The sequence below is a fragment of the Serratia sp. AS12 genome (assembly GCF_000214195.1).
GTDB classification, from domain to species: domain Bacteria; phylum Pseudomonadota; class Gammaproteobacteria; order Enterobacterales; family Enterobacteriaceae; genus Serratia; species Serratia plymuthica.
In genome coordinates this window covers 57,672-115,342 of record NC_015566.1, presented here as the reverse complement: position 1 = coordinate 115,342, position 57,671 = coordinate 57,672, and the positions used below count along the sequence as shown (strand labels likewise).

Below are 57,671 nucleotides of genomic sequence, written 5' to 3'. Positions count from 1 at the left end.
CGAGGCCGGATCGGGAATGCCCACCTGCGTCAGCAGATCGACGGCCCGCTGGCGGCGGGTACTGCGGCTACCGCCCTGATGTACCTTCAACGCTTCCATAATCTGGAAACCGACGGTGTAACATGGGTTCAGGCTGGTCATCGGGTCCTGGAAGATCATCGCCACTTCCGAGCCCACCAGTTGGCGACGCTCTTTTTCGGAAATCTTGCGCAGATCCTGGCCGTTAAACTCCAGTTTTTCGGCCATCACCTTGCCGGGGAAATCGATCAATCCCATGATCGCCAGCGAACTGACGGACTTGCCGGAGCCGGATTCGCCGACGATGCCGACCACCTGGCCCTGCTCAATGCTGTAACTGATACGGTCGACCGCGCGGAACGGTGTCCCTTCGTCACCGAAGTGCACCGAAAGCTTGTCTACATTTAATAACGCCATCTCTCTCGTCCTCTGTTACTGCTTGAGTTTGGGGTCGAGAGCATCACGCAAACCGTCCCCCATCAGGTTGAATGCAAGCACCGTCAGCAGAATCGCCACGCCGGGGAAGGTCACGACCCACCAGGCGCTTTGGGCGAACTGCAGCACGTCGGAGAGCATGGTGCCCCACTCCGGCGTTGGCGGTTGCGCCCCCATGCCCAGGAAGCCGAGAGCGGCCATATCCAGAATGGCGTTCGAGAAGCCAAGAGAGGCCTGGACGATCAAGGGCGCCAGGCAGTTTGGCAGAATGTTGATAAACATTTGGCGCATCGCACCGGCGCCCGCCACGCGTGAGGCAGTGACGTAATCGCGGTTCACTTCCACCAACACCGCCGCGCGGGTCAGACGCACATAGTGCGGCAGGGCGACAAAGGTCAGCGCCAGCGAGGCGTTAACGATCGACGGGCCGAAGATCGCCACCAGCACCAACGCCAGCAGCAGACTTGGCAGCGCCAGCATGATGTCGACGATACGCATGATGACAGCATCCACCACGCCGCCGAAGTAGCCGGCCAGCAGGCCCAGCACCACACCCATGATCAGTGACAGCACCACCACCAGACAACCGACCAGCAGTGACAGCCGCGCACCGTACATCAGGCGCGACAGCACATCGCGGCCAACATCGTCGGTGCCGAGGACGTATTGCCAACTGCCCCCTTCCTGCCAGGCCGGTGGCCTGAGCAGCGCGTCGCGGAACTGATCCGCCGGGGCATGCGGTGCCAGAACGCCGGCGCCAATAGCAATCACAAACATCAAAACGATATAAACCAGGCCGACAACGGCCCCTTTGTTGCGCTTGAAATAGTGCCAGAACTCCTGGAACGGGCTCATGGGCTTCGGCGCGCCTTTAACTACAGGCTCAGTGACTTGAGACATTAGAGCGCCCCTTATTTCTTGTGGCGAATACGCGGGTTGACCACGCCGTAGAGCACGTCTACCAGCAGGTTAACCAGAATAATCATACAGGCGACCAGCAACACGCCGCCCTGAACGACCGGGTAGTCGCGACGTTGCAGCGCGTCCATCAGCCAACGCCCCAGGCCCGGCCAGGAGAAGATGGTTTCGGTCAGAATGGCACCGGCCAGCATGGTGCCGACCTGCAGGCCGATGACCGTCACCACCGGCAACAGCGCGTTGCGCAGCGCATGCACCACGATCACCCTCATACGGCTCACGCCCTTGGCGCGTGCGGTACGGATATAATCTTCGCCGAGCACTTCCAGCATCGAGGAGCGCGTCATGCGCACGATAACCGCCAACGGAATGGTGCCGAGCACGATGGCCGGCAAGATCATATGCATTACCGCATCGGTAAAGTCGCCCGGTTCGCCCCAGATCAGAGTGTCGATCAGCATAAAGCCGGTCAGCGGCAAGCTGTCATCGAGGAACACCGTATCGCTGACGCGCCCTGATACCGGCGTCAGGTTTAGCTGCACCGACACCAGCATGATCAGCATCATGCCCCACCAGAAAATCGGCATCGAATAGCCGGTCAGCGAAATGCCCACCGCGGTATGATCGAATATCGACCCCCGCCGGACCGCCGCCAGCACCCCTACCGGAATGCCCACCAACACGGCAAAGATCATCGCGCAGAAACCGAGCTCCAACGTGGCTTTAAAGCGTGGAACAAACTCTTCCCACACCGAGATGCGGCTTTTGAGGGAGGTACCCAAATCGCCATGCAGCACGTTGGATACGTAATGGAAGTATTGTTGATAGAGCGGTTTATCCAGTCCCATTTCCGCCATCAACTGCGCATGGCGTTCTGCGGAGATCCCGCGTTCCCCGGCCATGATGGTCACCGGGTCACCCGGGATCATATGGACGAATGCAAAAGTCAGCAAAGTTATGCCGATAAACGTTGGGATAACTAACCCCAAACGTCGGAGTATGAACTGCAACATATCCCGAACTCTCTGTATCAATGCCCGGCAGCTCATCGTCCGCCAGGCTTATTAAAGCTCACACACTTTGAACAACCCTGATGCCATACGCCGGGGACGACTCAGCAGAAGCGCAACCTGTTGCGCCCCTGCCAAGTCCTTTTGTGCACCCCGGCCGAAGGGCCAGAATTAATCTAGAGAGACATTCTCAAAGTGATGCTTGCCAAGCGGATCCACGACGTAGCCTTTCACTTCTTTACGCACGGGCTCATAAACGGTGGAGTGGGCAACAATCAGCGCCGGAGCCTGATCGTGCATCACGACCTGAGCCTGTTTGTACAGTTCTACGCGTTTGTCGTGGTTCGGTTCGGCGCGCGCCGGCTGAATCAGATCTTCAAACGGCTTGTAGCACCAGCGGGAGTAGTTGGAGCCGTCTTTCGCTGCGGCGCAGCTGTACAGCGTGGCGAAGAAGTTATCCGGATCCCCGTTGTCGCCGGTCCAGCCCATCATCACCGTCTGATGTTCGCCCGCCTTGGCGCGCTTGAGGTATTCACCCCACTCATAGGTCACGATTTTGGCTTTCACGCCGATTTTCGCCCAGTCGTTCTGGATCATTTCAGCCATGCGACGCGCGTTCGGGTTATACGGACGCTGTACCGGCATCGCCCACAGATCGATGGCGAAACCGTCAGCCATGCCGGCTTCTTTCAGCAGTTCTTTGGCCTTGACCGGATCGTAAGTGTAATCCTTCACCGCGTCGTTATAGCCCCACATGGTCGGTGGGATCAGGTTCTTGGCCGCCTGGCCTGCCCCCTGATACACCGCGTCGATGATCGCCTGCTTGTTGACCGCCAGGGTCAGCGCCTGACGCACTTTCAGGTTATCCAGCGGTTTTTTCTCGACGTTGAACGCCAGGTAGCCGACGTTCAACCCCGGTTTTTCCATCAGGTTGATGGTTTTGTCCTGCTTCATGCGAGCGATGTCAGCCGGATTCGGGTACGGCATTACCTGGCACTCGTTTTTCTGCAGTTTGGCGTAACGCACGGAAGCGTCAGGCGTAATGGAGAAGACTAAACGATCGATCTTCGGCTTGGTGCCCCAGTAGCCTTCGAACGCCTTGTACAGGATTTTCGAGTCTTTCTGGTATTGCAGCAGCTGGAACGGGCCGGTACCGACCGGATTCAGGTCCACTTTTTCCGGCGTGCCGGCTTTCATCATGTTATCGGCGTATTCGGCTGACAGGATGGACGCGAAGTCCATGCCCAGATCGGCCAGGAACGGCGCTTCCGGGCGGTTCAACACGAAGCGCACGGTGTTATCGTCCACTTTCTCGATTTTTGCGATCAGCTTCGGCATGTCCATGCCTTCAAAGTACTCATAGCTACCGCCGGAGACTTTGTGATAGGCGTTATTCGCGTCCAGCTGGCGTTCGAACGAGAACACCACGTCGTCGGCGTTAAAATCGCGGGTCGGTTTGAAATCTTTGCTGCTCTGCCACTTCACACCTTTACGCAGGTGGAAAGTGTAGGTTTTGCCGTCTTCGCTGACGTCCCATTTTTCGGCCAGGCCCGGCTCCAGTTCGGTGGTGCCGATTTTGAATTCGACCAAACGGTTATAGATGGGCACCGAGCTGGCGTCATAGGTGGTACCCGAGGTGAACAACTGCGGGTTGAACCCTTCCGGGGACCCTTCAGAACAGTAAACCAACGTTTTGGCTTGCACGCTGGCCGCTACGGTCAACGCAATCAGCCCAATCCCGAATTTCAGAATCCCTGTTTTTCCCAAGGAACTTGTCATCGCTGTGCTCCGTTATGTGATGTGATGTGTGTATTACTGCCAGACCCTATATTTTTTATTGCACGGCCTGTGCAGTCAGTGCCCGAAGGCTGAAGGGATAATCGCGCGTGAGAGCCGGGGGGAACGTATCCCGGCGGGGCGTCTGAGCGCGTGGAATTCACTCAAACAACTCTAGCTCCTACCCCTGAGACTACCAAATTGCCAACTGTTTGGGGTGTCGTCAATATAACCAGTGGGGATTTACACAGACTGTGAGAAACAGCAAACAAACATAAAAAAAACCTTTTTTTAACACTTACAGCATTAAAAATTATGCTATACGATCATTTTTAGCTCGTTAGGCTGCTCTGTGGAAAATTATTGGTATTTAACTCCGAGAAAAAACTAAAAAAGTTTGTTGCCGAATGATGAATATCTGAACGGTTATTTTTGTTATCTGCGTTAAAAACAGGACGAAATGCTGATTACTTACTCGAAAGGGTGAGGTGAAGTTGTCCTTTTTGAGCGCTATGGCACCACAAACTGTGCGGCGTAAAAAAACTTTCGTCTGTCAAAAAGCCGGGGGCGAAAGGATATCCCCCGGCGACGTGCTACAACCGAATTATTGCGTGCCGGCGCTATTGCCCAGGCTGGTATTCATATTGTTCAGAATATCCCCGTTGTCGGCGTCAATTTCCCAAGAGAACAATCCCCCCAACTGCTTATCCAGCACATACTTGCCTTTCGCCTGCACCGAGCGCGGATCGTCGAAGGTGATCAGGTCGCCGGTAGACGGCTTGAACACATAAGGCGCTTCTGCGGTGGCATCATAGTTGTACTGCCATTCGCCGCTCATAAACTCGTTGGCGATTTGACGGTAATCCACGATGCCATTTTCCCAGGTGCCTTTCACCGGCCCGGTGGCGGTGCCGGTAAACGGATTGTTGTTCTGGTAACCGCTCACGCCGGTCCAGCCACGGCCGTACTTGGCCGCACCCACCACAATTTTGCCCGGCTTCACGCCCTGCGCCAGCAACGCATTGACGCCGTTAACCGTGGTATAAGCCGTGTCCGGTTTCCAGGCCGGCGCTTTCAGCGCGGTCTGGTGGCCCAGATTTTTCAGATCAAAAGCGCCGTAGAAGTCGTAGCTCATCAGGAAGATGTGATCCATCGAGTTCTGCGCGGTGTTGTAATCCACTTTGTCGATCTTGTCCTTACCGGCGCTGATGGCGGAGGTCAGCTCATACTTGCGACCGGTTTCCGCCGAAAGCTGATCCAGCATGGCACGCAGATCTTTCATCAACTGCACATAGGTCGCCCCGTCCTGCGCACTGCCCAGTTTCGGGTTAGCGCCCTGCCCGCCCGGGAATTCCCAGTCGATATCCACACCGTCAAAGAACTTCCAGGTCTGCAGGAACTCTTTCACCGAACCGACGAAGCGATCTCGCTTCACCTTATCACCCATAAAGAAGAACGGGTCGGACAGTGTCCAGCCGCCGATAGACGGCAGGATTTTCAGATCGGGGCGCGCCTGTTTGAGCGCCATCAACTGACCGAAGTTGCCTTTGTAGGGGTCATCCCAGGCGGTGACGCCCTTTTGCCCTTTCTGCAGCGCGGCAAACGGATCGTGGATCGACACTTTAAAGTCTTCGCGGCCCTGGCAGGAACGTTGCAGCGCCTGGAAACTGCCTTCGATCTCTTTCAGACTGTCGTTAATGCCGTCACCGCCGCAGACCGGGATAAACCCGTACAGCAAATGCGTCAGGTTCTGGGCCGGGATTTTATCGACGGTGAAATTACGGTTATAAACGCCCCATTCAACGAAATAAGAACCGACGACTTTTCCGGAGTCTTGTTTATAAGGTTTATTTTTTTCCAGCAACGGTTCTTTTAACGGCGCCAAATGGCTGCCGTCGGTATCCGCTACCACAATTTCTGTCGCATCGCTGGCAGTGCAGCCATCGGCATTGCATAATGCCACCTGCATTTGATAACGACCGCCCTTATTAACCTTAAAGTTTGCCGTACCCGAAGCGCCGGTCGATGCACCGCTCCAGACTTCCTTGCCGTTTAATAACACTTTTGCCGTGGTACCGGTATCGCCATTCCATAAATTCCATGAAACGGAAACATCCGCGGCGGTTTTTACTTTCACCAGATTATTATAAGCCGTCGCCGCCTGATCAACCTCGACAATGGCGAATTTGGTATTGCCCCAGGCCAGCGTGGGCTTGCCCGGCACGGCAGCCTGCGCCGCAGAACACAGCGTGCTGCCGATCAGCAACGCCAACAGCGGTTTATTAAATTTGCGCATAACTGATTCCTTTATTCCGAGAGGATAAACGTAAAAGAGTTAATGACGGCCGCCTATTGCCGGAGCAAAATAATTCCGCAATAATCTTGGCCGATTAAAGTAAAAAACATTAAATATCTTGCCACACAGCGGGAATTAATTACTTCCGCTGTATGTATTCAGACTATAGATAAAACTGCCGACAACACAATAGCGCTATCAACCGGGTTTTATTGGGCAACGGTGAATTTATTTAAATATGAATAACAGAAGTAGCCAGGAATAAAGAGAGTGAATTAATTAATGAGAAAGGATGAATATTTTTTATGGAATTGATGTCATAGTTGACATCAAAATAAATTTGTTAGTGAAGTAAACCAGCTAAGGAGGCCGCAATGAGCATTCTGATGGTAAATGTACTGCCTGCCGAACAGGCGATCAACAGGCTTAAAACCGATTTTTCCAAAGCGTTATCTGGCGCGGATATGGGAAGCGTGCTGACATTTCCAGATATCGAAACAATGACCTATGTTTTGCTGAACACTAACCGCATGGCGCTTATCAGAGAAATGACCGGTGCTGAGGCGATGTCAATCCGCGAACTTTCCAGGCGGGTAAGCCGGGATTTCAACGCTGTGCATACGGATGTTCAAGCGCTACTGAATGCCTGTGTTTTAGAGAAGAAAGGTACGAAGATTGTGTTCCCTTACGACGAAATACATTTCGAATTCGTGTTCGGTAAGGCCGCCTGAACGGCACAAACTGCAGCCGAAAAAAACCTGCTTTAAAAAGCAGGTTTCTTAAATGTGGTCGGCGAGAGAGGATTACGCGCATCTTCGATGCTTGCCCTGCGGGCCGTTGCTAAAGCAACGTGGTCTCGCTACGTTCGGCTCAAACCTCCTTCGGAGGTTACAGACTGCCAACAAAGCCCGTTATTAGGGAGAGTGTACCGAAGGGGTCGTAGCGGCTTGCCGCCGGAGCGCCCCTCGGTGCGCTAGGCCCGGGTATCTCGGGCTCAAAGGCAACGTTGTCATCAACCTCAAACCTCCTTCGGAGGTTCTCATCCTCTTGAACAACGGACGAAAAAAAACCTGCTTAAAAAGCAGGTTTCTTAAATGTGGTCGGCGAGAGAGGATTCGAACCTCCGACCCACTGGTCCCAAACCAGTTGCGCTACCAAGCTGCGCTACTCGCCGATGGGGGCGCATGTTACTGCCGGCCATCATAGGCGTCAATGACTTTTTCAATCGCGCCCGTCAAGTGGCGATAAAAACGGCATAAAGCGCTGCGCCAGAGCCTGTGCAGCGCTTTTGCGTTATGCCTTGGCGGTATTCAGCGCCGGCGACTGGGCGCGCAGGAACGGCAACAGGAACAGCGCGGACAGGCAGGCGGCGATGGAAATCACCACGAAGAAACCGTTCCAGTGCCAGATTTCCATCACCCGGGCGATCGGATAGCCGGACAGCGCCGCGCCAAGGTAAGCGAACAGGCCGACAAAACCGGTCGCCGCGCCAGCGGCATCCTTGTGCGAACATTCCGCCGCCGCCATGCCGATCAGCATCTGCGGGCCAAAGATGAAGAAGCCAATGGCAAAGAAGCAGGCAGCCTGCAACAGGAAGGTAACGCCCGGCATGATCCACAGCGCCGCCACCGACAGGAAGATACCGATGGCGAAGATCAGGTTCATCGGCCCACGATTGCCGCGGAACAGCTTGTCAGAGCCCCACCCCGCCACCAGAGAGCCAATAAATCCGCCCACTTCGAACAGCGAGATCGCCGAGTTGGCGGTCATCAGCGTGTAGCCTTTTTCCTGCGTCAGGTACAAGTTACCCCAGTCGTTGATCGCGGTACGCACGATGTACACCAGCACGTAAGAGACCGCCAGCAGCCAGATGTACTTGTTGGTCAGCACATAGCGCTTGATGATTTCCCGGTTGGTCAGCCCCTGGCCTTCCGATTCCTGCACCAGCTCCATGGCGTCGTTGCGCCATTTGCCGACGCTGGGCAGGCCCATGGTGGACGGCTTGTCACGCAGGCGCCAGCACATCAGCAGGCCCAGCACCACACCGATGATGCCCGGAATGATCATGCCGTAGCGCCAGCTGAAGTGCAGTGAGATAAAGCCGACCAGCAGCGGGATCAGCGCGCCGCCAAAGTTGTGCGAGGTGTTCCAAATAGCCCACCAGCCACCGCGCTCGGAGCGCGAGTACCAACTGGTAAGAATTTTGGAGCACGGCGGCCAGCCCCAGCCCTGGAAGAAGGCATTGAGGATCCACAACGTGCCCAGCATCATCAGCGAAGAGCTGAGACCGAAGAAGATGTTGAGTATCCCGGTCATGATCAGGCCCAACCCCATGAAATAGCGTGGGTTCGAGCGATCGCTGATCATACCGGAGATAAACTTCGAACAGCCGTAGGTAATGTAAAACAGCGTGCCCAGGATGCCGACATCGGACATCGTCAGGCCAAGATCGCTCAGCATTGCCGGCATGATGAAGTTGAAGCTTTTGCGCGTGAAGTAAAACGCGGCATAGCCGATGTACATCGTCCACATCAGTTGGATACGCCAGTATTTATAGCTGGCATCGATCTGTTTTTGATCGGTGACCTGCGGCACATCCTGACGGCTTTTAAGGAAAGACCACATGTGAAACCTCAGAAGAAGGGGGAAAGTGCCGCTATCATGCTGCGCGCGTGCGCGAATGGCTTACGCCGGATTCCCGACGCGGCTAGGAGTATTTCCTAGTTTTGCCCCTCTGTCAGTGAAACTGTGGGTAAGATCACATTCAAACAGGTGCCCTGCTCTGACGTCAGCCGCAGCCGGCCACCCAGCGCGCTGATACGCTCCTGCATACCACGCAGACCGTAGCCCGGCTCGTGGCTGGCCAGATCGATACCCACGCCGTTATCGCGAATGGTCAGCAGGATTTGCGGCGGCCGCCCTTTACGACGACTAAGACGCGCATCCAGCTCAATCCGGCTGGCGGCCGCGTGGCGGCAGACGTTGGTCACTCCCTCCTGGCACACCCGATACAGCGTGATCTTCAGCGTCTCGTCCAGCAACTCATCCGGCACCTGCCACTGCATCACGCTCACCAGCGAGGCATCCTGCGGCAATGATTCACGCAGCATCGCCGCCACCGCCGCCGACAGCGGCAGGTTATTCAACGCCGCCGGCCACAGCTGGGTCAGCACGTCATGCACGCCGTCATAGACCCGCAGCGCCAGCGTATCTATGACTTCGGCGCAGCCAATCACCTGCGGCTGCGGCGCCAGACGTTTAACGATGCTGGCCTGAGTGCGGATGACGGTGATGGTCTGGCCGACCTCGTCATGCAGCTCCCGCGCCACCTCACGCCGGGTCTGTTCCTCTGCGGTGACCAGCGCACGCGCCAGTTGACGGTTTTCCGTCAGCCGCAATCGCAGTTGCTGGTTCAGTTCGCGCTGGCGTTGGATGCCCGCACCGAGCAACAGGCCGGTCAGGCTCTGGGCCAGCAGCGACAGCAGCAGATCGCGGTGTGATTCAGGCTGTGGCGGCTCGTTGGCCACCAACACCACGCCGTTGAGCAGCGTCGCCAACAGCGCACCCTGCCAGCCATAACGGTAGGACATAAAGACAATCGGAATAGCCAGGCAGAACGGCGCGAAGCGGCGCAGCTCGGCGGCGTTCACCTGCTGCTGCAACCAGATACTGAGCGCAAACAGCAGCAGATAGCTGGCCAGATGACGCAGACGCAGCGTCACCGGTTTATGGATCAGGCCCGGTTCAAGCGGCACCCAGATTTGCCGCGCCAGATAGTGCCACAGCAACAGGCAGGTCGGCGCAATGGTGAAACCGCCCGCCAGGCCAAGCAGCAGCGCACGCGCGCCCTCGCCGTTCACCAGCTGCCACACCATAGCCTGCAACAGGGCCGCCGCCGCTACTACCGCGCCCTGCAGCAGCGGCCATTGCCATTCACTGTCGCTTTGCTGATGGCGCAACAACCAGGGGGAAGCCAGCAGGCTGAGCAGCACCGTCAGCGCCAGCACGACGACCGAAGCCCACAGCGCCGGGCCATAGCCGAACTGATCCGCCAGCAACACCATCAGCAGCAGATCGGCCAGCAAAATCCCTGGCCAGAAACGGTAGGGGCTTTGCAGCAAAATGCCCATCCGCAGACCGAACGGGAACAGCAACAGCGCCTGCCACGGCGGGTCGATCAGCGCCGTACCTATGCCCCACAGGCAAAAGGCGCTGGTAGCGTAGATAAAGAACAGCGCCAACTGGGTGATCAGGCGTTGCATCACAGGTTCAGCATCCGCTTGGCCAGTTCGACGTTGTTATTGATGCCCAGCTTGGCGAACAAATTGGCGCGATGCACGTGCACCGTTTTCGGCGACAGCCCCAGTGCAACGGCGATCTCCCGCACTTCCTGCCCTTGCGCCAGCAGCAGCGCGATTTCGCGTTCGCGGCGGGTGAGCGGATCGACCTTCACCCGCGCCAGCTGTTGGGCGATTTCCGGCATCAGGTACACGCCACCGCTGGCGACGGTGCGCACTGCGGTGATCAAATCTTCCGGCTTGCAGCGCTTGGACAAAAAACCGCAGGCGCCGCGCTCCAATGCCAGCTCCACCAGCGCCGGATTGTCATGCATCGACAACATCACTACCCGGATCCCGGAGGGAATGTCCGCCAGCAAATCCAGCCCGCTGCCGTCCGGCATCGAAATGTCGCAGATGCAGATTTCCGCCTCCAGGCCCGGCAAGCCGGCGCGCGCCTGAGCCGCGCTGCTGAACTCCCCGACCACCTGAATATCCGCCTCCAGCGACAGCAGTTGTACAAAGCCCGATCGCACAATGTCATGATCGTCAATAAACGCCACGCGCAGGGTCATGGAAATCTCCGGTCCGAGGGGGAAAGTGCGCAAGTATACCGCAAGCCTGAGCCGGATGAATTGATGAAGGAAATGTATTGAAGAGAATGTATCCCCAAAATAATTGGCGTTGCATCAAGGCGGCAAGACTGTTCATCCCCAGGAGCTTAGTAAACTAAGTGACTGAGGTGCACAGGCACAGCCAACACAGATGCAGCTTCAAGTATGACGGGGATATTAACGCCGGGCGCAGCCGCGCCCGGCATGGGGAATTACAGCGGGGTCGCCGCCGCTTTTTCCTGCGGGATGTTGCACCAGTTGTTTTTATCCACGATGCCGCCATCCGGCGAGGTGTAACCGAGGCAACCGAGAATGGTATCAAACAGCTCGACGTGACGGTGGGTCTTGCCGATACGCTGCTGCGCCTGCAGTTGCTCAAACGCGCTGCGATGCTGCGGGTCTTCCAGGAACTTGTCGGAGGCCCATACCATCATCGGCACGCGGAATTGCTCCGGCGGCGCCATTTCGCGCGGCGTGCCGTGCAGGTGTGAATTCTCGCCTATCGACTCGCCGTGATCGGACGAATAGAACACAATCGCCTTCTTCTCGCGCACCTGGTCGATCACATTGGCGATAAAGCTGTCGGTATACAGCACCGAGTTATCGAAGGCGTTAACCAGCTGATCTTTGGAGCAGAAGTCGTCAACGCCGATACATTCCGGCTGATAGCGCGCGTAGCTGCGCGGATAACGCTGCGAATAGAGATAATGCGAGCCTTTGGTGTGCAAGATCACCATATGCTTGCCTTTCGGGTAACGCGACAGCGATTCTTTCATTTCGTCCACCAGCAGCATGTCGTCGACCGATTTGCCGTCGTTGCGTTTCTCGGAGGCAATCATCTCGCGGAACGAATAGTTGTCCACTTCGGTATTGTTGTAGAACCAGACCTCGCTCTGCATGGCGAACAGCTCTGAGGTGAAGCCCAGGTTTTTCAGCACTGCAAACACGTTTTGTTCTTTCAGCGTGCGCTGCGGGTTGTCCGACGTGCCGCCTTCGCGCACGAACATGCAACGCAGCGACAGCTTGGTGGCGGTATCGCAGGATTCACCGCGGAACGCCACCAGGTTTTTCTCCTGCGACAGCCTTGGCGTGGTATCACGGTCATAGCCGAGAATGCCCATGTGATCCCAACGCGTGGTCTCACCAATGATGAACACCACGTAGGTGTCATCGATATCCGCCGGCGGTACATAGGTAAAATTCTTGGCCGGATCGAACAAGTTGGCCTGATCCAGGCTTTCGTCGTAGCGGGTATAGGCAAACAGCCCCAGCGCCGAGATCCAGTTGGATGGCAGGTAGGAATGCGCCACCACGCCGCCGTAGCTGGGCAGATCGACGTTAGTGATTTTTTCCTGTGCGCTTTGCTCTTTGTCCAGCATGCGCAGCGGCAACCAGACCAACGCCACCACCGCCACCAGCACCATCAGTGGTTTCACCCGGTGTCCGGGGGTTTTCAGCTGTTCGATCAGCGTGTAGCGCAGGTTGTTTTTCCAGATGCACAGCAGCGGCAATGCGCTGAGCACCACCATCCACAGGACGAAATGCATCCCGACCACTTCTTTCGACAGGTCGATATCCGTGGTCATCACCGAGACGACGATGCCATAGCCAATCACCACGTTGAAGAACGTCATGTAATAGCTGGCGGCAACGGAAATCAGCACCAATAGCGAAGCGATAATGCGGTAAAACAGCCGGCCGCCCAGCGATACCAGCCGCATAATGAAGAAGGTGAACAGAACGATAGCGATAACTTCAGTGACCGCAGAGATAACCTTAATGCCCTGAATGCCGTGCGAAAACGAATCAAAACGACGATAAAAAACGGAAAGGTTCAAAAAGATGCCGATATAAATCGCTAACAATAACGATAAATTCTGCTGTGATAGCGATTTAACTTTGTTCATGTAACGCGGTGGCTCCGGAGCTTTAACAGTTCTGAATCAGTCAGACATTGGATGCGGCTGCAGGTTCAGCCGATCGGCAATAAGCGCTATTTTGGGGGTAATAATCAAGTGAATTCTCAAAAAACAGGCATTTTTTGCCGTTTTTTGTGATGACGATAAATGCGGGGCAGAAGGGAAATGGAGAGTTTCCTCTCCATTTTTTCCGTGGTGTCGGCAAAAACGTTATTTAACGTTAAGAGTTACATCAATATTGCCGCGGGTGGCGTTGGAGTATGGGCACACCACATGGGCTTTTTTCACCAGGTCTTCGGCTACGCTGCGTTCAATGCCCGGCAGGGTGATATCCAGTTGCACTTCGATGCCGAACCCGTTGGGGATTTCACCGATACCGACAGTACCGTCGATTTTGGCCTCAGCCGGGATCTTCACTTTTTCTTTCGCCGCGACAAACTTCAGCGCGCCAAGGAAGCAGGCCGAGTAACCGGCGGCAAACAGCTGTTCCGGGTTGGTGACTTCACCGCCCGCGCCGCCCATTTCTTTCGGCACGCCCAGTTTCACATCCAGCACGCCATCGGATGAGGTCGCACGGCCATCGCGGCCACCGGTGGCTGTTGCATGAGCGCGGTAAACAACTTTTTCAATGGACATAAATCGTTCCTTATTTCCGGGTTGGAGGTATGACATCGGATTCAGTTGGCTGAACTCCGTCACTGCTATATCTTTCACGATTAAATCGTACACTACTTATATTGCGCGCTTAACTCAGTGTAGTGCACGATCGGCGATCGTGCTTCTGGCACTGGCCATCAAATCTGGTCGATCAGCTTGCCGCGCAGCTTCTCCAGCTGCTGCTTGATATTCACTATTTCGTCGAGGCTGCAATCGGTGGCGCACATCACCGCTTCCGGCACCGCCTGCGCTTTTTCACGCAGCGCGCGGCCGTTATCGGTTAAGGCGATGATCACCTGTCGCTCATCGGTCGTGGCGCGGTAACGCACCAGCAAACCGGCGGTCTCGAGCCGCTTCAGCAGCGGCGTCAGAGTGGCGGAATCGAGAAACAGCCGTTCACCGATGTCCGTTACCCTGATTTCATCTCGCTCCCACAGCACCAACATCACCAGATATTGCGGATAGGTGAGTTCGAGTTGGCTCAGCAGTTTACGGTACACCTTGTTCAACGCCAGGTTGGCGGAGTACAGGGCAAAGCACATCTGCTGGTCGAGCAGCAGCAGGTTTTTCGCAGTGGGTTGTTCGGTGTCTTTGGTTTTCATGTGGTCAATATAGATAGCGCACGATGTAATCGCAAACTATTTTTTACGCGATGTGCTACATTTTTTAATGCAGGGGATGCCACAGCAGGGTGCTGTGCTGAGGGAAAGGATATGACAACCACACTGGTAGAACGTGCGCGCCGCTACGCCACCAAAGCGCATGCGGCGATCGATCAACGCCGCAAATACACCAATGACCCCTACATTGTTCACCCGCAGGCGGTGATGGAGATCGTCAGCAGCGTACCGCACAGCGAAGCGATGCTGGCCGCCGCCTGGCTGCATGACACGGTGGAAGACACGCCGACCACCCTCGGGGATATCGCAAGCCATTTTGGGCCGCAGGTCGCTGAACTGGTGGGCATGCTGACCAACGTCAGCGGCGCCGGTGGTGGCAACCGCTTTGAACGCAAAAACCGCGATCGGCGGCACAGCGCCGGCGCCTCGCCGCAGGCTAAAACCATCAAACTGGCGGACCTGATCGACAACACCCGTTCGCTGCTGGAATACGACAGCCACTTTGCCCGAACCTATCTGATTGAAAAACAGCGGCTGCTGGAAGTGCTGACCGAAGGCGACCCGACACTGTGGCGACAGGCCAGCCATATCGTCGAACAAGGGCTGACCAGGCTCCAGTTGCCGCCGCATAACGTCCCGGCAAGCTGGTTCGAACATGCGCGCCAGCGTTACCGGGAAAGCGATGCAGCGTAGCCGTCAGAACGTGACCACCGTTTTCAACGCCGTCACCCAGGCGTCTTGCGTTTCGCTGACGCCCGCCGGGTGATGCCAATATTGCAGACCCGGCTGCAACTGTAACCAAGGGGTGACGTTGAAGCGATAGAACAGCTCCGCCGTCACCGAATGCCCCGGCACCGGGCGATAGTTGGGATCCTGATAATCGGTAACGTTGTTGATTTGATTCATATAACGTTGATTATCCCGGTAATGATCGCTCAGCTTGACCATAGACACCCCCAGCCCCAGCCAGTCGTCCGGCCGCGCGTCGAACAAGCCGTGGTAGCGAATGCCGGTCGAGGTGGAATAGTGCATATAGTTGGTGCGCTGATCCGCCAGCCCCAGGCTGTAGAACAGGCTCAACCCCCGGCTGGCGTCATCACGGTGGCGCGTCACCTGCTGGTTAAAACCGCTGTACAGGAACCAGGTGCGGTTGTGGCTACGATACCCGTTCGGATCGGTCGCGCCCGCGCCACCGGAAACCCCTTCATACAGATCCTGCTGCCTGGCGTTGGTGAACAGGACACCAATGTTGTACACCCCCGGCAACTGATTGACCGCATTGGTTTTCAGCTCCAGTTCCATCGGCAGTAAAAAGCCCTTGCTGCCCTTGGTGGTGGTGCTCCAGGCATGGCCGCGGCTCGTGGCGTTCGGGTTCTGCTCCATCACGCCGGTTTTGAACGTCAGCCCGTCGGTCAGTTTGTACTGCAGGGTGGTACCCCAGTAGTGCACGTTCCAGTTATACCAGGTCAGCGAGTTGGCGGACTTGCCGCCGCACAGCGCCAGCGTCTGGAAATCGCAGGGAATGATCTGATCGAAATCCTGCACCTTGTTCATCATGCCGACGCGCCACTGCAGCCGGCGATCGAGAAAACTGCGGCTGAAGGTCAGCCAGCCCAGCCGGGTGATCGACTGGCCGCCATAACTTTCCTGCGACAGATCAGTCGGATTGGCGCGCGGATCCTGCAAACGATCGCGCGTCAGGTTATTGTCGTGGTTGCGGTTAACGATATTGCCCTCAATGGCCGCGTCCGGGATGCCGGTCAGCGCCTGCAAATCCTGACTGAAGGTCAACGAGAACTGATCGATATACGAAGCCTGCTTATCCTGGTTATACCCGCCGCCGGCGTTATACGACAGCTGGCTGAGATAGCCGAGGTTATAGTGAAAACCCTGATCTTCGAGGATCGGTCTGATCCCCAGCATATCGCCCAGCAACCCTGGCGAAGGCGGTTCGAAACCGAGCGCCACGCCATCCCATTTGGCGGTTGGCGCTTCGACGTCTTTGCCGGTTTGCAGCGTTTCCGCCTGCACGCTACTGCAAAACAGCAGCAGTGCCGCGAGTGTCCCGGTGTGAGGTAATGGATATTTCATTATTATATTTCTCCGCATATAAAACGCTGACTGCGGGCAACAGCATTCCCTGGGCGAGAATTCCCCATAATTGGCAGCAGTGAATAAAGGTGATTGCCCGACGATTGCCGCCGGGCGGGTATTCAGATTTAGCCTTGGTCTTTCAGGCTGTTACCGTTGCTCTGGATCACATCGCGATACCAGTAGAAACTCTTTTTGCGGCGACGCTCCAGGCTGCCGTTGCCTTCATCGTCGCGATCGACATAAATAAAGCCGTAGCGCTTGGACATCTCGGCTTTAGAGGCGCTGACCAGATCGATTGGCCCCCAACTGGTGTAACCCATCACCTCCACACCGTCGTCAATCGCTTCCGCCACCTGCACCAGATGATCGTTGAGGTAGTTGATGCGATAGTCGTCGTTGATGCTGCCGTCGGCTTCAATGCGGTCCTTGGCACCCAGCCCGTTCTCCACGATAAACAGCGGTTTCTGATAACGGTCATACAGCACGTTGAGCAGGTAGCGCAGCCCGACCGGGTCGATTTGCCAGCCCCATTCCGAACTGGCCAGATGCGGGTTCGGCACCATGTTGAGAATGTTGGCGCGGGCGGTCTCGTTTTGCGTCTCATCGGTGGTGACGCAGCCGCTCATGTAGTAGCTGAACGAGATAAAATCGATAGTCTCGCGCAGCGACTGTTGATCCTCGGCGGTAATCTCGACCTGAATGCCGTTTTCACGGAAATAGCGCTTCATATAGGCCGGATAACCGCCGCGTGCCTGCACGTCGCCAAAGAACAGCCAATCGCGGTTCTGCCGCTGGGTTTCCAGCAGGTCCTCCGGCCGGCAGCTCAGCGGATACAAAATACCGCCCAACAGCATGTTGCCGATTTTGCCTTCCGGCACAATTTCATGGCAGGCCTTCACCGCCTTGGCGCTGGCCACCAGCTGATGGTGAATCGCCTGGTAAATCTCGCTCTTGCTGCTGCCCTCCGGCAGGCCGACGCCGGTAAAGGGCGCGTGCAGCGACATATTGATCTCATTGAAGGTCAGCCAGTGCTTCACCTTGTGCTTATAACGTTCAAACACAGTACGCGCATAGCGCTCAAAGAAGCCGATGGTCTTGCGATTGCCCCAACCGCCATACTTTTTCGCCAGCCCGTACGGCATCTCATAGTGCGACAAAGTAATCAGCGGCTGAATGCCGTACCTGGCCATCTCATCGAACAGCCGATCGTAAAACGCCAACCCGGCCTCGTTGGGGGTTTCCTCATCGCCCTGCGGGAAAATACGCGTCCAGGCAATAGAGGTGCGCAGGCACTTGAAGCCCATTTCCGCGAACAATGCGATGTCTTGCGGATAACGATGGTAGAAGTCGATCGCCACGTCCTTGATGCCGCTGTCGCCGTCAACCCGTGGCGTCACCGCACCGAAAATACCCTGCGGTTGCAGATCGGAAGTCGACAACCCTTTACCGTCGGTCTGGTAAGCCCCTTCCACCTGATTTGCCGCAACCGCGCCGCCCCACAGAAAATGGTCTGGAAATTTGCTGCTCATCGCTTTCTCCTTGGTTAACGTAATAAAGTCAGCAGCGGCGCCTGTTCCTGCACCCTGCCCTGGCCGCTGGCCAACACGTCGACGTAGTCATCGCTGTTACTGACGATGATCGGCGTGGTGGTATCAAAGCCGGCGGCGTGGATCGCCGCCTGGTCAAATTCAATCAGCAGATCGCCCGGCTTGACCCGATCCCCTTCTTGCACGTGGGCAGTGAAATGCAGCCCGTCGAGCTTGACGGTATCGATGCCGACGTGGATGAGAATTTCCGCTCCGTCGTCCGACTCAATGCCAATCGCGTGTTTGGTTTTAAACAATGACGCCACGCACCCCGCCACCGGCGCCACTACCCGCCCTTGCAACGGGACGATCGCCACGCCCTTGCCCAGCAACCCGCTGGCGAAAGTGGCGTCGTTGACCTGTGCCAACGGCATCACCTCACCGGCGATTGGGCTGGCGATAACCTCCTTGTGATTCAGCGGTGTGACGGGTTTCGGCTCCTGTGGTGCAGCCACCTCCGCCGGCACCACACCGAACAGATAACTGGCCACCGCAGCGAAACAGAACGACAACAGGGTGCCGCCAATCGCCCCCCACACCGTGGCATCGAAGCCGCCGGCGGGAATAATCTGCGCAAAGGTGAAAACGCTCACCAGGCCGAAAGAGTAAGTGGCGGTATGGAAATAGCCGATTACCGCGCCGCCGAGCGCACCGCCGATACAGCCAAAGATAAAGGGCCGTTTGTTCGGCAAGGTCACGCCGTAGACCGCCGGCTCGGTAATGCCAAACACCCCGGCGCCGATGGCGGACCCAGCCAGCGCCCGCAATTTGGCGTCGCGGGTACGCAGCATCACGCCCAGCGTGGCGCCCACTTGACCCATCACCGCCGGTAACAGCAGCGGCACCATGGTGTCGCGGCCGAGCACGCTCAGGTTATTGATCATCAACGGCACCAGACCCCAATGCAGGCCGAAGATCACGCACACCTGCCACATCGCCCCCATAAAGGCACCGGCAACGATCGGGTTAAAGGCATAGATACTTTGATAACCGTTGGCCAGCAGGTGGCTGAGCCAGGTTGCCGCCGGGCCGATCAGCAAAAAGGTCAGCGGCACGGTGATCGCCAGGCACAACAGCGGCGTAATGAAGTTGCGCAGCGCGCTGTGGATCACCCGGTTAAACAACGGCTCCAACCGGCATGAAACCCAGGCGGCGAAAATAATCGGGATCACCGACGAGCTGTAATTGATGAAGGTCATCGGGATGCCGAGGAAATACTCACGCACCGCACCGGGCTGCTGCGCGGCCTCGAACGCCGCCATCATCAGCGGGTGGGTCAGCGCACCGCCGATCGCCATAGTGATGAACGGATTGCCGCCGAACTTTTTCCCGGCGGTATAGCCCAGCATGATCGGCAGAAAGTAGAACAGCGAGTCACTGGCGGCAAACAACATTTTATAGGTGCCGCCGTCCCCTGACAGCCAGTTGCAGGCCAGGCTCAGCGCCAGAAAACCTTTCAGGATCCCCGAAGCGGCCATCACCCCCAGCAGCGGGGTAAAAATGCCTGACACCACATCGATAAAGCGGCTGAACAGGTTTTCCTTCTTGCCATCGCCCGCGTCATCCGCCGCCGCGCCATCGCCCAGACCGGCGGCCTGATTGACCGCGTTATAGACTTCCGCCACGTGGTTACCCACCACCACCTGGAACTGCCCGCCGCTCTCCACCACCATGATGACGCCGGGATTTTCTTTCAGCACCGCGGCATCGGCACGCTGGCGGTCACGCAGCTTAAAGCGCAAGCGAGTGGCGCAATGCACCAGGCTTTTCACGTTGTCGCGGCCACCGACGCCGGCCAAAATCTCACTGGCTAATGTGTCATATTTCATAGTGTTATCCTTACAATCTGTGTTCTGCCGTTCCAGCGCAGCGATGGCCTATCGCCGTGACGGAATTCAGCGCAAAAAAAAACCTAAACCTCATGGACCTGCACCCGAAAAAAGGGGAACAGAAGCATGAGGTTTAGGTTTTGCCTGCCGGAGCAGTGACAACCCTAAATCGGCTGAGCTATGACGTTAACACTCCGTTTTTCACCACGGCAAGGCTTTCCGGCGGCAAAGAGTGGAACTGTGATCCGGCATGCAAAACGGCTTCAGTGGGCAAAATAGTGCATGCCACCGTCTACCGGGATCACTGCGCCAGTGATATAGCGCGCCAGCGGGGAACAAAGAAACGCCGCCAGATAAGCCATGTCCTCCGGCTCGCCAAAGTAGCCGATCGGGATATTCTGCTTGATGAACGCCTGGCGCGCGGCCTCGGTCGGGTGCAGTTTTTCGCGCACCTGCTCGCTGTTAATCCGCCCAGGTTGCAGCGTATTGACGGTAATGCCCTGCGCCGCCAGCTCGCTTGCCAGCCCCTTGGCCCACAGGTGCAGCGCGCCCTTGGCGGCGGTAGCGGCATTCAGGCTGCGCGGTTCCATCGAGCCGCTGATGTTGATGATTCGCCCCCAGCCTTGCGCCTGCATGCCGGGCAACAGCGCGTGGGTCACCCGGCGGGCCGGCGTAAAGTTCAGGGCGAACGCCTCTTCCCAACCGGCATCACCTTCGCTCAACGCGGTCGGACGAGCGCCGCCGACCGCATTAATCAGGATATCAATCGTCCCGACCAGGCGTGCCGCCTGCGCCAGCATGCTGTCGAGCGCCGCCGCGTCGGTGATGTCCGCCGCGATCGCATACGGCCGCGGGGCACCGCTTCGTTCAACCTCGTCGGCCAGAGCCAGCAAGCGTTCCTCACGGCGGGCGGTCGCCACCACGGTGACCCCCTGCGCCGCCAGAACCCGAACCATACCGGCGCCGATGCCTTCGCTGGCGCCGGTGACTAACGCAACACGATCCTGTAACTGCAAATACATAAGATATCCTAATTGAACAAGTCAGTTTGGCTGAAGAGATAACGGCATTGAATCACAGCCCGCTCTGTGTGAATATTCCATAAAATTGCGGCAATACTGTGCAGGAATTCACTGATGTTCGATTGGCAGGATTTAAAACACTTTGTGGTGCTGGCACGCACCGGTTCATTGTCGGCGGCAGCAAGGGAATTGGGTTGTGACCACGCGACGGTCGGCCGGCGGGTGGCGGCGCTGGAGAAGGCGCTCGGGCTGCGACTGATCCTCCGGTTGCCGCGCAGCACGCCGCTGACGCCGGACGGCCAAAGGGTGGCCACGCTGGCGGCAGAGATCGAAAATCAAAGCCACGCCATTGCCCGCCATGCCCGCAGCGCCGGTGAAACGCCGCAGGCCCAGGTGCGCATCAGCGCGCCGCCGTCGATCGCCGCACGGGTCATCGCCCCGCATATCGCCGAGTTTCACCAGGCTTTTCCGCATATTACGCTGGTGCTCTCCGGTGAAGCCTCCATCGCCGAACTGGATCGCGGCGATGCCGAAGTGGCAGTGCGCATGGTGCGACCACAGCAGCCGGATTTGCTGGTGCAACGCATCGGCATGATGCGCTACAGGTTGTACGCTACCCCGCAGCACGCCGCCCTGCCGGAAGCGGCGTGGGCCTTTATCGCCTACGACCATCATTACAGCAACCAGCCGCACCAACAGTGGCTGCTGCAGCTGTTGCAAGGCCGCCCGGTGGTGTTTCAGGCCAGCGATCTGTTCTCTTTGCAAGAAGCCGCACGATCGGGGCTGGGTGCGGTAGTTTTGCCGACGTTTGTCGCCGATAACGACCCGGCACTGGTCGCGCTACCGACGCCGATAGCGCCGCCAACGCGCGAGTTATGGCTGGTCACTTACCCCGATCTGGCGCGTTCCACCGCCATCCGCACGGTCATGACTTTCCTGAGCGATCTCATCGGAAAAAAATGCCCGCTGGCAACATAAAACATCAGACTTGCTAATTGAATGCTGGACAAAAGTCACGCGGGGGATTATTACTGATCGCCGCGTAATTTACTTTAGGGACGGCTGAGATCATGACATTGCGGACTGAGTTTGGACGAATTTTGATTACCGGCGCGGGTGGCCGGGTCGCCACGGCATTCCGTCAATCGGTGGGCGATCGCTATCAACTGCGGCTGGCGGAAAGAGACATCAACTTGTTGACCGGCCTGCAACCCGGCGATGAAGTGATCAGCTTCGACATTGCCGATCTCGACGCCTGCCGCGCGGCCTGCGCCAATATCGATACCGTGCTGCACCTGGCCGCCGATCCCTCCCCCGACGCCGATTTTTGCCACTCGTTGAAAGATAACAATATCCTCGGCACCTACAATATTTTCCGCGCCGCGAAAGACGCCGGCTGCAAACGCGTGGTGTTCGCCAGCAGCGCGCAGGCGGTAGAAGGCTATCCGCTGGATTACCAGATCCGCCCGGAAGACGCCCCCAAACCGAAAAACCTGTACGGCGTCAGCAAGGCGTTCGGCGAAGGCATCGCCGCCTATTTTGCCCATCAGGAAGGGCTTTCCGCGCTGTCGGTACGCATCGCCAACTTCACCACGCTGGAAGCCGGCGAGCAGCTAAGCGCCCGTGACATGAGCGCTTTTCTCAGCCACCGCGACGCCGCCGATCTGCTGGAACGCTGCATCCGCATTGAAGGCGTGCACCATGCGGTGGTGCACGGTGTCTCCAACAACCGCTATAAGCGGCTGTCGCTGGAAGAAACCAGCCGCCTGCTCGGCTACTACCCGCAGGACGATGCGTTCAGCATCCTCGGCTTCGCCTAAAGCTTGTTGTCGATGCGCTGCAGCAGGTAGGGGAAGAACGGGTTGGAAGCGATGCGCATCAGCGAATCAAGATCGACCACCAACACCGACCGTTCGCCGCGCGCAGCGATAGTGCCCAGGCTAATGCCGAACTCATCGCGCTGCGTCGGGAAACGCCCATACAACGAATCGCTCACCGGGAACGGCAGCGCCACATGCGACAGCGAATAAATATCCGCCGGGTAAGTCATCCCCAGCGGTTGCACGGTTTCCGTAGTTTTCCCGGCCGGCGTTATGCGGGCAATCGCCTCGTTGCTTTCCGGTGAGGCGTTGGCTATTACCGTCGTCTGGTAACGGCGTGGGGGTACAGGCAACAACTGGCTAACCGCAGCCGCCGCGTTTGGCCGCAGCAGCGGCCCGAAGTTGATTGTACGATTGACGTCAAACAGCACCAATTCGCTGCCGTTCGCCGGCAGTTCATTGTATAACGCGCGGATCACCGCCCGGGTGCTGACGGTGGAATCCATCACCGACTGGAAGGTCAGCACCGGCGGCAATGTGCTCAGCTTGCCGTCACGTGCTGCACGGGCGATTTGCTGTTGCAGGTTATTGCTGAGCAGATAAGACTGACGTGCGCCATTCACCGGAAACGAGTTGTATTTAAATGGATTAAACTCCGGCAACACCCCAAGCCACGCCGCTTTGGCAAACGCCGGGAACACCGCCGGCCAACCGGCGATGCCGGCGAAACGGGCAAAGCTGGTGACGCCGATCATCGGCGAAATCAGAATCAGCCGCTGCGGTGCCGCCAGTTTCGGGTCTTCCAGCGCATCCAGCGCATATTTCATCGCCAGCGCACCGCCGTTAGAAAAGCCCACGATATGCAGCGGCTTGTCGCCCCCGACTTTACTGCGTGCCTCGCGTACCGCCAACCGCATCGCCGCCAGCCAATCGCGCCATTCGATATCGGTCAGCGCACCCGGTACCGTACCGTGCGCCGGCAGGCGAATGCCGACTGCCACAAAACCGCGCTGCCGGTAGTTTTCGGCGATATGCCGCAGGCTGTAAGGGGAATCGGTCAGGCCATGCAGCAACACCACCGCGCCACGTGGTTCGCCCTGCGGCAACAGCTCATAGGAGCGGTTCCAGTCCTGGGCAAAGTGCGGCGGATACACAGGGCTGCCGTCGAAATAGCGGTTGAGCGGAATGCGTTCGCTGGCGGAAAGCTTGTCGGTGACGTTGGCCTTCACCTCATCGAACACCCGGTTTTCGGCGACCAGGTACGCTTGCCAGTCAGCCTTATCCAGCTCGGCGGCAGACAATTCGTGCGGCACAAAAGTGTGCCACGGCTCCAGCGCAGGGCCGCTTTGGGTGTCGTAAACCCGCACTGCAAGCAACGTGAATACGACGGTGACGACCACAATCGTCAGCCGTTTGATCCCTTTGATTATCGCCCTGGACGGCATACTCACCCCTGAATTCACGGTTATCCAGCAGCGATTATAGGTGCTAAAGGCGCTCAGAGGGAGCGCACGCTTGTCGTCCTTTTAAAGGATTAATGGCGGGTTGTTATTTTATGGGCACTGTACGGATAGCTAAAATAACCGGTATTTCATTAGAACTGAGATAGGCTATATTTCCAGTCAACGTAAAGCGGCTTTGAAAACGGAATTTTGGAAAACACTTACGCGAAAAAGGAACACAGTGGATGAAAAATCTTGATGACCTGGAAGCGTTTGTCCGCGTGGTTGACAGCGGTGATTTTTCAAGCGCGGCGCGTTCATTAAACGTTACCGCCGGGGCAGTAAGTAAACAAATAAGGCGGCTTGAGAGTTCGCTGGGCGCAACGTTATTTGAACGTAGCACCCGTCGCATTCGCGTTACCGATGAAGGGCTGCAGATTTACGAATGTGTTAAAAGAGGGCTAAGCAACCTCCATGAAGCCTATAGCATCGCTGAACAAGGCAGACAAAGCCTCTCCGGTAACATTGCCATCAGCAGCCCCACCACCTTCAATAATTATTTTCTGATCGAAGCCATTGAGTGTTTTAAGCAGCAACATCCAGAGGTTAGCTTCTACCTGGATAGCGCCAACCGGGTAGTGGATATCTATTCAGAGGGCATTGATCTGGCAATCCGCTCCGGCCAACTTTCAGACTCGCAACTGGTGGCGCGCAAGGTGCTTGAGCAGCACCGGGTATTGGTTTGCTCCCCCTCATACCTGGCAAAAATATCCCCGCCAACCCATGTTCAGGATCTGTCAGCCTTGAACAGCCTGGTATTCGCTTATCCGGGCTACAATTCAGCCTTCTGGACATTGGAAAATACCGAAAATGGCGAAGTGCGGCGCGTGCCGGTCAAAAAAGCCATGAGCGCCGATGATGGCATGACGTTACTCCATTGGGCATTGCAAGGCCATGGCATTGCATTACGTGAATCCTGGAGCGTACAAAAACACCTCACCAACGGTGAATTAATTAATCTATTACCACAGTGGCACGAACCCATTAGCCCGATTCAAATCGTTCGTACCGGCCGCAACTCGGTACCGATAAGAATATCGATGTTTGCCAACTTTCTTATCGAGTTTTGCCAGAATAAGCTAAATAAAGGGGAATAGTTATTCGCTGTCATTGTGACAGAACTTCACAAGTGATATTCCACCCCCTGTATGGTGCTATTTCCCAAGACCCGGCATGATTATCTCCACACTATTTCCCCTTTCAGGAGTAAAGATGCCGCTTGCCTTGCTGGCGTTGGCGATTAGCGCTTTTGCTATTGGCACAACGGAATTCGTCACTACCGGGTTGCTGCAAGATATTGCCCGCGACCTTCACATTACTATTCCGCAGGCCGGTTACCTGACTTCCGGGTATGCGTTAGGTGTGGTGATCAGCGCCCCCATCTTGACCCTGTTGCTGGCTCGCTTTAACCGCAAACATACCCTGGTGTTTTTGATCTTGTTATTTATTGTCGGCAGCCTTGCCTCCGCCAAGGCCGCCACCTTTGAACAACTGATGTTGGGCCGCGTGCTGTCCGCATTCTGTCACGGCGCCTTTTTTGGCATCGGTGCAGTCGTCGCCACCACCGTGGTCGCACCCAACAAAAAGGCCAGTGCTATTGCGCTGATGTTCACCGGCCTGACGCTGGCGAATGTGGTGGGTGTCCCCCTCGGGACTTACTTCGGCCAACACTTCGGCTGGCGCGCAGCCTTTTGGGCAATTGCCGTGCTTGGTGCGATTGGCTTTGTCGGGTTGGCCGCGCTGGTGCCAAAACAGCTGGCCGAACGCAGCCCTATTCTGGACGAGATTGCGGTCTTCAAGCGCCCGCAGGTCTGGCTGGCATTGATCGTCACCGCCGTCGGTTTTAGCGGATTATTGGCCTCTTTTGCCTATATATCCCCGATGATGACCGAAGTGGCCGGTTTTGCGCCGGAAAATCTGGCCTGGATCCTGTCAATCTATGGCGTTGGCCTGGTGATCGGCAACATTGTGGCGGCTAAATTCGCCGACCGCGCTTTGGCGCCGACCATTTTGACTTTGCTGTTCCTGCTGACCCTGATCCTGGTGTTGTTCACCTACACCCTTCACATCAAACCCTTAGCCATTATCAGCGTGTTTTTGCTTGGTGCCATAGGTTTTGGCACCATCCCGCCGCTGCAAATGTACGTGATGGAAACCGCCAGCGGTGCTCCCACCCTGGCCTCTGCCGCCAATATTTCGGCGTTCAATCTTGGGGCATCCGGCGGTGTCTGGTTGGGTGGTGTAGCTATCGATGCGGGTTACGGTTTCGTCTCGCCTAACTGGGTAGGTGCTATTACCACCGGCGTCGGTCTGCTGATCGCAGTCTATGCGCTACGAAAAAAACGGGGGCGGGAAGAGAGCGAAATACCAACGTGACGGATGGGGTGCCTTGGCACCCCGCCTTTTGACCGGCGCCTGATCATCGGTCTTACCCTGGCGCCTGACAGTATGGCTAAATTACGGTTTTTCGGCGATTTTGCGCAGATATTCGTTATTTTTAAATGCAATGATGATCATTTCAAAACAGACGCGGGTAAACACGCCGCCGAGAATAATCCCGAGCAGGCCACGGAAGAACTCCCCGTAGAACATCGCCCCAATCCCGCTAACAAGAATGCCCAGCAGGCAAAGCCAGTAAACGGCGGTGATGATTTTCGGTGTCAGCATCGCGTCAAAAAAGAAAATATTTTTCATTGTAAATCCTTCCTTAGGTCAGTATTTAATTATCCCAGAGGCGACGCATCAGTATGGTGGTCGGCCCTATTTGTTACACCGGTTATGATAACGAGTTATGCGACGCAAAGCGCAAGAAAATCAACGAACCATTGCATGAAGGTGAAGGCTAAAAATGCGCAACAAGCTAGGCCACAACATACTGGGCTGTTTGGCGGCATTGCTGCTGTGCAGCCAGAGCGCACAAGCGCAGGAAACGCTGATCTTCGTCCGGCACGGGGAGAAACCCGCCAACAACAGCGGCCAACTGACTTGTAAGGGGTTGAACCGCGCACTGGCATTACCGCAGGTGCTGCTGGGCCGCTACGGCAAGCCGGACTTTATCTTTGCCGCCGGGCCGAAAGAGAACAAAAGCGGCAGTTCGCTGCGCGCTTTATCGACCATTATGCCCACCGCCGTGCGTGCAGAGTTACCCATCAACATTCAGTTCCATGCCGACGACATCGCCGGGCTTGAACAAGCGCTGCTCAGCGAGAAATACCAGAACTCGCGCGTCTTTATCGCCTGGGAACACAAGAACCTCGACAAGGCGGTGAAAAACATCGTTGCCGCACGCGGTGGCGATGCCAATCAGGTGCCCAAATGGCCGGGCAGCGACTTCGACAGCATTTTTGTGGTCACGTTGGATAACAGCGGCGGAGTGAATACGGTGTCATTTAAGCAGGAAAGTGAGGGGCTGGTTCAATTGGCAGAGACCTGCCCATCCGCAGGGTAAAGCCAAAACAGCCTTCAGTGGGCTTAGTCGATGGACCTCCTTATCACCCGGCCGCTACCGGTGTAATAAGCCCCAACTCAACGCCCAATCGGATAGCCTGACGGGCGTTGCTGACGCCCAGCTTCACCACAATATTACCCATATGAAACTTCACCGTTCTCACGGAAATACCCGCGATGGCAGCAATCTCTCCATAGGTTTTCCCCATGCTGGACCAATACAACACCTCATTCTCCCGTGGGGTGAAAATGGGTTTGCACACGCCCGCATGATGCTCTCTTATGCCGGAGGAGACCGACCCGGCGAGACGATACATCTGTTCATTAAAATCGATCAGTAACATCTGCAGAGCGCCGCTATCGGACGAGAGCCGCTTCTCCAGCGCCCCTTGTCCGTTGCTGCCGATGATGACAGACAGCAACGCCAGGTTGTTCATAGGGTCATGCAATACAAAAGTGAAGCCGTTAACGATGTTGTATCGCCTGGAGAGGGCAAATATTTTATCTGGCATCAGGGTGGTATTTTCGCCCCATGCAAAAGGCGAGGTGCGTTTGAACGCAGTCAGTATCACCGGGTCAGTGAGCTGGAAATGATTGGTGCGGTAGAGATTCACCCATTCGTCAGGGTAACTGGAAATAATGAGAACATCTGACGGATTATTCTTCCTGACAACCGTGTAGGCGTATGCCGGGCTACCGAGTGATGATAACTTCCTGTCGATATGCTCCCGAAGCGTTCCCGCTATGATTTGATTTTCATTGAGGGTAGAAAACATACGGGCTCCGTGGCGCTCTGGCTTTCCCCTTTAGATGAAAGAACCTGAACTTAAGTACAGCTTATATATTATGACCCGTGATATATAATAAACCCGTTCGGTACTGGTAAAAAAAACCTGACCTTTACGGTCAGGTAGCCAATGTGGCCAACACCAGGGAAAATTTTTCGGTCAGACAGGGCATGCAAAAAGTCACTGCTGGCCGGGTTCGTTACTTTAACACTGCTAACCTATTCTTTCAAACTCATCTTCGCCAAAACAGCAAATCTGTAGTTAACCGACCAGTGTCCATGTGAGCTTGTCTCCTGCGCCAGGCACTGCCAGCGATAACGTCTTTGATCAGACAATCAGCAGGAAGGTCTGAAACTCTTGTAGAACCAAACTGTTTTTGTACGTTTTGCGAACAATACGTTAAATCGGGGCGAGCGCGTGTGCAAACCGGTCACATGGGTAACTGTTTTAAACTCGCATGGCAGACACCGCCCCCATTATTGGCGCTCAAGCCAGTCGAGAAATCCCCTCGCGTTATCGGCAAATGCGGCGTCGTTAGCAGTGCCGGCAGCATGCGCCAGCAGATATTCCACCGCTGCCGCCTTATCAGGATAAACAGCCAAAAATTGCTCAACGTAATCATTAAGCGCGATCGGCCAAAACCGGCTATCTGGATCGCGCAGCATATTGGTTGCCCTGATCAGCTTTCTGGCCGCCTCACGTTTAAGCCGCTGTAGCTCTGCGGGTACCCGCTCGTCGGCGATGTTTTGGAAATATTGCTCAAGCACAGCCCGTAGATCGGCATTTACCGCCTGCGGAATGCGGCGGTCCGGCTGAAAAAGCGGAAACGCGGAGGAGAGATCGCTCCCCCAAATACATCGGCAATGGTGTTTCAGCCAATAGCCCCAGCTAAAGAGATTGCTCGGTTTCAGCGCCTGATCAACAGTGCCGATATCAAAATCCACCTTGCTGACTATCGCGTGCTGTTGCTGAAAATTTTGCCGCCACTGCTCGATATGCTGCAACTCCACCGCCGCTGCTGGGCGGGCCAACAACAGGGTAATATCCAGATCGGAAACACCGGGTGTCGCTTCACCCCGCGCAACGCTGCCGTAGAGATAAATGCTGTGGATCAGTTCAGAAAATTGACGTGGCAACCCCGTGGTCAAAGCCGCCAGCACGGGAGCGAACGCATCCTGTAGCTGAAAGCCGGTCACCGTGGGAATAAAAATATCGCCGTTCAATATCATTGGCTGCTCCGCGGGCGTGATTTGATCATCACAAGAATCGCATTTGATAACTAACTTTATGGATTTTACTTGTGGGGGCAAGAGGTATTCCGGCTACTTATTAGTATCGGTTTTCCACAGTAACAAACCGGCAATATCTTTTCTCCTTCAGCTTCTGTTAAGCGGCATTGCTACTCACTTTGCGATCCCGATTCCAATCCCTACAACAAATCCCTGTAAATCCATCCAGCCTGTTTCCTGCACGTTATCGCCGGGATAGAGTCTTCTTGCCGCGGCAAAATCCGTAGCCGGGATTGGAACCCCGCCCCCTTCAACTCTGAAAAGACTTGTGTTTTTTCAGCGCCTACGTGCACACTCAGTTCGGTGGCTCAGGCAGGACAACCGCAAGGTTGGCCGGTGAATGAAGGGCCGGAGTTCCAAACCTGTCTGGGCCACCACCAAAGCTTGGAACTCTTTGGCAGTGGTGATAACCATCCTTCAAGGGAACATCATCATGACTGAAATGAATCAAACACCCACCGACAGCTCCATCTCTATCTTCCGCAACCTCATTGCCGACCTGCAATTTTGCAAACTCAGCGATATCCAATTATGCGATCTCAGCGCCGTGGCTCAGGAATCCGCAGAAGGGTTATGTCATGGCTTATTGTATCTGGCAGAATCTCTGGAAAACGGGGAACAGAGTTCAACAAGCAGCAGGGTGCAAATCATCGCCTGGCTCAAAGCCTCTGCACATGTGCTCCCTGCCCTGTTAGAACTTAGCGAGCAGGCGAACAACCACCTGTTGCAGATGCATGAAGAGCATGTTTATCCGTCGTAGTTTGCCCGCGATGCGTTATTGATTTGATGGCGAAACCTGCAAAAAAGACACCGACCGCGGGTGTCTTTTTGCAGACCAAATGCAGAGCACCCTACCTAAACCCAACACTAAAAGTGCTAATATTTTGGCGTTTTAAAGGCTTTATAGAAGCAATATTAGCACTCTACTATCCTAATGGCCCGCCGGTTCGAACGCATCAATACCGGCCGGCACCTTCATTTTGCTTCCGCAATGACGATGACCCGGCATCAGGATGGTGATGGTGCCTAGACCAGAGTCTTCAAAGATATTGCTTATGGTCGCTTTAGCTTTGCCACATAGCCCGCAGAGAGTCACCAGAGATCCATATCGAAGCTCATTACTCGGATAACAGTTATTTTCCGGAAAAATAACCGAAAATCGATTCGCTCGGAGAGGGGTTCTGTTGAATTTAAGAAAGTACAGAAAACAGTGATTTGGCGGAAGATCACAGGAGTGATGAAATGCATTCAACTGATTGATAAACAATAAAATTAACGATAAAAACAATAATCCTATACATAAATTTTTACGTGATCATACAAACTATGGCACGAAGCGATAACGCAGGCAGGAATCACACTTACCTGCGTTACTCATTATCAGAAATGCCTCTGCAAAGGGGTAACCATGTAGTACTGAGCCTCGCCGAGACGATCCCTCTGACTAAAAGAGCGAAGAACTACGCCACGCCCCGACAGCACTTTACCATCGATTGTAAAGAATTTCTTGAGTTAATCTCGCCAGCCCATAAAGTAGTGCATCATACCGAAACCTGAGTCAGGAGCATGACGCATGAAACTGTTTCACGGCACTAAATTCACTTTCGATACCTTCAGTGTTGATTACCCCGGCACTGGCGAAGCCGGTAATATTCATGCTATCTGGTTTGCCAATAACTTTACTGCGGCACGCAATCATGCCAGGCAGGTGGGCAACTATAGTCAGTGCTGGGTCTATGAATGCGAATTGGCAGCGGACGCTGTACTAATGAAAGCCGATATTTCGCTCAACCAGCAACCCGCCATCCAGAAACAGCTAACCAACGTCTTACCGGTCTGTATATCGGTGCAGACCCATTACGATACGCTATTCGCTGATTATTTCCGGTTCAATAAAATTGATCCTGAGTATCATGACGATCATGAAATCACCTTATTACGCCACGCAGGGATTGATGCTATTTATGATTACGAGCGCGGATGGCAAGATGCCCACTTGCATGGAGCCACCACAGTGGTCCTTACACCGGAAAAAATACGTATATTGGCAGTCCATGACGTGTGACTTATTTGCCCACAGGCTATGTCGTCCTACTGACAGGTCGTTTTTTCACTGCCACTCTGCAGGCTATCCTCTCCCTCCGATAACACTGGATTGATAAACAAGGAAGGTACACATTGTTTCGCCAGGAAGCGATTGAAAATCAGAAAATGAAATGGCGCGGTCGAGCCCTCCTTCTCCCCGGAGTTCCCTTTTGGTTCACCGCGGGGTTATGCCTGTTTTTTATCATCGCGCTTCTCAGCTTCGTTATTGCCGGCACCTATACCCGGCAGGTCAACGTAACTGGTGAGATCAGTACCTATCCGCGCGCCGCCAATGTCTATTCCGGAGTTCAAGGCGTGGTAGTCAAACAATTCGTCACCGAAGGACAGGAGATAAAACCTGGAGATCCCATTTACCAAATCGATGTCAGCAAAAGCACCCGCAGTGGCGTGGTCAGTGACAACCAGCGCCGAGATATCGATAATCAGCTAGAGCGTATTACGCAGATCATCAGCCGGTTGGAAAGCAGCAAGAAAGCTACTCTCGACATGCTGGAAAAACAAAGAGCGCAGTATACAGCTGCCTTACAGCGTTCCACCGACATACTTCGACGTGCCCAGGAAGGAATCCGTATCATGAAGGAAAATATGGAAAACTACCGGTACTATCAGACCCGGGGCCTCATCAACAAGGATCAACTCTCAGACAAGGTCGCACTGTATTACCAGCAACAAAACAACCTGCTGGGCCTCTCCGGCCAGAACGAGCAAAATTCCTTGCAAATAACAGCATTAGAAAGTCAGATTCATACCCAGGCTGCTGAGTTTGACAATCAAATTTACCAGATGGAGCTGCAACGTTACGACCTACAAAAAGAGATGCTCAACATCGATGCTGGCGGGGCAATCATTGTGCGTGCACTAGCCGGCGGTCGCGTCGATTCACTGAGCGTCACTGTCGGGCAAATGGTCAACGTTGGCGATAGCTTGCTACAGATCATTCCGCACAAGATCGACCACTATGCCCTAGTGCTCTGGGTGCCCAACGATGCCATTCCCTATATTGCCACCGGAGATAAGGTCAATGTACGTTATGACGCCTTTCCGGCGGAGAAATTTGGTCAGTTCGCAGGTACTGTGTCCGTCATTTCCAAAGCCCCTGCCTCGCCGCAGGAAATGCAGACCTATCAAGGGGCGCCAAAAGCAGCGCTGACCGCCGCCGTGCCGTACTACAAGGTGATTGTCAGACCGGAGAAGCAGGTTATTGCTTACAATGGTAAACGTCTGAGCCTAGAAAACGGCATGACAGCACAGAGCACCCTGTTTCTGGAAAAAAGGAGGATTTATCAATGGATGTTATCACCTTTCTACGACATGAAACACAGCGCAGAGGGGCCAGTCAATGAGTAAGCCCTCTATTAAGAAGTTGCTAAGCCAGCTGGATATGCGGCTACGCAACCGTGTCCCATTGGTTCATCAAACCGAGTCTTCTGAGTGCGGTTTGGCTTGCTTGGCGATGATATGTGGCCACTATGGCAAGAACATTGATCTGATTGCACTGCGTCAACAATTCAATCTGTCGGCACGTGGTACCACGTTGTCCGGACTGACAAGTATTGCCGACCAGTTAGGACTCTCAACCCGGCCCTTGTCTCTGGAGATCGATGAGCTTGGCGCACTTAAAATGCCATGCATATTGCACTGGGAGTTCAACCATTTTGTGGTATTGATCAGTGTTAATCGCAACCGCGCGATACTGCATGACCCCGCACGGGGTTATCGTTCCGTCAGTCTGGCAGAACTTTCGCAGAGCTTTACCGGCGTGGCGCTTGAAGTCTGGCCAGGCAGCACATTTACGGCACACATTGTGCGTAATCGGCTCAGTCTAAGCACATTAGTGGGCAGTGTACACGGCCTTAAGGGAACGCTTGGCAAGATTTTTTTCCTGTCACTAATGATAGAAACCATCAACCTGATGATGCCTATAGGAACGCAACTGGTGATGGATCACGCGATCCCTGCTGGGGATCACGGTTTACTCGCTCTTATCTGTATTGGGCTCATGCTATTTATTCTACTGCGAACGGCAGTAAGCATGTTTCGTTCCTGGTCTTCTCTGATAATGGCGACACTCATCAACGTCCAGTGGCAATCGGGGTTATTCAACCACCTGCTGAGACTGCCATTGAGTTATTTTGAAAGGCGCAAACTGGGTGATATTCAGTCCCGATTTGGCTCACTAAACACATTACGTGAGACGTTTACTAGCAGCATCGTAGGGGCACTAATGGATAGTATCATGGTGATCGGCGTAATAGTGATGATGGTGCTATATGGGGGCTGGTTAACTTGGTTTGTACTAGGATTTACTGCAACTTATGTGCTCATTAGGCTACTAACATATGGCACGTATCGGCAGTTGTCGGAAGAAGCGCTAGTCAGGGATGCTCGAACAAGATCATATTTTATGGAAACCCTATATGGGATCGCAACGATTAAGATGCAAGGAATGAGCGAACGTAGAGCAAATCACTGGCTAAATTTAGAGATTGACACCATCAATACAGAGATAAAAGTCACTAAGATGGACTTGCTTTTCGGGGGAATAAACTCATTTATAGGGGCTTGTGATCAGATAATAATATTATGGCTAGGTGCAAGCCTTGTAATTGACAACCAAATGACTATAGGAATGTTTATTGCTTTTGGTGTATTCAGAGAACAGTTTGCCGATAGAGTCTCATCTCTGACTAACTTTCTTTTGCAATTACGCATGATGAGTCTACATAACGAACGTATTACAGATATTGCAATACACTCACAGGAAGCTAGAAAGCCGGATATTATCGTAAATGTTGCCATGCGCCCTGTTTCTTTAGAAGCGTATAACTTAAGTTATCGCTATGATAGCCAGTCTTCACCAGTTTTCAGTGATCTCTTTATCCATATTCTACCCGGGGAAAGTGTAGCAATCACAGGGTCTTCTGGAGCAGGGAAAACGACCCTGATGAGAGTATTGTGCGGGTTGTTCGAACCAGATGAAGGTAAAGTAATAGTAGACGGTACTGATATACAGCAGCTTGGTGTTAATAATTATCATAAAATGATCGGTTGCGTAATGCAAGATGACAAATTATTCTCTGGCTCGATACGAGAGAATATTTGTGGATTTGATGAGGGCGAAAATGAAGACTGGATGATTGAATGCGCGAAGGCAAGTTACATTCACGATGTTATTATTAAAATGCCTATGGGTTATGAAACTTTGATCGGCGAATTGGGTGAAGGTTTGTCTGGAGGACAAAAACAGCGTATATTTATTGCTAGAGCTCTTTACCGAAAGCCAGGCATCCTCTTCATGGATGAGGCTACAAGTTCATTGGATCATGAAAGTGAAAGTTTTGTAAATAAAGCAATAAAAAAGCTAAAAATAACGAGAGTGATAATTGCTCACAGAGAGACCACAATTTCATCAGCAGACAGAGTTATATCTCTTAAATAGTTACTGTATGATTAAATTATAAAATCAATATCTCGTAAGAATTTATTCATAATAGATGATACAGCTTGTTCATCTATAGTTTCAGTTATGAATTCGTCTTGTTGATAATTATCAATATTACTATGAATTTTTTCCAAATGAAGCATATCATTATGATAGCGTTGCGTAGACATTAAATATAGAGAAATGAAGTGGAGTAAACAACTATTTTTATCTTTATAAAACTTTAATAGTTCATCAGCATGACGATATGCCTCATAAAAATCAGATTTGTCTAAGAGATATATTATAAGCCTCGACTTCACGTTCAGTGCATATACTTCAATATCATGACTGTAAGGTAGGGGTACTTTCCCAAACTCGTCAAGGATATCCTCAAATTGCTTATCATTTAAATCCAAATATCTAAGCATAAAATACTTCCACCTTAACTCCGTTGGCGCCTCATCCAACTGACGTTTTAGAAGCTGTAGATTTCTTTTTCTCTTCCCTTCTAGGTTCCCATACTCTAAATACCCCGTATGGTTTATTATTATTTCCGGTGCGTGTTTTATATTGTAGTTATCTTCAAAAAGATACTCATGAACAAACCCTTTATATCTCAAGGATGGCCTCTTCATAAATATCCTCGCATTATTCCGCAAAATAGAACCATTCATGTTATCAATAGTAGGGGAGTATAGAGTAAGTTCCTGGCCATCAAATAGCGAATATATATTCTCTCTAAATCCCTCTCGACTTTCCTCTGCTAAATACTCGTCAGCGTCAATAACAAAACAATAAGGGCCAGATGCAAGCTCTATTGCATAATTGCGAGATTTTGAAAAGTCATCGCCCCATCGATGATTATATGTTTTTATTTTACTATTTTCTTTAGGGATTATGTCTAAAGTATTATCAACAGAGCCTGTATCAACAATGACAACTTCATCCGTAACATCAATAATAGAATCTATCGTTCTTAATATTGAATTTTCAGCATTGCATACTATTATTAATGCGCTGATTCCAGTTTTATTCATTCCTAGTTCTCCAAGAGGATTTGATACCTAACGGTGTGTCTAAAGTTTGCTTTTGAAACCCTACCCCTAAATCGTCATTTTGCATAAGTTTAGCGAGTTTCTCGGTTGACAAGATTCTATGTAGGCCAGTAAGTTTACATATTACTCGATATATTGTATTAGATACTAACCTTGGCCCGGACAAATAGAATGTTACGAACTCATTTTTTGAAATTACATCATGTCTATAATTTAGCAAGAAACTAAAAGTAGTGCTCCTGTCTTGTAAAGAAGACATTACAAAATTACCTTCAAAAATTTTATTATGCCTTTCAATATAGTGATAGTTAAATGCTACTCTTTTAAGTAAAGTTTTCAAAAAACGAGAACAAGGAGCCGACGCAATTATGTTATTAAAAAACACACCGCCAATAAATGCTACTGTACTTATTGATATTAACCCATCATAGACATAGATATCACCTAGGGCCGGAGGTTGATGAACCTCAGAGTTATTAATGTCTGATATTAATGCATCGGAAATATCACTAATATCAACATCACTAACATATTTAATTTTTTCCAAATAGTCGTTAAAATTCATCAAGGCTTCATTTTCATAATTAAACTTGCACAAGAAAGCATGGGACTTAGCTAAATAAACGTTTTCATCATGACGGATATCGAGTTTATCTAACAGAGCGTTTGTTTTCTGATAAATACTTTCAAGGTAAGGAAGTGTATCTATATCTATATATACTCCACCATATTTGTACAATATCAAAAGTCTGATAACATCACTTGCACATGCCAAATTACCTCTTAATATTAGCTCATAATAGTAAAATTTCTTATACTCACTGAACTCAACATCAAACAACTCTTGTATATCCATTGTTTTTATGTGGTCTGATATTTTTTTATTAGAGTAAGAATCGCAGCCAACATATTCAATATTTATATTCTTAAGAAATTCATGCGCGGCATCATTAAATCCAACCCCATTTTTTATTTTATGCCAGATATACTTAAAAGCATCATTCTGGAGTTTTAAAATGTCTTTCTTACCAGAGTCACTATCACAGTATGATTTTAAAGCCCGCTGAAACCATTTAATAAAAGAGGAAGATGAATCGATCCATAAAAATAACGATTTATCTTTATTAATATCACTCCATACTTTTATATATGATATATCGGCACAGTACAGATCACCTATCCAGACAAAGTGGATATTGTCGGGAACCTTAATCCTTTTAAAGTTTTTATTCTTTATAATATCTATAGCTTGCTTAAGACTCACATCTTCACAGCCCCCCCCCATTGCCAGATTGTATTTTAGAGTGTGTCTTTCCATTTTATCTTAAAAATACCTCAATAATAGAAGAAAATGATATATCTTTTGTATATTCCTCAAGGGACTTGCTATTTTCACCTAATTTTTCTTTGAATTTTTTCACCGCTTCTTTTTTGGATTCAGCCTCAACCTCTACTTTTTGAAAACCTTTGCCCATTAGTTTCTCTAATTCATTTTCATTTCTTTTACGTTCATCATAGAGAAAATATTTTTCATTATTATAGATAAAATTAAATTTTTTCATGCTTATCCTTAGAATATTTGAGATATCACAAGGAGAGCATATCTCCTTGTGATGTTTAAATTTATCTTAACAGGTGCGCATGCCACCAGTACAACCACAATCTCCGCCCTTCATTCCTCCCGGACGACCAAAATGATTGGCTTGGCTGCCGCTACCCCGATTGGATTGAGTATAGCTATTATGTTGACGATCATTTCCAGAATTACCGTTAGCGCCACCGCGACCACCACCGTTATCAGAACGATCACCACCATTATTTCCACGGCCGCCAGAAATATTGTCTAATAATGATGAATCAATAACTTTCATAAACAACTCCTTTTGAAGATGATACTAACCTATATAATTTTGTGCAAAGCGATTAATCAATAACCCATGCGTGAAAATTTTTCAACATATTTAATTAGAAAATTTAATCATTACTAAGACGGCTTTTATGTTTTTCGAGTCTATATTGCTTAGATTGGTTGTAATTTCACATGGGAAATATTATTTTTTTAATTTTAAATCAACATTTTAAATAAAAACCTGGTTATCAGAACACCAATATCACTTTGTGTTGTTAATGTTTACGTTATTAATAATTAGGAGGCAAACATGACAATTTTTGGACGGTCTCTGCTTGTAATCCCTAGAACTTGCCTGCCGGAAATTTAGGTGGTTCCGGCGTAGAACCCCCAAGACACCCGCGATATTGTGGCGGCCGCAGTGAAAACTGCTCGAAGCTATCTGGCGTGACGAGTACCACAACAAGAAAATGGGGATAATTTTGAACGATCTGTTCGACAAACATCCGCCACTCGCCAGCAGCGAACAATTGATGACAATCATCGATGGCATAAACCACTCAAAAAAACAAAACCTGCAATCAATGAAATAAAAGCTGAACTTGGTGCCCGTCTTGTAAAAATACCAAAAGGTAGCTGTAGACTTAAAACTTTCAACAGAGGGAAAGTTGAGGTCAGAAACATAGAAAGTAATTCACCCGGTAATGATCGTAATAAATACCTTTTTATGAATGATATAGAGGATAATTTCCAATATAAATTATTGCATCCTCAACATGGCATCGAAGTTATTACTGGGCTTAGCATTGAGAATAAAAAACATATAATAAAAGTCATATAGGATGACAAGTATAGGAAAAAACGAAGATGAGTTTTTCATTTCAATATAAATTGGTTCGTGCAATGGCATTATGCAAAAGAGGCTGCTACAGGAGAGATTTTGCGTCTTTTTCTATGCGATTGGAATGCCATTCGCAACCTACTTACGGGCCTCCCCGCGCTTTTCTCGCGCTTCGGCCAGCGTTATCAAAGGGTAGGTGCCAAAGGACATCAGCTTGGCTTTTCCGGCATAGCGATAGCGAAAACGCCAACCTTTACTACCGTCAGTGTTGATAAGGAGGGACAGGCCTTGGCCATCGTTGAGGGTGTAGGGCTTTTCCTGCAGTTTAGAGCGTCGAATTTGTATGTCAGTTAGGAGCATGTGTATAAGTGGATTCTGTGTATAAAAAATCTATACGCATCACTATACACATTTTTCACGGATTCAGGCAGTAGCAGACGGACTTATACGGATAAACAACGCAATCAATATATTGATTTATTGTGTTTTTATGGATTTATCGGGAGCTATCAGGACAAGCGTTGGCGGAAGATCACAGGAGTCGAACCTGCCCAGGACCGCTGGCGGCCCCAACCGGATTTGAAGTCCGGCCGCCCCACCGGGGACGAGGATCTTCCTTCGGGAGTTGGAAGCAAGAGGCTGATTATAGCGCAGTTTATCCCTGGCGCTAAGAGGGAAATAGCGGTGGCCCCCGGCAGCGATACCGGAGGCCGGCAGGGTTAAGGCTTCAGCAGATCTTTCACGTCCAGCAGGATAAATTCGTTATCGTCCGCCACGTTCGGCTGGCGGCTGGAAGAGAACGGGAAGTTATTGTCGTTGCCGACAATGATATGGCTGCCATCCACCACGTCGACGTTTTCAATGGTGAAGAATGGGAAGGTCAGTACGCCGTCGTTAAGCGGCTTGCGCGCCAGCTTGTTCGGGTCCTGAATGCTCAGCAGATCGATATACGCCAGCTTTTCCACCGGTTTGCCGACGTTGGCGCCTGAGAAGGCGATTTTATACACCCGTTTGAACTTCGCCACCTGGCTAAAACAGTTGTCGGTCGGTGCACCCGCAGCGCAGGCTTTGTCCGGCGTGCCTTCGCCGTTGTCGCGTTCAATCACCAGGCCGTGCGTGGCGTCGATCATATTGAAATCGCCGATGGCGTTCTGGTTATCTTCCAGTACGTATTGCCAGCTGCGGCCGGTCCATGCCTGCTGTTTCACGTCAAACTCCAGCACCCGCAGGTAGCGTTTGCCGTCGACGTTTTCAAACTTCTCGCCGTCCCACAGCGCGCCCTCCAGCAGCGGGTAGAGTTTGCTGCCGTCCGACGACGCCGCCATGCCTTCAAAGCCTTTGGAACGCGCCACCTGGAAGTTCTGTTTGCCGTCCGGTGCGCCCGGCAGGGTCAGCGTCGGGTTGTCCGGCGATTTCACCACCTTGCCGTCCACCTTGGTGTCGAACACCGCCAGCACCTTGCCGTCCAGATCGGCCTTGATCAGGTAAGGACCGAACTCGTCGCCGATCCACAGCGCATTGTCGGCGAACTGGAAGCTTTCCGGATCGAAATCGCTGCCGGTCAGGTAACGTTTTTCGGTGCTTTCATTGATGATATGGAAGGGCACCTTCTGATCCGGATCGTGCAGGAATACCGTCTTCAGCGGCGTGACAGTGCCGGTGCTGAAGTCGATTTTGTAGTGATTAAGATACAACATGGCGTCCGGCGAGTTGGCCTTGCTGCCAAAGCCGTTGTCGGTCAGCACCCAGTAGGTGCCGTCGGGCATATGTTTGATGCCGGAATGGCCCTGCAAGGGTTGGCCGTTGATCGGCAGGCCGATGCCGGTCATGCGATCGGCAGATTTGCCCGCCACGCTGCCCAATTCGGTGACACGTTTGCCGCTGGTGTATTTGCCGCTTTGCCGCAAATCGCTCGGCGCATCCTGTGGCGCGGAGATGCTGGATTTAACCGGCAGCAGCGCATGCCCGGCCAGTATCGCCTGCGCCGGCTGCGCGTCGGCCCACAGGTTGCTGCTTAGTGCCATACATCCTGCCAACAGTGCCAAACGGGTTTTGGTGATGTGCATGTCATGGTTCCCTAGTTGTTGTTATCGCCCCGAGGTAAAAGCAACGTCACTATAGGGAGCCGCAATGACAGAAATATTATTTGCGGAACGCCTGCCGGTAGCTGCGCGGATGAAAACGCCTGGTGATGGCGATCAACACCACCACCAGCAGCGCATGGATTTGCCAGTCCAGCGTAAAGCCGCCGCTGTAGTCGCGCAGCAGGCCGGAAAGGTACGGCGTCACCCCCGCCAGCAGAAAACCGATACCCTGCATAAACGCCACTAACCGCCCCGCCGCCGCCGGATGCGGGATATGATCGAGCGCCAGCACCAGGCACAGCGGGAAGGCGCCGCCCAACCCCAGGCCGGCGATCAGTACCCACAGCCACGGCAGCGTCTGCGGCAGGTAAATCAGGCCGATAAAACCGATCAGTTGCATCACCAGCGCCAACAATAACAGCGGCCGACGATCCTGCGCCCGCGCCACCGCCGGCAGCAACAGCGCGCCAATCACCTGGCCGAAGGTCATCAGCGCCAGCAGCGTTCCGCTGGCCTGCGGCTGCCAGCCAAGCTGCATGTAATACGGCGGCAGCCAGGCGATCAGGCTGGTATAACCGCCGTTGATCAAACCAAAATAAGCGCCCAGCAGCCAGGCGCGGTGGCTGAACAGCAGGCTCGGGCCGGCAGAAGCGCCGGGCGGCGCAAGGCGAGCCAGCCCACGGCTGACCGGCCACCAGGCGATCAACGCCACCAGCGCCGGTGCGGCCCACCAGGCCAGCGCGCGGTGCCAGTCATGCCCGGCGCTCACCAGCCACGGCGTCATCGCGGCCCCCAGTCCGCCGCCGCCCATCAGCGCCGCCGACCACAGCCCGGCCACCAACGCCATCTGCCTGAGAAAGTGATGCTTGATAATGCCGGGCATCACCGCCTGGATCACCCCAATCCCCAGCCCGCCCAGCACCGCGCTCAGCATCAGTTGCGCGCTGCCCGGCGCCAGTTCGCGCCAGGCGGCGCCGAGGCCGATCGCCAGCAGGCTCAGCACCACGCTGGCCCGTTCGCTGAACAGGCGGTTGATCGCCCCACCCGCCAGCGCCATCAGCCCCATCATCAGCACCGGCAAGGTGGTCAGCAGCGCAGCGCCGCCAAAGCTCAGCCCGGTAGCCTGCCGCAGCGTCGGCAGCAGCGGGCCGACAGAGGTCAACAAGGGCCGCATATTCAGGCCAATCAGTACCAGTGCCCACAGCAGCGGATTAAACCAGCGGCGCGGGGTGGCGGGGGAAACGGGATGATTTAACACGGCATAATCCTGGTCTTGCGGGATGAAGAGTGCAGCGTCACAGCCTGTGCGCCACAGCGTTGCGTTACTGTAGGCATCGCCGCTAGTATTGGGAAATTAAATAATAAAATAGCCGGCAGTGGGAAAATGAATCGTTACCCGATGTTCAATCCGCAGTTATTGCTCAGCTTTGTCGCGGTCTGCGACAGCGGCAGCTTCACCCGCGCCGCGGATCGGGTGTTCCTGTCGCAATCGACCGTCAGCCAGCAGGTAAGGCGGCTGGAGGAGATGCTCGGCAAGCCGCTGTTTGAACGTTCATCCCATCAGGTGTTGCTGACCGAAGAGGGCGTAAAGCTATTGAGCTATGCGCGGCGGATTATCGCGTTGAATGAAGAAGCGCACGACGCGCTGACCGGCATCTGGCGCGACGGGGTATTGCGGCTGGGGATGCCGGAGGATTTCGCGGCACCGACCACCGAGCTGCTGGCGGAATTCAGCCGTGCGCACCCGCACCTGCGCCTCGACGTCGCCAGCGGCCTGAGCGCCGATCTGCACAGCGCCTATGCTCGTGAAGAGCTGGATCTGATCCTGGTCAAGCAGCGCCGCAGCCAGCCGCCGCGCGCCGCCAGGCCGGAACCGCTGCTGTGGCTGGACAGCCTGGCCTTTCCGGCGATCGAACAATCCCCGGTGCCGCTGGCGGTGTTTCCGCTCAATGGCCTGTACCGTGAGGAGCTGTGTCAGGCGCTGGATAACCTCGGCAAGCGCTGGCGCATCGGCTACAGCAGCGCCAGCCTGGCGGCACTCACCGCCGCCTCCGCAGCCGGGTTGGGCGTCACCCTGTTGCCGGCCGGCTGCCGGTTACCGAGCCACCGGGTGCTGGGCATCGCCGAGGGGTTACCGCCGGTCGGCAGCTTCGAGCTGGCGCTTTACTACCGCGACAGCGCCCCCGCCGCCACCCCGGCGTTGGCCGAGCGCCTGAAGGCGTTCTGCGGGTTGGTGTGAGAAGAGCGATGTAGCCTGATTAACTACATTTGTAGCCATTACGGCTACACCGCCTAATACCCGGTTTCACCGTGGCGCTCACGGTACTCTTTGGGCGTTGCGTCATAGCCTTTTTTGAATACCGAATAGAAATATTGCAACGACGGGTAGCCGCACATCTGCGAGATCTCGTTGATGGTCAGCGAGGTCGCCGTCAGCAGATTACGGGCGCGCTCCAGCTTTTCCTGATGGATCATATGGTGGATGGTTTCGCCGGTCTCGTCCCGGAAGCGTTTTTCCAGGTTGGAACGCGACATGCCGACCGCATCCAGCACCTGCTCGACCTTGATGCCCTTGCAGGCGTGATGACGGATGTAATGCATGGCCTGAATCACCGCCGGATCGCGCAGCGAGCGGAAATCGGTGGAGCGGCGTTCAATCACCTTCACCGGCGGCACCAGGATACGTTGCAGCGGCAGTTCGCGGCGGTCCAGCAACTGATGCAGCAGCTTGGCGGCGCGGTAACCCATCTGCCGGGTGCCCTGCGCCACCGACGACAGCGCCACCCGCGACAGGTAGCGCGTCAGCTCTTCGTTATCGATGCCGATCACGCAGAGTTTCTCCGGCACCGCGATATCCAGGTGCTCGCACACCTGCAGCAAATGGCGCGCCCGCGCGTCGGTCACGGCGATGATGCCGGTCTGCTGCGGCAGGGTCTGCACCCAATCCGCCAGCCGGTTCTGCGCGTACTGCCAGTTCTCCGGCGCGGTGGCCATGCCCTGATACACCACGCCCTGATATTGCTCCGCCGCCACCCGTTGACGGAAAGCCTGTTCGCGCTCCTGCGCCCAGCGTTTGCCGCCTTCCGCTGGCAGGCCGTAAAAAGCAAAGCGATTGATCCCCTTCTCCTTCAGGTGCATAAACGCCGCCTCCACCAGCGCCTGATTATCGGTGGCGATATAGTGCACCGGCGGGTAGTCCTCCTCACGGTGATAGGAGCCGCCAACGCCGACGATCGGCACATTGACGTTATGCAGCAACCGCTCAATCTCGCGATCGTCGTAATCGGCGATCACCCCATCGCCCAACCAGTCCTTGATGTTGTCGATGCGGCAGCGAAAATCCTCTTCGATAAAGATGTCCCAGTCACACTGTGAAGCCTGTAAATACTCGCCGACGCCCTCGACCACCTGGCGGTCATACACTTTATTGGCGTTGAACAGTAACGTAATGCGAAAGCGCTTCGCGAACATGCGGCATCCCCGATATATAAACTGCTCTCTGGGATAGCACAGCTATCTTCGAGAGCAGAAAGCATTACCTCATAACTGTGAGCTCAAACGCTATATCCAAAATAATTGGAGTTGTATCAAGGCGGCAAAGGAACTCATTCCGATGAGCTTACTAAAGTAAGTGATTCGGGTGAGTGAGTGCAGCCAACACAGATGCAGCTTCAAGTATGAAGGATATATTCTTATGCCCGGCGCTTGGTGGCAGAGTCCATCCACACCGCCAGCAGCAGGATCGCGCCCTTGACGATGTACTGCCAGAAGGTCGGCACGTCCAGCATGCTCATGCCGTTATCCAGCGACGCCATGATAAACGCCCCCATCACCGCGCCGGCTACGCTGCCGATGCCGCCGGCCAGGCTGGTGCCGCCAATCACGCAGGCGGCGATGGCATCCAGCTCGGCGATATTGCCCGCCGACGGCGAGCCGGCACCCAGCCGCGAACTGAGGATCAGCCCGGCAATCGCCACCATCAGGCCATTGATGGCGAACACCGCCAGCTTGGTGCGTTCGACGTTGACCCCCGACAGGCGCGCGGCGTCGATATTGCCGCCGATGGCATAAATCCGGCGGCCAAAAGCGGTGCGGGTGGCCATGAATATCCCCGCCAGCATCAGCGCGGTGAGGATCAATACCGGCGTAGGTACGCCGCGGTAATCATTGAGCAGATAAATGGCCCCCAGCACCACCACCGCCAGGAGGCTTTGTCGGGTCACGTCGCCGGTCGCGGCGGCCACCGGCAACCCAAGCTGCGCACGTCGGCTGCGTCGCCGCCATTGCCAGGCAACGAACAGCATCAACCCGACGGCGCCGATGCCAAAACCCACACCGCTCGGCAGATAGCTCTGGCCGATCTGCGACATGGCGCCGCTGGTCGGCGCTACCGTAGTGCCGTTGGTGATGCCGATCAGAATGCCGCGAAAGGCCAGCATGCCCGCCAGCGTGACGATAAACGACGGCACCTTGCGGTACGCCACCCACCAGCCGTTCCAGGCCCCCAGCAACAGGCCGGCCAGCAGCGTGACCACGATGGTCAGCGGCAGGGGCCAGCCGAGCCAGACGTCAAAAATCGCCGCCGCCCCGCCCAATAACCCCATCATCGAACCGACCGACAAGTCGATCTCCGCCGAAATAATCACGAACACCATGCCCACCGCCAAAATGCCGGTAATCGCCGTCTGGCGCAGCAGGTTGGAGACATTGCGCGCGCTGAGATAGGCGCCCTCGGTGGTAAAGGTAAAGAACAGCATAATGACGGCGATCGCCGCCAGCATCACCAGCACCTGAAAATTGATGGATTTCAGCTTCAAAATGGGATTTTTCTCGGCAATTTCCTGCGTTATCACGTCAGACTGCGTGCTTTTCGACATCGGTTTCACTCCTCAATGCGGCTTCCATCACCTGTTCCTGGGTCAAACCCCGGTTCTCCAGCGACGCCTTGATACGCCCCTGATGCATCACCAACACGCGGTCACTGAGGCCCAGCACTTCCGGCAGTTCCGAAGACACCACGATCACCGCGATACCCTGCTGTACCAGCTGATTGATTAATTTATAGATTTCCTGTTTTGCGCCGATATCGATGCCGCGGGTCGGCTCGTCCAGAATGAGGATTTTCGGCTTCAGCAGCAGGCACTTGGCCAAAATTGCCTTCTGCTGGTTGCCGCCGCTCAACCTGGCGATCGCCAGCTCGGGCGACGACGTTTTCACCTTCAGCTGCGCCAACGACTGGCGAATGGTCGCCTGCTCCTGCGCATCGTCGATCACCGTCAATACGCCACTGAAATCGCTCAGCGCCGCCAGCGTCATATTAGCCCCGACGCCCATCACCGGCACAATGCCGTCGCGCTTGCGGTCTTCCGGCACCATGGCGATGCCGTGGCGCATCGCCTGTCGGCAATTAGTGATAACGGCCGGCTGGCCGTTAATGCGGATGCTGCCCTGCCAGCGGCCGGCATAGACGCCGAACAGGCACTGCATGGTCTCGGTACGGCCGGAGCCGACCAACCCGGCGACGCCAAGAATTTCGCCGCGCCGCAGGCTGAACGACACCTCATCCACCCGGCGGACGTGGCGATTCACCGGGTGCCAGGCGGTCAGGTTATCCACCTGCAAAATCACGTCGCCGATCGCATGCTGCTGTTGCGGGTACAGCTCGGTCAGTTCGCGCCCCACCATCATGGCGATAATGTCTTTTTCGCTCATCTCCGCCGCCGGCCGCGTGCCGATATGCTTGCCGTCGCGGATCACGCAGATCAGATCCGAGATCGCTTTCACCTCGTTCAGCTTGTGCGAAATGTAAATGCAGGCGATGCCGTGATCGCGCAGATCCTGAATGATCGCCAACAGCGTGGCGGTTTCGCTTTCGGTCAGCGACGCCGTCGGTTCATCGAGCACCAGCAGCCGTACCTGCTTGTTGAGTGCCTTGGCGATCTCCACCAGTTGCTGCTGCCCCAGCCCCAACTCGCCGACGCGGGTATTGGGATCCACCTCCAGCTTGACCTGCGCCAGCATGCGCCGGCAGCGCAAGTACATGGCGTCGTAATCCATCACCCCACGGCGACACTGTTCGTTGCCGAGAAACATGTTTTCCAGCACCGTCATCTGCTTCACCAACGCCAATTCCTGATGGATGATGGCAATGCCTTTTTTCTCGGTGTCGCGGATATTTTTTGCCGCTAACACCTCGTCGGAAAAATAAATATCACCCTGATAACTGCCGTGCGGATATATTCCGCACAGCACTTTCATCAGCGTGGATTTTCCCGACCCGTTTTCACCGCACAGCGATAATACCTGGCCGGCCTCCAGTTGCAGGCTGACATTATCCACCGCCTTGACTGCGCCGAATTGCATGGTGATATTTTTCATTTCCAATAGGCAGGGCATTATTCCCTCCACGTCACCGGATATCGGTATTAATTAAGGTCGGCTTTTTTATGGAAACCGTCGGCAATAATAGTGCTGTCGATATTCGATTTATCTACCGGGATCGGCGTCAATAACCAGGCCGGCACCGGTTTGACGCCGTTATTCAAGGTCGCGTTGGATTTGGGTTTTTCGCCTTTGCCCAGTTGCACGGCGATGCTCGCCGCCTCATCGGCCAGCTTGCTGATCGGCTTATAAACCGTCATGGTCTGGGTGCCGGCCATGATGCGCTTCACCGCCGCCAAATCGGCGTCCTGGCCGGTGATGGCCACCTTGCCCGCCAACCCCTGCGCAGCCAACGCCTGGATCGCCCCGCCGGCGGTCGCATCGTTGGAGGCCACCACGGCGTCGATATGATTGCTGTTGGCGGTCAGCGCATTTTCCATGATTTTCAATGCGTTCTCCGGCAGCCAGCCATCAACCCACTGATCGCCCACCACCTTGATTTTCCCGCTGTCGATCAAGGGTTGCAGCACCTTCATCTGGCCCTGACGGAACAGTTTGGCGTTGTTATCCACCGGTGAACCGCCCATCAGGAAATAATTCCCCTGCGGCACCCGCTGCACCAGGCTTTGCGCCTGCAGTTCACCGACCTTTTCGTTATCGAAGGAGATATAGAAATCGATATCGGCGTTATTGATCATGCGATCGTAGGCCAATACCTTAATGCCCTCCCGCTTGGCCTCGCTGATGACGTTGCTCAGCACCTGGCCGTTATAGGGAATGATCACCAGCACGTCGACGCCGCGGTTGATCATGTTTTCTATCTGCGCCATCTGGGTTTCTTCATTGCCGTTGGCCGATTGCACGAAAACATCCGCCCCCAATGTTTTGGCCTTGCTGACGAAAATATCGCGGTCTTTTTGCCAGCGCTCCAGGCGCAGATCGTCGATCGCCATGCCGATTTTGATTTCTTTGCTCATGGCCGGTTGGCTGGCCAGCGCCAGCAGCGCGCAGACCGAAAGGAACAGGGGTTTTAATTTCATCTTATATACCTTTGTTATTTAATGTGTAAGGGTAATAATTGAAACGGGCCGGTGAATCAGCTTAGAGCGGATTGTTGTCGGTTATTTACTCTTCGGCAATTACAGATTTTTACCAGCGAATTATGATTTTTGGTTTAATGTTGTTTTTATGATGGCGGTCATGCTTTCACCCTGAAAAGCACTGTCGCGCGCCATAAAATTCAAATGAAACGCGCTTAAACGCCTATTATGAGATCTACCGCACATTTAATAATTCTGTGAATTTAAGAGTGAAATAACGTAATTGAGCCACCGGGTTCTAACTCCGAAGATAAATGCATCCCGTAAACCGGGCATCGCTACCCAGGAGTCGAAAATGCAATCCTATTTTGATCAGCTTGAGCAAGTTCGCTACGAAGGCCCCGACAGCAATAACCCGCTGGCTTTCCGCCACTATAATCCCGATGAGTGGGTACTCGGCAAACGTATGGCCGATCACCTGCGCTTCGCCGCCTGTTACTGGCACACCTTCTGCTGGAACGGCGCGGACATGTTCGGCGTCGGAGCCTTTGATCGCCCCTGGCAGCAGCCGGGCGATGCGCTGGCGCTGGCAAAACGCAAGGCCGACGTGGCGTTCGAATTCTTCCACAAGCTGAACGTGCCTTACTATTGCTTCCACGACGTCGACGTTTCGCCGGAAGGCGCTTCGTTGAAAGAGTATCTGAATAACTTTGCGGTAATGACCGACGTGCTGGCGGAAAAGCAGCAAAGCAGCGGCGTGAAGCTGTTGTGGGGCACCGCCAACTGCTTTACCCATCCGCGCTACGGCGCAGGCGCGGCCACCAACCCGGATCCGGAAGTGTTCAGTTGGGCGGCCACTCAGGTATTCACCGCCATGAACGCCACCCATCAACTGGGCGGCGAGAACTACGTGCTGTGGGGCGGGCGCGAAGGTTACGAAACCCTGCTGAATACCGATCTGCGCCAGGAGCGCGAGCAGATTGGTCGCTTTATGCAAATGGTGGTGGAGCACAAACACAAAACCGGCTTCCAGGGCACGCTGCTGATCGAACCCAAACCGCAGGAACCCACCAAGCACCAGTACGACTACGATGTCGCCACGGTGTACGGCTTCCTGAAGCAGTTCGGGCTGGAGAAGGAGATCAAGGTCAATATCGAGGCCAACCACGCCACCCTGGCCGGGCACTCCTTCCACCATGAAATCGCCACCGCCATCGCGCTCGGCATCTTCGGCTCGGTCGACGCCAACCGCGGCGATCCGCAGCTGGGCTGGGATACCGACCAGTTCCCCAACAGCGTGGAGGAGAACGCCCTGGTGATGTTCGAAATCCTCAAGGCCGGCGGTTTCACCACCGGTGGCCTGAACTTCGACGCCAAGGTCCGCCGCCAAAGCACCGACAAATACGATCTGTTCTACGGCCATATCGGTGCGATGGACACGATGGCGCTGGCGCTGAAAGTGGCGGCCAAAATGACCGCCGACGACCGGCTTCCTCAGCAGGTCGCCCGACGTTACGCCGGCTGGAACGGTGAGCTGGGCCAGCAAATTTTGCAGGGCAAACTGTCGCTGGAAGCCCTGGCGCAGTACGCTGAACAACATGCACTGGCGCCGCAGCACGCCAGCGGCCGTCAGGAACAGCTCGAGAACCTGATGAACCGCTACCTGTTCGGTTAACTGACCCGCGCGGCGCACCGTCCGCCGCGCTTTAAAGGATCTCAATCATGTACATCGGCATCGATCTCGGCACCTCCGGCGTAAAAATCATTTTGCTCGGTGAGCAGGGCCAACTGCTCGCCAGCCAGAGTGAACCGCTGCCCATCTCCCGCCCCCATCCCTTATGGTCAGAACAGGCGCCGCAGGACTGGTGGCACGCCACCGATCGCGCCATGCTGGCGCTGGGCCAGCAGCACAGTCTGCAACAGGTGAAGGCCATTGGCCTCAGCGGCCAGATGCACGGCGCCACGCTGCTGGATGATCGCCAACGGGTGCTGCGCCCGGCCATCTTGTGGAACGACGGCAGAAGCGCTGCGCAGTGCCAGGCGCTGGAGCGGGCGGTGCCGCAGTCGCGGCAAATTACCGGCAACCTGATGATGCCCGGCTTTACCGCACCCAAGCTGCTGTGGGTGCAACAGCACGAACCGCACCTGTTCAGCCAGATCGATAAAGTGCTGTTACCCAAAGATTATCTGCGCTGGTGCATGACCGGCGAATTCGCCGGCGACATGTCGGACGCCGCAGGCACCGGGTGGCTGAACGTAGCGCAGCGCGACTGGAGCGACGAGATGCTGGCCGCCTGCGGCCTCTCGCGCCGCCACATGCCGCAGCTGTTCGAAGGCAATCAAATCACCGGCCAGACCCACACCGAGCTGGCAAGACGCTGGGGAATGCCACCGGTGCCGGTGGTGGCCGGCGGCGGCGACAATGCCGCCGGGGCGATCGGCGTTGGGCTGTATCAGGCCGGGCAAGCCATGCTGTCGCTCGGCACCTCGGGCGTGTACTTTGCGGTCAGCGACGGCTTTCTCAGCAACCCGGCCAGCGCGGTGCACAGCTTCTGCCATGCGCTGCCCGACACCTGGCACCTGATGTCAGTGACGCTCAGCGCCGCCTCCTGCCTGGATTGGGTCTGCAAACTGACCAATGTCGACAGCGTCGCCACCCTGCTGCGCAACGTCGAACAGGCCCCCCCGGCGGAAGCCCCACTGTGGTTTTTGCCTTACCTTTCCGGCGAACGCACACCGCATAACAATCCCAACGCCAAAGGGGCGTTCTGGGGCCTCACCCACCAGCACGGGCCGAACGATCTGGCGCGGGCAGTGCTGGAAGGCGTCGGTTTTGCCCTGGCGGACGGCATGGACGTGCTGCACGCCAGCGGCCTGCAACCTTCGAGCATCACCCTGATCGGCGGTGGCGCACGCAGCCCGTTCTGGCGGCAGATGCTGGCGGATATCAGCGGCCAACGGCTGGAATACCGCACCGGCGGCGACGTCGGCCCGGCGCTGGGGGCCGCGCGCCTGGCGCAGATTGCCCTGAATCCGCAGCGCCCGCTGAGCGACCTGCTGCCCGAATTGCCGCTGGAACAGCTGCACGAACCGGATGCCGAGCGCCATCGGCACTATGCCGCGCGCCGCAGCACGTTCCGCGAGTTGTATACCTGTTTGTTGCCGCTGATGTGAGGCCCTGGGGCAGTAACCCTGCCCCCTCATTATTACCAAATCGAATAGTCGCCAGTGGCAAATGTCGCTGCCAACCTGCGGGTTCCTCTCCTAAATTGGTGGATGTTTTTTGACGCACCTCACCTCTGGATTAAGGAACTGAACGTGGAAAAAACCCAACAACAAAGCCGCAGAGCTTTCCTCAGCCAAACCGGCAAGCTAACCACCGCCTGCGCGGTGATCGGGCTGACCGGCGGCGTGGCGCAGGCCGCACCACAGGCTGGTGGCCACTGTGCGCCGGAGGCGAAACCCATGACCCTGACCGACAATCACTACGTGCTGAGCGACGTACGGCTGGAGGAGGGTTTCGAATACGATGGCGATACGGTGATCGGCACCCGCACCGCGCTCTACCAGTTGGAAATCAAAGACGGCAACATTGCCGCCATCCACGCAGCGGATGCGGCGCCGATCGCGGGCGTGCCGCGCTATCAGGCACAGGGTCAGTTGCTGCTGCCGGCGTTCCGCGACATGCATATCCATCTGGACAAAACCTTCTACAGCGGCCCGTGGCAGGCACCGCGCCCACGCCAGGGCAAAACCATCATGGACATGATCGCGCTGGAACAGACGCTGATCCCCAAACTGCTGCCGACCTCGCAGCAGCGCGCGGAAAACCTGATCGCCCTGTTGCAGTCCAAAGGCAGCACCGTAGCGCGCAGCCACTGCAATATCGATCCGGTCAGCGGGTTGAAAAGCCTGGAGCACCTGCAACGTGCGCTGGAAAATCACCGGGCGGATTTCAGCTGCGAAATCATCGCCTTCCCGCAGCACGGCCTGTTGCATTCTAAAGTCGACGGCTTGATGCGCGAGGCCATGCAGATGGGCGTGCAATACGTCGGCGGGCTGGACCCGACCAACGTCGACGGTGCGATGGAGAAATCGCTGGACGCGATGTTCCAGATTGCGCTCGACACCGGCAAAGGCGTCGACATCCACCTGCATGAAACCAGCCCCGCCGGGGTAGCGGCGATTAACTACATGATCGCCACCGTAGAAAAAAACCCTACGCTGCGCGGTAAGGTCACCATCAGCCACGCGTTCGCCCTGACCACGCTGAACCCGAATGAGCTGGCGGAAACCGCCACCCGCCTGGCGGCGCAGCAAATCACCCTCGCCTCCACGGTGCCGATCGGCGGGCTGATGATGCCGCTGCCGCAGCTCAGTGAAAAAGGGGTATTTGTGATGACCGGAACCGACAGCGTGATCGACCATTGGTCACCGTTCGGTACCGGCGACATTCTGGAAAAAGCCAATCTCTACGCCCAGCTGTATCGCGGTTCGGATGAGTTCCATCTGTCGCGCGCCCTGGCCATTTCCACCGGCGGCGTGCTGCCGCTGAACGACAAAGGCCAACGAGCATGGCCCAAAGCCGGCGACAGCGCGGAATTCGTGTTGATCAACGCCAGTTGCTCCGCCGAGGCGGTGGCCCGCTTACCCGCACGCCGCGCCACCTTCCATCGGGGACGTCTGGTCGCCGGCCAGGTCAGCAAAGCCTGATGCTGGTCCGCTGATGCCATCATGATGGCCGTTTTTGGCCTTCTTCCCTGCAGGATAACGGCGCAGTATGGCGTTACACCCCACAGGCGGAGGCCGAAAATGTCACACAGCGCATTATTGATCATCGATGTTCAGCAATCATTCCAGCATCGCCCTTTCTGGCAAGAGGACGATCTGCCCGCTTTCCAGCAGGCGCTCACAAAATTAATTGAAGGCTGCCGTCGGCAGGGCGTGGCGCTGGTCGACGTGTTCCACGTTTCCCCGCAGGGGCCATTCTCGCTGGCGTCCGGTTTCGTGCAGCGCCTGCCGTTCCTCAGCCACCAGGCGGACGTTACCCTGCACAAGCAGGTGCATAACGCGCTGACCGAATCCGGGTTGGACGCCTGGCTACGTGAGCGGGAGATCAATCACCTGATTATCTCCGGCATTCGTACCGAGCAGTGCTGCGAAACCACTACCCGCGTGGCAAGCGATCTCGGTTATCGAGTAACCTTCGTCACCGAGGCGACCCTGACGTTCCCGATGCATCACCCCGACGGCCAGGTCTTTACCACTGAACAGCTCAAGCGGCATACTGAGACGGTGCTGGTCGACCGTTTCGCCCAGCTCGCCAGCGTGGATGAGGTGCTGGCGCAACTGTCACAGGAGTCATAATGCCGCAGGCCGTCTACTTTCTGATGCTGCCCCAGGTGCTGTCGCTGGACGTCAGCGGCCCGGCCGAAACCCTGCGCCTGGCCGGAACGTTCAGCCTGCATTACATCGGCCCGGAGCCGCAGATAACCTGCTCCATCGGTATGACGCTGAGCCGGCTGGAGCCGCTGCCCGCCCGGTTGGAAGACGGCGCGATTTTGGTGGTACCGGGGGTCAGCGATTCGGCCCGCTACTTTGCCAACCCGCAAGCCGAACAGGCCCGCCGTTGGCTGGCGGCGCTGCAACCCGATCTGCAAAGCCGCCGCATCACGCTGGTCTGCGTGTGTTCCGGTGCGCTGCTGGCGGCGCAGGCCGGCTTGCTCGACGGCTACCAGTGCACCACTCACCATGACGTGCTCGAACGCATGCGCCTGCAGGCACCGGCGGCGCTGGTGAAAGAAAACCGTATTTTTGTCGAAGACCGCAGCGTCTACACCAGCGCCGGCATTACCGCCGGTATCGATCTGGCGCTGCACCTGATTAACCGCCAGTGCGGCGCAACCCGGGCGACGGAAGTCGCCCGCGAAATGGTGGTGTATTTCCGCCGTTCCGGCGACGACCCGCAGCTTTCACCGTGGCTGCGCTATCGCAATCATCTGCACCCGGCGGTCCACCGCGCCCAGGACGTGATGGCCGCCGAGCCGGAGGCCGAATGGTCAGTGCCGCAGGTGGCGGAAAAAGCCCACGTCAGCAGCCGCCATCTGGCGCGGCTGTTCCGCAGCCATATCGGCATCAGCGTGCGGGAATATCATGAACAGCTGCGGCTGGCGGTCGCGCAACAGCGCCTGCAACAAGGCTACGGGCTTGAGAAAGCGGCGCTGGCGGCCGGGTTCTCGTCCGGCCGCCAGCTGCGGCGCGCGCAACAGCGCGGGCAAAACCCGTTATGACACCCACCTTCGGGTATCCAGCTTTTGCAGCCCCATCGACAGCAGCAGGCTGAGCGCCAGCGCCACACCGAATACCCAGAAGATATCCAGCAGCGGATGAGTGGTGAGTTCAAGATGCCGACTGCGCATAAAGTTGACGATAATGGCGTGAAAACCGTAGATCGCCAGCGAATGGCGGGAAAAAACGCCCAGCCAGCCGATCGGATCCGGCAGGCAGTTCTTGAACCACACCAGCAGCGACACTGCAGCGATAAACACCAGCGGGCCGCAGTAGATGTAAAAGGTGTCGGCAAAGCTGCCGTTGATGAACATCTGGCTTTTGGTGCCGCGAACAATCAGCGCCACGCTGAGTACAAAGCCCAGCGCCGCCAGCCAGCTGATGCCGCGCCGTCCGGTGTCCATCATGCCAATCGCCCGCCCGGCCAGCGCGTACAGCAGATAATAGAAGGTATCGCCGTAGATATACAGATTGACCGGCAGCAGGTGAGCGTTGCCGACGGTCACCGCACCGGTATTGGGGTTGGCAATCACCGCCAGGATCACCAGTACCCCGGCCAGATAACGGCGCGAGACCGGTTTGACGCTGATCAGCGGCGAGAGCAGGTAAATCACCGCAATCGCATAGAAGAACCACAGGTGATAAAACACCGGTTTTTGCAGCATGCCACGCAGCGACGGCCAGAAGCCGATTTTGGTGAAGGCCGCGATATAGATCAGCGCAATGAGGCTGTAGAACAGGATGCAGCAGCCAATACGGATGAAATGTTTTTTGCCGGCGCTTTTCTCGCCGAAAAACAGATAGCCGGAAATCATGAAAAACAGCGGCACCGAAACGCGCGACATGCCGTTCAGCACGTTGGCGATGTCCCAGTTATGTTCCCCCACCGCCATGCCGTTGGTGACGTAATAGGTGGTGGCGTGGATCATCACCACCATCATGCACGCCACCGCGCGCAGGTTATCTATCCAGCCAATTTTAGTGCTCAAAACGGTGCCCGACGTTGTGTCATATTTTTATGTTAATAAGAGGTTATAGAGCGCAGGGCGCGGCGACAACCCAAAAGCGAAATATCAGAATGTGCTGAAACAACACCTTATCGTTGCTAAGGTGAACAATTGGCGGCAAAATAGCCGCCATAACTCGCTCAGTTTGCGCTTCCCGCCCTGGCAGTTCCTTTTTTCTTCTTCACTATCAGTACTATAAATATGAAAACGACATTACCACCTGCGGCACGCTTGGGCCGACAGGCGCTTTTATTCCCTCTTTGTCTGGTGCTGTTCGAATTTGCCACCTATATCGCCAACGATATGATCCAGCCCGGTATGCTGGCGGTGGTGGCGGAGTTCAACGCCGGTGAAGAGTGGGTGCCGACATCCATGACCGCCTATCTGGCCGGCGGTATTTTCTTGCAATGGCTGCTCGGCCCGCTGTCGGACCGACGTGGTCGCCGCCCGGTAATGCTGGCCGGCGTGGCGTTCTTTATCGTCGCCTGTCTGGCCATTTTGCTGGTGACCAACATCGAGCAGTTTATCTTTATGCGTTTCCTGCAGGGCATTGGCCTGTGCTTTATCGGCGCGGTCGGCTACGCCACGATACAGGAATCCTTCGAGGAATCGGTGTGCATAAAAATCACCGCGCTGATGGCCAACGTGGCGCTGATCGCCCCGCTGCTCGGGCCGTTGGCCGGGGCTGCGCTGATCCACGTCGCGCCGTGGCAGAGCATGTTCGTGCTGTTTGCGGCGCTGGCGGCGATTGCCTTTTACGGCCTGTGGAAGGCGATGCCGGAAACCGCTTCGCTGCAGGGCGATAAATTCTCGGCCGCCAACCTGTGGCGCGACTATCGCCAGGTACTGAGCAACCGCCGCTTTGTCTGCGGGGCGCTGGCCATCGGTTTCGCCAGCCTGCCGTTGCTGGCCTGGATTGCCCAGTCGCCGGTGATCCTGATCAGCGGTGAATCGCTGTCGACGCTGGATTACGGCCTGTTGCAGATCCCGGTGTTCGGCGCGCTGATCCTCGGCAACCTGACGCTGGCGCGCCTGACCGGCAAAAACAGCGTAGAGCGCCTGATCAAGCTGGGCGCGGTACCTATGATGCTGGGGCTGCTGGTCGCGGCACTGGCTACGCTGTTCTCCAGCCACGCCTATCTGTGGATGACCGCCGGGCTGAGCCTGTACGCCTTCGGTATCGGGCTGGCCAACGCCGGGCTGTACCGCCTGACGCTGTTCTCAAGCGCCGTCAGCAAAGGGACCGTCTCCGCCACCATGGGCATGTTGAGCATGCTGGTGTTTACCGTCGGCATCGAGCTGGCGAAAGTGGCTTATGTCTGGGGCGGCAGCGGGTTGTTCAACCTGTTTAACCTGATCAGCGGCCTGTGCTGGCTAGCGCTAGTGGCGCTGTTCCTCAGCAAACGCCGCAGCGGCGACACAACGCCCACGCCTAACGAAGCGCTGTAACGACAAACGGGGCTAACGCCCCGTTCTTGCTCTGAAAGCGTGATAATACAGGGTATGGAGACTAACGCTCTTCGCGCGTATGCCAAATACGCAGGACATAAATTGTTGAGGATTGAAGTTGGTAGCGCATTTCATAATGACCGACGAGGATACGCCTCACCTCCTGCGGCATAAATTCATCCAGTTTCTCGCCAATACGGGGGTTATCACGCAGTACCTTAGGTGCTGCA

General features: G+C 55.1%; 49 protein-coding genes, 2 tRNA genes, 1 other RNA gene and 1 pseudogene (2 of these 53 cut by a window edge). 18 read left to right on the top strand and 35 right to left on the bottom strand.

All coding sequences use genetic code 11. The annotated features are described in order from the left end of the window. The 5 genes from dppD to SERAS12_RS00490 form a co-directional block, all read right to left on the bottom strand. Window positions 1-435, bottom strand: the 5' end (the start) of a protein-coding gene (gene dppD, locus SERAS12_RS00510; protein WP_013811016.1) for a dipeptide ABC transporter ATP-binding protein. The gene continues 546 nt to the left of window position 1, outside the view; only the first 435 of its 981 coding nucleotides appear in the window; it begins with the start codon at window positions 433-435; its stop codon lies off the left edge, out of view. Between the two features lie 15 nt (window positions 436-450). Further along, window positions 451-1,353, bottom strand: coding sequence for a dipeptide ABC transporter permease DppC (dppC, locus tag SERAS12_RS00505; protein ID WP_013811015.1), 903 nt, complete (start codon window positions 1,351-1,353; stop codon window positions 451-453). A gap of 11 nt (window positions 1,354-1,364) precedes the next feature. Further along, window positions 1,365-2,384, bottom strand: a complete 1,020-nt coding sequence (gene dppB / locus SERAS12_RS00500; RefSeq protein WP_013811014.1) for a dipeptide ABC transporter permease DppB — start codon at window positions 2,382-2,384, stop codon at window positions 1,365-1,367. Between the two features lie 168 nt (window positions 2,385-2,552). Further along, window positions 2,553-4,160, bottom strand: coding sequence for a dipeptide ABC transporter periplasmic-binding protein DppA (dppA, locus tag SERAS12_RS00495; RefSeq protein ID WP_013811013.1), 1,608 nt, complete (start codon window positions 4,158-4,160; stop codon window positions 2,553-2,555). A 601-nt stretch (window positions 4,161-4,761) separates the two neighbouring features. Further along, window positions 4,762-6,453, bottom strand: a complete 1,692-nt coding sequence (locus tag SERAS12_RS00490) for a glycosyl hydrolase family 18 protein (RefSeq protein ID WP_013811012.1) — start codon at window positions 6,451-6,453, stop codon at window positions 4,762-4,764. Window positions 6,454-6,827: 374 nt separating this feature from the next. On the opposite strand from SERAS12_RS00490, the gene SERAS12_RS00485 reads away from it, so the two are divergent. Next, window positions 6,828-7,184, top strand: a complete 357-nt coding sequence (locus SERAS12_RS00485) for a hypothetical protein (protein WP_013811011.1) — start codon at window positions 6,828-6,830, stop codon at window positions 7,182-7,184. Window positions 7,185-7,239: 55 nt separating this feature from the next. Here SERAS12_RS00485 and SERAS12_RS25200 read toward each other — a convergent pair. From SERAS12_RS25200 to SERAS12_RS00450, 8 genes are all read right to left on the bottom strand, one after another. Next, a non-coding RNA gene (locus SERAS12_RS25200) (RtT sRNA) lies at window positions 7,240-7,368 on the bottom strand. Window positions 7,369-7,550: 182 nt separating this feature from the next. Further along, a tRNA-Pro gene (locus tag SERAS12_RS00480) sits at window positions 7,551-7,627 on the bottom strand. 119 nt (window positions 7,628-7,746) lie between these two features. Further along, window positions 7,747-9,078 carry an MFS transporter gene (locus SERAS12_RS00475; protein WP_013811010.1) on the bottom strand — a complete coding sequence of 444 codons (1,332 nt, stop codon included), beginning with the start codon at window positions 9,076-9,078 and terminating at the stop codon, window positions 7,747-7,749. A gap of 95 nt (window positions 9,079-9,173) precedes the next feature. After that, window positions 9,174-10,715 carry a signal transduction histidine-protein kinase/phosphatase UhpB gene (gene uhpB, locus SERAS12_RS00470; RefSeq protein WP_013811009.1) on the bottom strand — a complete coding sequence of 514 codons (1,542 nt, stop codon included), beginning with the start codon at window positions 10,713-10,715 and terminating at the stop codon, window positions 9,174-9,176. Continuing rightward, window positions 10,715-11,305, bottom strand: coding sequence for a transcriptional regulator UhpA (uhpA, locus tag SERAS12_RS00465; RefSeq protein WP_006316823.1), 591 nt, complete (start codon window positions 11,303-11,305; stop codon window positions 10,715-10,717). The genes uhpB and uhpA overlap by 1 nt, the downstream gene beginning before the upstream one ends. A 251-nt stretch (window positions 11,306-11,556) precedes the next feature. After that, window positions 11,557-13,251, bottom strand: a complete 1,695-nt coding sequence (eptB, locus tag SERAS12_RS00460; protein WP_013811008.1) for a kdo(2)-lipid A phosphoethanolamine 7''-transferase — start codon at window positions 13,249-13,251, stop codon at window positions 11,557-11,559. Window positions 13,252-13,473: 222 nt separating this feature from the next. Next, window positions 13,474-13,899, bottom strand: a complete 426-nt coding sequence (locus SERAS12_RS00455) for an organic hydroperoxide resistance protein (protein WP_004950797.1) — start codon at window positions 13,897-13,899, stop codon at window positions 13,474-13,476. Between the two features lie 158 nt (window positions 13,900-14,057). Continuing rightward, window positions 14,058-14,522, bottom strand: a complete 465-nt coding sequence (locus tag SERAS12_RS00450; RefSeq protein WP_013811007.1) for a MarR family winged helix-turn-helix transcriptional regulator — start codon at window positions 14,520-14,522, stop codon at window positions 14,058-14,060. A 111-nt stretch (window positions 14,523-14,633) separates the two neighbouring features. Between SERAS12_RS00450 and SERAS12_RS00445 the strand changes: the two genes are divergently transcribed. Beyond that, a complete protein-coding gene (locus SERAS12_RS00445; protein ID WP_013811006.1) occupies window positions 14,634-15,233 on the top strand; it encodes an HD domain-containing protein in 600 nt (199 codons plus the stop codon). 3 nt (window positions 15,234-15,236) lie between these two features. Here SERAS12_RS00445 and SERAS12_RS00440 read toward each other — a convergent pair whose 3' ends face one another. The 4 genes from SERAS12_RS00440 to SERAS12_RS00425 form a co-directional block, all read right to left on the bottom strand. After that, a complete protein-coding gene (locus SERAS12_RS00440) occupies window positions 15,237-16,631 on the bottom strand; it encodes a carbohydrate porin (protein ID WP_013811005.1) in 1,395 nt (464 codons plus the stop codon). 128 nt (window positions 16,632-16,759) lie between these two features. Continuing rightward, window positions 16,760-18,163, bottom strand: coding sequence for a glycoside hydrolase family 1 protein (locus SERAS12_RS00435; protein WP_013811004.1), 1,404 nt, complete (start codon window positions 18,161-18,163; stop codon window positions 16,760-16,762). A gap of 14 nt (window positions 18,164-18,177) precedes the next feature. Continuing rightward, window positions 18,178-20,049, bottom strand: a complete 1,872-nt coding sequence (gene bglF / locus SERAS12_RS00430) for a PTS beta-glucoside transporter subunit IIABC (protein ID WP_013811003.1) — start codon at window positions 20,047-20,049, stop codon at window positions 18,178-18,180. 263 nt (window positions 20,050-20,312) lie between these two features. Next, window positions 20,313-21,071 (bottom strand): SDR family NAD(P)-dependent oxidoreductase, encoded by a 759-nt coding sequence (locus SERAS12_RS00425; protein WP_013811002.1) that lies wholly within the window; start codon window positions 21,069-21,071, stop codon window positions 20,313-20,315. Window positions 21,072-21,185: 114 nt separating this feature from the next. On the opposite strand from SERAS12_RS00425, the gene SERAS12_RS00420 reads away from it, so the two are divergent. Both SERAS12_RS00420 and SERAS12_RS00415 read left to right on the top strand, forming a co-directional pair. Beyond that, window positions 21,186-22,049: a LysR family transcriptional regulator gene (locus SERAS12_RS00420; RefSeq protein WP_013811001.1), complete on the top strand. Its 864-nt coding sequence runs from the start codon at window positions 21,186-21,188 to the stop codon at window positions 22,047-22,049. Between the two features lie 92 nt (window positions 22,050-22,141). Further along, window positions 22,142-22,891, top strand: a complete 750-nt coding sequence (locus tag SERAS12_RS00415) for an NAD(P)-dependent oxidoreductase (RefSeq protein ID WP_013811000.1) — start codon at window positions 22,142-22,144, stop codon at window positions 22,889-22,891. Here the strand turns inward: SERAS12_RS00415 and SERAS12_RS00410 are convergent. Continuing rightward, complete coding sequence (locus SERAS12_RS00410) at window positions 22,888-24,336, bottom strand: carboxylesterase (RefSeq protein WP_013810999.1); 1,449 nt, start codon at window positions 24,334-24,336, stop codon at window positions 22,888-22,890. The two genes, SERAS12_RS00415 and SERAS12_RS00410, sit on opposite strands and share 4 nt — an antisense overlap. A gap of 242 nt (window positions 24,337-24,578) precedes the next feature. Here SERAS12_RS00410 and SERAS12_RS00405 point away from each other — a divergent pair, with 242 nt between their 5' ends. Then, the gene (locus SERAS12_RS00405) at window positions 24,579-25,490 is read left to right on the top strand and encodes a LysR family transcriptional regulator (protein ID WP_013810998.1); all 912 of its coding nucleotides are present in this window, start codon (window positions 24,579-24,581) and stop codon (window positions 25,488-25,490) included. A 115-nt stretch (window positions 25,491-25,605) separates the two neighbouring features. Further along, a complete protein-coding gene (locus SERAS12_RS00400; protein ID WP_013810997.1) occupies window positions 25,606-26,769 on the top strand; it encodes an MFS transporter in 1,164 nt (387 codons plus the stop codon). 81 nt (window positions 26,770-26,850) lie between these two features. Here SERAS12_RS00400 and SERAS12_RS00395 read toward each other — a convergent pair whose 3' ends face one another. Next, window positions 26,851-27,087: a DUF4282 domain-containing protein gene (locus tag SERAS12_RS00395; protein ID WP_004950762.1), complete on the bottom strand. Its 237-nt coding sequence runs from the start codon at window positions 27,085-27,087 to the stop codon at window positions 26,851-26,853. Between the two features lie 154 nt (window positions 27,088-27,241). On the opposite strand from SERAS12_RS00395, the gene SERAS12_RS00390 reads away from it, so the two are divergent. Next, window positions 27,242-27,841 (top strand): histidine phosphatase family protein, encoded by a 600-nt coding sequence (locus SERAS12_RS00390; protein WP_013810995.1) that lies wholly within the window; start codon window positions 27,242-27,244, stop codon window positions 27,839-27,841. A gap of 43 nt (window positions 27,842-27,884) precedes the next feature. On the opposite strand, the gene SERAS12_RS00385 is transcribed toward SERAS12_RS00390, so the two are convergent. Next, entirely contained in the window at window positions 27,885-28,616 is a 732-nt protein-coding gene (locus tag SERAS12_RS00385; protein WP_013810994.1) for a LuxR family transcriptional regulator, read from the bottom strand. Between the two features lie 488 nt (window positions 28,617-29,104). Beyond that, complete coding sequence (locus tag SERAS12_RS00380) at window positions 29,105-29,938, bottom strand: nucleotidyltransferase domain-containing protein (RefSeq protein ID WP_239440971.1); 834 nt, start codon at window positions 29,936-29,938, stop codon at window positions 29,105-29,107. Window positions 29,939-30,350: 412 nt separating this feature from the next. Here SERAS12_RS00380 and SERAS12_RS00375 point away from each other — a divergent pair, with 412 nt between their 5' ends. The 4 genes from SERAS12_RS00375 to SERAS12_RS00360 all read left to right on the top strand — a co-directional run bounded on the left by SERAS12_RS00375 (window position 30,351) and on the right by SERAS12_RS00360 (window position 35,462). Further along, window positions 30,351-30,677, top strand: a complete 327-nt coding sequence (locus SERAS12_RS00375; protein WP_013810992.1) for a hypothetical protein — start codon at window positions 30,351-30,353, stop codon at window positions 30,675-30,677. Window positions 30,678-31,490: 813 nt separating this feature from the next. Continuing rightward, complete coding sequence (locus SERAS12_RS00370) at window positions 31,491-31,982, top strand: hypothetical protein (RefSeq protein WP_013810991.1); 492 nt, start codon at window positions 31,491-31,493, stop codon at window positions 31,980-31,982. 113 nt (window positions 31,983-32,095) lie between these two features. Beyond that, entirely contained in the window at window positions 32,096-33,370 is a 1,275-nt protein-coding gene (locus tag SERAS12_RS00365; RefSeq protein WP_013810990.1) for an HlyD family secretion protein, read from the top strand. After that, on the top strand, window positions 33,363-35,462 hold the full coding sequence (locus SERAS12_RS00360) for a peptidase domain-containing ABC transporter (protein WP_013810989.1): 2,100 nt from the start codon (window positions 33,363-33,365) through the stop codon (window positions 35,460-35,462). The genes SERAS12_RS00365 and SERAS12_RS00360 overlap by 8 nt, the downstream gene beginning before the upstream one ends. Before the next feature lie 11 nt (window positions 35,463-35,473). Here the strand turns inward: SERAS12_RS00360 and SERAS12_RS00355 are convergent, their stop codons facing one another. The 8 genes and pseudogenes from SERAS12_RS00355 to SERAS12_RS00325 form a co-directional block, all read right to left on the bottom strand. Further along, window positions 35,474-36,484, bottom strand: coding sequence for a glycosyltransferase (locus tag SERAS12_RS00355; RefSeq protein WP_013810988.1), 1,011 nt, complete (start codon window positions 36,482-36,484; stop codon window positions 35,474-35,476). Further along, the gene (locus SERAS12_RS00350) at window positions 36,477-37,820 is read right to left on the bottom strand and encodes a TcdA/TcdB catalytic glycosyltransferase domain-containing protein (protein WP_013810987.1); all 1,344 of its coding nucleotides are present in this window, start codon (window positions 37,818-37,820) and stop codon (window positions 36,477-36,479) included. The genes SERAS12_RS00355 and SERAS12_RS00350 overlap by 8 nt, the downstream gene beginning before the upstream one ends. A gap of 1 nt (window position 37,821) precedes the next feature. Next, window positions 37,822-38,064 carry a hypothetical protein gene (locus SERAS12_RS00345; protein WP_013810986.1) on the bottom strand — a complete coding sequence of 81 codons (243 nt, stop codon included), beginning with the start codon at window positions 38,062-38,064 and terminating at the stop codon, window positions 37,822-37,824. Window positions 38,065-38,130: 66 nt separating this feature from the next. Continuing rightward, window positions 38,131-38,373, bottom strand: coding sequence for a hypothetical protein (locus tag SERAS12_RS26375; protein ID WP_158307038.1), 243 nt, complete (start codon window positions 38,371-38,373; stop codon window positions 38,131-38,133). A 960-nt stretch (window positions 38,374-39,333) separates the two neighbouring features. Further along, window positions 39,334-39,552: pseudogene (locus SERAS12_RS00340) on the bottom strand (Arm DNA-binding domain-containing protein); the annotation flags it as partial. A 162-nt stretch (window positions 39,553-39,714) separates the two neighbouring features. After that, a tRNA-Sec gene (locus SERAS12_RS26105) sits at window positions 39,715-39,809 on the bottom strand. A gap of 102 nt (window positions 39,810-39,911) precedes the next feature. After that, entirely contained in the window at window positions 39,912-41,258 is a 1,347-nt protein-coding gene (locus tag SERAS12_RS00330) for an esterase-like activity of phytase family protein (protein WP_013810984.1), read from the bottom strand. Window positions 41,259-41,334: 76 nt separating this feature from the next. Continuing rightward, window positions 41,335-42,534 (bottom strand): cyanate transporter, encoded by a 1,200-nt coding sequence (locus tag SERAS12_RS00325; protein ID WP_013810983.1) that lies wholly within the window; start codon window positions 42,532-42,534, stop codon window positions 41,335-41,337. Window positions 42,535-42,660: 126 nt separating this feature from the next. Between SERAS12_RS00325 and SERAS12_RS00320 the strand changes: the two genes are divergently transcribed. Next, window positions 42,661-43,515 carry a LysR family transcriptional regulator gene (locus SERAS12_RS00320; protein WP_013810982.1) on the top strand — a complete coding sequence of 285 codons (855 nt, stop codon included), beginning with the start codon at window positions 42,661-42,663 and terminating at the stop codon, window positions 43,513-43,515. Between the two features lie 53 nt (window positions 43,516-43,568). On the opposite strand, the gene xylR is transcribed toward SERAS12_RS00320, so the two are convergent. The 4 genes from xylR to xylF form a co-directional block, all read right to left on the bottom strand. Further along, window positions 43,569-44,747 carry a D-xylose utilization transcriptional activator XylR gene (gene xylR, locus SERAS12_RS00315; RefSeq protein ID WP_013810981.1) on the bottom strand — a complete coding sequence of 393 codons (1,179 nt, stop codon included), beginning with the start codon at window positions 44,745-44,747 and terminating at the stop codon, window positions 43,569-43,571. Between the two features lie 221 nt (window positions 44,748-44,968). Beyond that, complete coding sequence (xylH, locus tag SERAS12_RS00310; RefSeq protein ID WP_013810980.1) at window positions 44,969-46,153, bottom strand: xylose ABC transporter permease XylH; 1,185 nt, start codon at window positions 46,151-46,153, stop codon at window positions 44,969-44,971. Continuing rightward, on the bottom strand, window positions 46,131-47,672 hold the full coding sequence (locus tag SERAS12_RS00305) for a xylose ABC transporter ATP-binding protein (protein WP_013810979.1): 1,542 nt from the start codon (window positions 47,670-47,672) through the stop codon (window positions 46,131-46,133). Before SERAS12_RS00305 ends, xylH begins: the two co-directional genes overlap by 23 nt. Window positions 47,673-47,701: 29 nt before the next feature. Continuing rightward, window positions 47,702-48,697 (bottom strand): D-xylose ABC transporter substrate-binding protein, encoded by a 996-nt coding sequence (xylF, locus tag SERAS12_RS00300; protein ID WP_013810978.1) that lies wholly within the window; start codon window positions 48,695-48,697, stop codon window positions 47,702-47,704. Between the two features lie 355 nt (window positions 48,698-49,052). Between xylF and xylA the strand changes: the two genes are divergently transcribed. The 5 genes from xylA to SERAS12_RS00275 all read left to right on the top strand — a co-directional run bounded on the left by xylA (window position 49,053) and on the right by SERAS12_RS00275 (window position 54,987). Continuing rightward, complete coding sequence (gene xylA, locus SERAS12_RS00295) at window positions 49,053-50,372, top strand: xylose isomerase (RefSeq protein ID WP_013810977.1); 1,320 nt, start codon at window positions 49,053-49,055, stop codon at window positions 50,370-50,372. A gap of 47 nt (window positions 50,373-50,419) precedes the next feature. Next, complete coding sequence (xylB, locus tag SERAS12_RS00290; RefSeq protein WP_013810976.1) at window positions 50,420-51,871, top strand: xylulokinase; 1,452 nt, start codon at window positions 50,420-50,422, stop codon at window positions 51,869-51,871. A 144-nt stretch (window positions 51,872-52,015) separates the two neighbouring features. Beyond that, window positions 52,016-53,410 carry an amidohydrolase family protein gene (locus SERAS12_RS00285; RefSeq protein ID WP_013810975.1) on the top strand — a complete coding sequence of 465 codons (1,395 nt, stop codon included), beginning with the start codon at window positions 52,016-52,018 and terminating at the stop codon, window positions 53,408-53,410. A gap of 99 nt (window positions 53,411-53,509) precedes the next feature. Next, window positions 53,510-54,064, top strand: coding sequence for a cysteine hydrolase family protein (locus SERAS12_RS00280; protein WP_013810974.1), 555 nt, complete (start codon window positions 53,510-53,512; stop codon window positions 54,062-54,064). Then, on the top strand, window positions 54,064-54,987 hold the full coding sequence (locus tag SERAS12_RS00275) for a GlxA family transcriptional regulator (RefSeq protein ID WP_013810973.1): 924 nt from the start codon (window positions 54,064-54,066) through the stop codon (window positions 54,985-54,987). The genes SERAS12_RS00280 and SERAS12_RS00275 overlap by 1 nt, the downstream gene beginning before the upstream one ends. Here SERAS12_RS00275 and SERAS12_RS00270 read toward each other — a convergent pair. Next, the gene (locus tag SERAS12_RS00270; protein ID WP_013810972.1) at window positions 54,982-55,974 is read right to left on the bottom strand and encodes an acyltransferase; all 993 of its coding nucleotides are present in this window, start codon (window positions 55,972-55,974) and stop codon (window positions 54,982-54,984) included. The genes SERAS12_RS00275 and SERAS12_RS00270 overlap by 6 nt on opposite strands. Before the next feature lie 219 nt (window positions 55,975-56,193). Here SERAS12_RS00270 and SERAS12_RS00265 point away from each other — a divergent pair, with 219 nt between their 5' ends. Further along, the gene (locus SERAS12_RS00265; protein ID WP_013810971.1) at window positions 56,194-57,441 is read left to right on the top strand and encodes an MFS transporter; all 1,248 of its coding nucleotides are present in this window, start codon (window positions 56,194-56,196) and stop codon (window positions 57,439-57,441) included. Window positions 57,442-57,502: 61 nt separating this feature from the next. Here the strand turns inward: SERAS12_RS00265 and SERAS12_RS00260 are convergent, their stop codons facing one another. Continuing rightward, window positions 57,503-57,671: the 3' portion of a type II toxin-antitoxin system RelE/ParE family toxin gene (locus SERAS12_RS00260; protein WP_013810970.1), read on the bottom strand. 107 nt of this gene lie beyond the right edge of the window; only the last 169 of its 276 coding nucleotides appear in the window; its start codon lies beyond the right edge, outside the window — the gene reads right to left on this strand; it ends in the stop codon at window positions 57,503-57,505.

What these genes read in the sequence shown, in the direction of transcription:
- dppC (WP_013811015.1), bottom strand. Translation starts at nt 1,353, where the DNA reads ATGTCTCAAGTCACTGAGCCTGTAGTTAAAGGCGCGCCGAAGCCCATG.
- SERAS12_RS00420 (WP_013811001.1), top strand. Translation starts at nt 21,186, where the DNA reads ATGTTCGATTGGCAGGATTTAAAACACTTTGTGGTGCTGGCACGCACC.
- uhpB (WP_013811009.1), bottom strand. Translation starts at nt 10,715, where the DNA reads ATGCAACGCCTGATCACCCAGTTGGCGCTGTTCTTTATCTACGCTACC.
- SERAS12_RS00485 (WP_013811011.1), top strand. Translation starts at nt 6,828, where the DNA reads ATGAGCATTCTGATGGTAAATGTACTGCCTGCCGAACAGGCGATCAAC.
- SERAS12_RS00305 (WP_013810979.1), bottom strand. Translation starts at nt 47,672, where the DNA reads ATGCCCTGCCTATTGGAAATGAAAAATATCACCATGCAATTCGGCGCA.
- SERAS12_RS00345 (WP_013810986.1), bottom strand. Translation starts at nt 38,064, where the DNA reads ATGAAAAAATTTAATTTTATCTATAATAATGAAAAATATTTTCTCTAT.
- SERAS12_RS00360 (WP_013810989.1), top strand. Translation starts at nt 33,363, where the DNA reads ATGAGTAAGCCCTCTATTAAGAAGTTGCTAAGCCAGCTGGATATGCGG.
- xylA (WP_013810977.1), top strand. Translation starts at nt 49,053, where the DNA reads ATGCAATCCTATTTTGATCAGCTTGAGCAAGTTCGCTACGAAGGCCCC.
- SERAS12_RS00350 (WP_013810987.1), bottom strand. Translation starts at nt 37,820, where the DNA reads ATGGAAAGACACACTCTAAAATACAATCTGGCAATGGGGGGGGGCTGT.
- SERAS12_RS00280 (WP_013810974.1), top strand. Translation starts at nt 53,510, where the DNA reads ATGTCACACAGCGCATTATTGATCATCGATGTTCAGCAATCATTCCAG.
- SERAS12_RS00445 (WP_013811006.1), top strand. Translation starts at nt 14,634, where the DNA reads ATGACAACCACACTGGTAGAACGTGCGCGCCGCTACGCCACCAAAGCG.
- SERAS12_RS00440 (WP_013811005.1), bottom strand. Translation starts at nt 16,631, where the DNA reads ATGAAATATCCATTACCTCACACCGGGACACTCGCGGCACTGCTGCTG.
- SERAS12_RS00355 (WP_013810988.1), bottom strand. Translation starts at nt 36,484, where the DNA reads ATGAATAAAACTGGAATCAGCGCATTAATAATAGTATGCAATGCTGAA.
- bglF (WP_013811003.1), bottom strand. Translation starts at nt 20,049, where the DNA reads ATGAAATATGACACATTAGCCAGTGAGATTTTGGCCGGCGTCGGTGGC.
- xylH (WP_013810980.1), bottom strand. Translation starts at nt 46,153, where the DNA reads ATGTCGAAAAGCACGCAGTCTGACGTGATAACGCAGGAAATTGCCGAG.
- SERAS12_RS00375 (WP_013810992.1), top strand. Translation starts at nt 30,351, where the DNA reads ATGACTGAAATGAATCAAACACCCACCGACAGCTCCATCTCTATCTTC.
- xylF (WP_013810978.1), bottom strand. Translation starts at nt 48,697, where the DNA reads ATGAAATTAAAACCCCTGTTCCTTTCGGTCTGCGCGCTGCTGGCGCTG.
- SERAS12_RS00490 (WP_013811012.1), bottom strand. Translation starts at nt 6,453, where the DNA reads ATGCGCAAATTTAATAAACCGCTGTTGGCGTTGCTGATCGGCAGCACG.
- uhpA (WP_006316823.1), bottom strand. Translation starts at nt 11,305, where the DNA reads ATGACCCTGCGCGTGGCGTTTATTGACGATCATGACATTGTGCGATCG.
- xylB (WP_013810976.1), top strand. Translation starts at nt 50,420, where the DNA reads ATGTACATCGGCATCGATCTCGGCACCTCCGGCGTAAAAATCATTTTG.
- SERAS12_RS00435 (WP_013811004.1), bottom strand. Translation starts at nt 18,163, where the DNA reads ATGAGCAGCAAATTTCCAGACCATTTTCTGTGGGGCGGCGCGGTTGCG.
- xylR (WP_013810981.1), bottom strand. Translation starts at nt 44,747, where the DNA reads ATGTTCGCGAAGCGCTTTCGCATTACGTTACTGTTCAACGCCAATAAA.
- SERAS12_RS00405 (WP_013810998.1), top strand. Translation starts at nt 24,579, where the DNA reads ATGAAAAATCTTGATGACCTGGAAGCGTTTGTCCGCGTGGTTGACAGC.
- dppA (WP_013811013.1), bottom strand. Translation starts at nt 4,160, where the DNA reads ATGACAAGTTCCTTGGGAAAAACAGGGATTCTGAAATTCGGGATTGGG.
- SERAS12_RS00370 (WP_013810991.1), top strand. Translation starts at nt 31,491, where the DNA reads ATGAAACTGTTTCACGGCACTAAATTCACTTTCGATACCTTCAGTGTT.
- SERAS12_RS00385 (WP_013810994.1), bottom strand. Translation starts at nt 28,616, where the DNA reads ATGTTTTCTACCCTCAATGAAAATCAAATCATAGCGGGAACGCTTCGG.
- SERAS12_RS00475 (WP_013811010.1), bottom strand. Translation starts at nt 9,078, where the DNA reads ATGTGGTCTTTCCTTAAAAGCCGTCAGGATGTGCCGCAGGTCACCGAT.
- SERAS12_RS00425 (WP_013811002.1), bottom strand. Translation starts at nt 21,071, where the DNA reads ATGTATTTGCAGTTACAGGATCGTGTTGCGTTAGTCACCGGCGCCAGC.
- SERAS12_RS00275 (WP_013810973.1), top strand. Translation starts at nt 54,064, where the DNA reads ATGCCGCAGGCCGTCTACTTTCTGATGCTGCCCCAGGTGCTGTCGCTG.
- SERAS12_RS26375 (WP_158307038.1), bottom strand. Translation starts at nt 38,373, where the DNA reads ATGAAAGTTATTGATTCATCATTATTAGACAATATTTCTGGCGGCCGT.
- SERAS12_RS00330 (WP_013810984.1), bottom strand. Translation starts at nt 41,258, where the DNA reads ATGCACATCACCAAAACCCGTTTGGCACTGTTGGCAGGATGTATGGCA.
- SERAS12_RS00410 (WP_013810999.1), bottom strand. Translation starts at nt 24,336, where the DNA reads ATGCCGTCCAGGGCGATAATCAAAGGGATCAAACGGCTGACGATTGTG.
- SERAS12_RS00265 (WP_013810971.1), top strand. Translation starts at nt 56,194, where the DNA reads ATGAAAACGACATTACCACCTGCGGCACGCTTGGGCCGACAGGCGCTT.
- SERAS12_RS00455 (WP_004950797.1), bottom strand. Translation starts at nt 13,899, where the DNA reads ATGTCCATTGAAAAAGTTGTTTACCGCGCTCATGCAACAGCCACCGGT.
- dppB (WP_013811014.1), bottom strand. Translation starts at nt 2,384, where the DNA reads ATGTTGCAGTTCATACTCCGACGTTTGGGGTTAGTTATCCCAACGTTT.
- SERAS12_RS00400 (WP_013810997.1), top strand. Translation starts at nt 25,606, where the DNA reads ATGCCGCTTGCCTTGCTGGCGTTGGCGATTAGCGCTTTTGCTATTGGC.
- eptB (WP_013811008.1), bottom strand. Translation starts at nt 13,251, where the DNA reads ATGAACAAAGTTAAATCGCTATCACAGCAGAATTTATCGTTATTGTTA.
- SERAS12_RS00450 (WP_013811007.1), bottom strand. Translation starts at nt 14,522, where the DNA reads ATGAAAACCAAAGACACCGAACAACCCACTGCGAAAAACCTGCTGCTG.
- SERAS12_RS00320 (WP_013810982.1), top strand. Translation starts at nt 42,661, where the DNA reads ATGAATCGTTACCCGATGTTCAATCCGCAGTTATTGCTCAGCTTTGTC.
- SERAS12_RS00395 (WP_004950762.1), bottom strand. Translation starts at nt 27,087, where the DNA reads ATGAAAAATATTTTCTTTTTTGACGCGATGCTGACACCGAAAATCATC.
- SERAS12_RS00390 (WP_013810995.1), top strand. Translation starts at nt 27,242, where the DNA reads ATGCGCAACAAGCTAGGCCACAACATACTGGGCTGTTTGGCGGCATTG.
- SERAS12_RS00415 (WP_013811000.1), top strand. Translation starts at nt 22,142, where the DNA reads ATGACATTGCGGACTGAGTTTGGACGAATTTTGATTACCGGCGCGGGT.